Origin of the sequence: Sphingopyxis sp. Geo25, assembly GCF_949769135.1 — a bacterium.
Lineage (GTDB): Bacteria > Pseudomonadota > Alphaproteobacteria > Sphingomonadales > Sphingomonadaceae > Sphingopyxis.
Genome location: NZ_CATKOZ010000007.1, coordinates 1 through 56157, shown reverse-complemented (window position 1 = coordinate 56157; position 56157 = coordinate 1). Strand labels below are relative to the sequence as shown.

Below are 56157 nucleotides of genomic sequence, written 5' to 3'. Positions count from 1 at the left end.
AGCGTCCGCCCAGGAGCGACACGTTCGGCAGCAGGAAGAACGGCCCCGCGCCCATCACCTCGGTCCAGTGCTTCACCGCGGCGTCGAAGTCCGACGGTACGAACGCCAGCTGCATGACGTCCCCGAGCGATGCCAGCGTTGCGGGTGCGGCCATGTCCCTCCCCTCAAAAGCGATAGCGCACAAGCGCCTGCCTTTGTGCGATAAGCTCTTCAAGACCCGGAGTCATACTGGGCAAAATGTGAGGGATAGCCATGGCCGAGTCCGATCCTAAGATCGCAGTGCAGGACTGGTTCGCCGTCCGCAAGCGCAATGCGCGCGCGGGATTGCGCAAACTGGTGGCGATCATCGCCGAGAACCGCACCGACCGCGCCGAGGCGCCGCTGGCGCTGCACAAATCCGTCTATACGAGCGAAGCGCGCAACGCCGCCGAGATGAATCATATCTTCCGGAACGAGCCGATCGTCGCCGGCCTGTCGGGCGACATTCCGAAGCCCGGCGACACACTGGTCTTCGACTCGGTCGGCCCGTCGATCCTCGTCACGCGCGGCAAAGACGGCGTCGCGCGCGCCTTCCTCAACATGTGCACCCATCGCGGCGCGAAGCTGGTCGAAGAGAAAGAGCCCTGGCAGGGATCGCGGCCGCGTCTGGTTTGCCCCTTCCACGCCTGGACCTTCGACCCCGCGGGCCAGCTCGTCGGCCAGCCTGGCAAGGAGGGCTTCGCGAACTGCGAGATCGGGGCGCGCAACTTGATCGAACTGCCCTGCGCCGAGCACCTCGGCCTGATCTTCGTGCGTGCCAATCCCGACGGCGCGCCGATCGATGCCGCCGCGCATCTTGGCGATTTCGGGCCGGTGCTCGCGCAGCTGGAACTGCACCGCGCAGAGCCGGTGAAGAAGGGCATCCTGACCGCCGATTCCAACTGGAAATTCGCGCTCGATACCTATGGCGAGGGCTATCATTTCAAGATGCTTCACGCCTCGACGATCGGCGTGACGCACTACAGCGACCGCAACGTCTATGAACCGATCGGACGCCATCACCGCGTCAGCTTTCCCGACCTGTTGATCGGCGACCTCGTCGGCAAGGACGAAAGCGAATGGCCCGAGACCGACTATGGCGGGGTGCATTTCCTGTTCCCCAACACCGTCGTCTTCTTCGGCGCGGTAACGCCGGGCGTTTATTTCACCCAGGTCTTCCGCCTCTTTCCCGATGGCGCCGGCAAGATGTTCTGCCAGTTCGCCGTCTATGCGCCCTTCGGCGTCGAGAGCGAGGAGCATCGCGCGATGTGCGAGATGGCCTATGACGCGACCGCGACCGTCGTCCAGACCGAGGATTATCGCGTCGCGAGCAGCGGCTATGCGAACCTGATGACCGCGCCGGACGACTTCCACGTCGTGCTCGGCGCGAACGAGCCGGCGCTGCACGGCGTCCACCGATCGATTGCCGCGGCGTGCAAGATGCCGCTCGAGCAGATCGCCTGACCGGAGCCCAACAATGAACGACCTTTCGCCTCCCCAGGACCAGAACCGCGACGACCGTTGCCCCGGCACCAGCTACACCGACATGCTGCACGCCGACACGCGGCGCGTGCCCGACTATCTCTTCGCCGAATCCAATCAGGAGCTTGGCGACGAACCGATCGCGATCGAGCGTTACGTCAGCGAGGACTGGGCAAGGCTCGAGCGCGAGAAGATGTGGCCGAACATATGGCAATTCGCGGCGCGCGAAGAGGATATGCCGAACCCCGGCGACACCGTCGTCTATGACATCAACGAAAAGAGCATATTGCTCGTCCGCCAGAAGGACGGGTCGGTCAAGGCGTTCTACAACGTCTGTCTCCACCGCGGCCGCAAGCTGCGCACCGAAGGCGGCCCAGCGGTCAACCTGCGCTGCCCCTTCCACGGCTTTTCCTGGCACCACGACGGCCGCTTCAAGGAAGCACCCTGCGCCTGGGACTTCAAGCATCTCGAGAGCAAGGACATGAGCCTGCCCGAGCTGAAGGTCGAAAGCTGGCAAGGCTTCCTGCTCGTCACCGAGAATCACGACCTGCCGAACTTCCGCGACTGGGTCGGCCCAGGGGTCGAGCATTATGACAATTGGCGGCTCGACGAATGTTACACCGGCGCGTGGGTCGGCCGCGTCATTCCGGCGAACTGGAAGGCGGTTGCCGAAGCGTTCATGGAAGCGTGGCACAGCATCGTCACCCACCCGCAGATCCTGGGTTTCACCGCCGACGCCAACACGCGCTACGACCTCTACGGCGACTTTCTCAATCGCGCGATCACCCCCGCCGGCGCGATGTCGCCACACATCAAGGGCAAGGACCAATTCTACGTCCTGAAATCGCTCGAGGAGTTCATTGGCGGCGGCGACAGCCGCGCGCGGCGCAGCACCGCTTCGGCCGACGACCTCAAAGGCTTCGACGCAAACGATCCGATGCTGGCGCGCAAGGTGCTGGCGCAGGCGAACCGCGATGCTTTTTCGGCGATGAACGGGCATTATTATTCGGACGCCACCGACAGTGAAATGCTCGACAATTTCACGTACAATGTCTTTCCGAACTGGGCTCCTTGGGGCGGCCTGACGCCCAACATCGTCTATCGCTGGCGGCCGTGGGGCGACACCGACCACAGCCTGATGGAAGTCCGCATCCTTATGCGCACGCCCAAGGGCGAAAAGGCACCGAAGTCGGCGCCGATGCACCTGATCCCGGATGACCAGCCCTTCGCCAGCGCCAGCCACCTGATCGGCGCCGCGCTCGCCGGCGTGTTCGACCAGGACATGGAAAACCTGCCCTATGTGCAGGAAGGGATGAAATCGTCGCCCAACGGCGTGATCGAACTGGGCCATTATCAGGAAAGCCGCATCCGGCATTTCCACCGGACGCTGAGCAAATATATCGACGGCGAGTTGCCGGGCTGATGGCGCGCGCACTTCCCCTGCTGTCGCTGGCGGCGGGGGTACTGCCCGAATTTTCGCCCGAGCAGACGATCGCAGCCGCCATCGACGCGGGCTGGCCGGCGGCCGGCATCTGGTACGATCCCGAAACCTGGACAACCGCGACGACGGCCGAGGTTCGCGATCGCGCCGCCGACGCCGGTCTGGCGATCCTCGATATCGAAGTGATCTGGCTGAAGCCCGGCGCCGACGATCCGGCGCATTTCGCGGCGATCGACGCCGGCGCCGCAATCGGCGCGCGCAATGTGCTGATCGTCAGTTCGGACGATGATCCGGCAAGCGCCGCCGCCAAACTGAACCGGATCGGCAATCACGCAGCGGCTGCAGGCCTGCGAGCCTGCCTGGAGTTCGCGGCGTTCACCACAGTGGGCAGCATTGAAAGCGCGATCGCGCTAATCGACGCCGCCGATTGCGCGAATCTCGGCCTAATGATCGACCCGCTGCATCTTGCTCGCACGGGCGGATCGCCTGCCGACATCGGCTCGGTCGACCCAAAGCGCTTTCCCTATGCGCAATTCTGCGACGCACCGGCGCTCGGCCCGCCGCCAAGCGACGTGCCGGAAATCATCCGCGAAGCGCTCGATCTGCGCCTGATGCCCGGTGACGGCGGACTGCCGCTTGACGATCTGATTGCCGCGCTACCTCCGACTACCTCGCTGAGCATCGAACTGCGCAGCGCAAAACTTCGCGAAAAACACCCCGATCCTGCCGAGCGCGCACGAGTGCTGCTCGCCGCGACGCAGCGCTGGTTCGCAGCCTAGCTCCAGTCCTGCCGCGCCGCCCAGTCGGCGAAGGAGGTCGGCGTCACCCCCAGCAGCCGCGCTGCCGGCACGGTATCGAGTGCGACGGGCGACACCGGCTGGTCGTTGTACCAGCGATAGAATTTCGCCATCCCGTCATAGATGCTCGCCGGCTGCACCGCGCGCGAGCCGGTGACGAGTTCGCTCATCCGCGCGGCAAATTCGTCGGGGCTCAGGCTCTGAAAACGCACGGGCCGTCCGGTCGCGAAGCCTAATAGCTCGGCGACCTCGGCCCCGACCAGCGCCTCGGGCCCGCCCACCGCGATCCGGTCAGCGATCAGGTCCTCGTGCAGCAGCGCCGAGACCATATAGGCCGCCACATCCTCCAGGCAGATCCAACTGATCTTGAGCGTCTCGGCGGCCGGGTAAGCAAAAACCCCGCTGTTCACGATCGCCGGGCGCGACCAGATGCGCGTAATATTGTCCATGAACACCATCGGCTCGATAATGACATACGGCACGCCGCTGTCATGGATCGCGCGCTCGATATCGCGCCGCCCGTCGTGCGCCGACAGGCCCAAGTCGCGGTCGGCGACGAAGCAGCTCGTGTTGAAGACGATCTTCCGCAGCCCAGCTGCACTCGCAGCGGCCGCAATGTTGCAGCCCATCGTTGCGGCGCGTTCGCGGTCGAATTCGAACGGCAGGTGCATCGCGAGCGCGTCCTGCCCTTCAAAGGCCGCGGTCAGGCTCGCGACGTCGTGGAGGTCGGCGGCGACCTCGGGCACATCAGGATGCACAGTCGCCGCCATCGCGCCCGGCCGCCGCACGCCGGCGGTCGGTTCGAGACCGCGCGCCTTCAGTGCCGCCAGCAACGGAATCCCCTGGTCGGCGGGCGCGCCGAGGACGATGACCTTCTTCATGCCGCACCTTCCAACTGCTTCGCCGATACGCGCGCGGCGTGGCGTCCCGCGAGGAAGCCGAACACCATCCCCGGCGCGATCGTGCCGCCCGGCCCGCCGTAGGTCATGCCCATCGCCGAGGCCATGACATTGCCCGCCGCATAAAGCCCCGGGATCGCCCCGCCATCGACGCTGAGCACCTGCGCATTGGCATCGGTCTGCGGGCCGCCCTTGGTACCGAGCGCACCGCTCTTGATCTCGATCGCGAAGAAGGGCCCCTGCCCGATGGGGCCGAGCGTCGCGGCGGTCGAACCGCGCGCGGCGGGATCGCCCCACCATTGGTCATGCGCAGCATCGCCGCGCCCGAAATCGGGATCGCGCCCGGTCGCGCAATGCGCGTTGAAGCGCTCGACCGTTGCATCCAGCTCGTCGGGATCGATCCCCAGCCGCCCCGCCAATTCGGACAGGCTTTCCGCGCGCATCGCCCATTGCGGCGGCGCCACCCCGCGCTCGCCGCTGATCATCCCGAAGCCGAAGCGGTCGATATATTGCTGGTCGAAGATCAGCCAGCACGGCAGGTTCGCATAGGCGAACGCGCTGACATCCTGATCGTGGAACGCCGCACCGATCGCATTGTAATTCGCCGCCTCGTTGGTGAAACGCTTGCCTGCCCGATTGACCATGATCGAATGCGGGAGGCTGCGCTGCCCCGCCACGAGCGTCTTGCCCATCGAGCAATCGCTCTCGGGCACCTCGGCGACCGGCATCCACCACGCCTCGCGCATATTGCCGAGCATCGCCCCGACGCGCATCGCCATCTTGAGCCCGTCGCCGGTGTTGGTCTTCGGGCTGAGCGGATGCGTCAGCGGTCCGCGGATGAAGGCGCGGAGCAGGTCGGCATCCCATTCGAACCCGCCGGTCGCGAGCACTACCGCGTCGGCCGCAACCGCGATCTCACCACCGGCGGTCTCAAATACAACGCCTGTGACGCGATCCCCGTCCATCAACAACCGCACCGCGCGATGCCCGGTCTGCGGTTTGATCCCGCGGTCGAGACACGCGCGCAGCAAGCGCCCGACCAGCGCCTGTCCGCTCCCGCGCAGGTCGCCGTCGATCCTGCGCTCCAACTCTTCGGGCGCCAGCGGCTGCGGCTTCGCCTGTCCAAGCGGCGTGTCGTAGATCGAGAAATGCGGCGAGGGATAATAGGGCGATTTGGTTACTCTATCGGCCCACTCCCCCAGCTCGTGGAACGAATAGAGTGGGCAGTCGAGCGAACGCCCGCCGTTCGGCATCCCGCCCGGAAATTCGGCATGATAGTCCGGAAATTCGGGGATCGGCCGGAACTGTACCGGGGTGTTCGCCTCAAGGAACGCCACCATTTCAGGCCCATGATCGAGGAAGGCCTCAACCAGATGCTGCTGCATCAGCCCGTGCGACATCGACATAAGGTAAGTCAGCGCCTTGGCACGACTGTCCTCGACGCCGAGCGTCGCCTCATGGTGATTGTTCGGGATCCAGATCATCCCGCCCGACCAGGCGGTTGTTCCGCCGACCTGCTCGCCCTTTTCGAACAGCGAGACGTGCGCGCCGGCCTCATGCGCCGAGATCGCGGCGGTGAGTCCTGCGCCGCCGGTACCGAGGACGATGACGTGCGGCGCTTTGCTCATCCGCTATGCCTTCAATTGCTCGACCATATGCGCGGTGTCGAAATAATGGATGCGCATCGACGCCATCTTGCCGGCGTCGTCGAATTCGGTGACCTCGGCGATATGCGTCTCGAAGCGCTTGCCGCTGGACTTCGCGGTCACGGTGAAATGAAGCAAAGCGACGGCATATTTCTCGCCGCCGACCAGTTCCATCCATTTGACGACCGGTTCTTCCCAATAGCCCATGACGTGCGCGTAAAGCCGCTGCAGCGCATCGCGCCCGCGCCATTCTCCGCCATAGGGAAGCGAGGCCGGTTCATGGATGACGAGATCGTCGGCCATGAAATCGGCAACCGCGTCCCACTCGCCGCGCGCGACCGCGGCGTACATCGCCTTGCTGGCTTCGAGCGGGGTCATTCGATCGTGCCGACGAGCGCGCCGACCGGATAGATCTCGCCCTCGACCCCGATCGGACGGATGATCCCGGCGACCTGCGCCTCGACCTCGACCGTCGTCTTGTCGGTCTCCACCGTATAGATGATGTCGCCGACCTCGACGCGTTCTCCGTCGCCGAACATCCATTCGTTGAGCGTCATTTCGGTCGCCGACATGCCGATCTTCGGGATACGCAATTCCTCCGCCATCGCCTCAGCCTTTCCAGTTCACGGCGGCGCGCACCGCATCGGCGATCTTTTCCTTGTTCGGGATCCACGCCTGCTCCAGCGCATTGGCCATCGGCACCGCCGAGAAGGCGCCCCCGATCCGTGTAACCGGAGCTTTGAGCTTGCCGAACAATTTCTCGTTGAGGCGCGAGGCGATCTCGGCCCCGGTGCCGTACTGCTTCACCGCTTCGTGCAGCACCACCGCGCGACCCGTCTTTTCGACCGATGCGGTGACCGTCGCCTCGTCATAGGGTGCGATGGTCCTGAGATCGATGACCTCGACCGAAATCCCCTCGTCGGCAAGCTTGCCCGCAATTTCGAGCGCGTCGAGCACGGTGCGGCCATAGGTGACGATCGTGCAATCGCTCCCCTCGCGCGCGACCGCGGCCTTGCCGAGCGGCACGAAATGGTTCGGTCCCGGATCGTCGGATTTGAGGCCGTAGCAAAGGATATTCTCGATGAAGATCACCGGGTCGTTGCACGCAATCGCCGCGCGCATCAGTCCCTGCGCGTCCGCCGCGTTCGACGGGGTGACGATCTTCAGCCCCGCGACATGCGCGAACCACGCCTCGAGCATGTCCGAATGCTGGCCGCCGAACCCGACGCCGACGCCGGTCGTGGTGCGGATCACCATCGGCACATGGGTCTGCCCCCCCGACATGAAGCGCAGCTTTGCGGCATGGTTGACGATCTGGTCCATCGCGACGGTCACGAAGTTCATCAGCATGATCTCGGCGATCGGGCGGAAGCCCGCGAGCGCCGCGCCGACGCACGCGCCGACGATCGCCTGCTCCGAAATCGGCGTCGCGCGGACGCGGTTCTCGCCATATTTTTCAGTCAGGCCCGCGGAGATTTTGAACACCCCGCCCCCTTGCTTGGCGGCCACATCCTCGCCGAGCAGGATCACACCCTCATCCTCGGCCATCGCCTCGTCGATCGCGCGGTTGATCGCCTGCGTCATCGTGATCTGGCTCATGCCGCAATCTCCTCTTCGAAGACATCCTTGCGGATTTCCTCAGGGCCCGGCAGCGGGCTGTTCGCGGCGAATTCGGCGGCGGCGTCCATCTGGGCATCGAGATCGGCGACGATTGCGTCGAGCTCGGCCTCGGTAAACTGATGGTCGAGCATCAGCTGGCGCAGCCGCGGCAATGGATCCTCGGCGGCCATTTCGGCAAGATGCTCAGGCGGCATGTAGGAAAAGTCCGCGCCGAAGAAATGGCCCATCATCCGGTAGCACATCGCCTCGATCAGCGTCGGCCCCTCCCCCGCGCGAGCGCGATCCACCGCGGCCTTGGTCGTCTTGTACATCGCGATGGCGTCGTTGCCGTCCACCTTCACACCGTTCATCCCATAGGCCTTGGCGCGGGTGACGATCGAGTCGACCTTGGTGTGATCGGCGAAGGCCGTGTGCTCGCCATAACGGTTGTTCTGGCAGAGGAAGATCACCGGCAGCTTCCAGAGCTGGGCCATGTTCATCGCCTCGTGGAAGGCGCCGATATTGGTCGCGCCGTCGCCGAAGCAGACCATCGTCACCTTGCCGTCGCCGCAGTTCTGCGACGCGAGCGCGAGGCCGTTGGCGATCGGCAGCCCCGACCCCACGACGCCGGTGGTCACCATCACCCCGGTTTCGGGATGGGTGATGTGCATCGACCCGCCCTTGCCGCGGCACGTGCCCCCGACCTTGCCGGCGATTTCGGCAAACAAGGGGTTGAGCGGCACGCCCTTCGCGATCTGGTCATGCTGGCCGCGATAGGTGGTCACGAGATAGTCGCTGGGTTCGAGCGCCGCCATCGCCGCCGCCGAGACAAGCTCCTGCCCGCGCACGGTGTAATAGATGACCGCGAGCTTGCCGGTCATCAGCAGCGAACGGAATTTCTCGTCGGCGCGAGCGACGCGCATCGTGCGGGTGTAGATGTCGCGCAGCTTGTCGCGGTCGATCGTCGTGTCGGTCATGCAGGCTCTCCGATGCCCAGTTTGGGGTTGGCGCTGGCGGCGGCGCTGGGACGCGCCGCAACGCGGTCGCCCCAGGCAGCGAGGTTGGCGAGCGCGGGATCGAGCGGTTGCCCGACCATCGCGCCGAACTCCACGAAGGAAAAAAGCAGGATATCGGCAAGGCTGAAGCGATCGGCCGCGAGCCAGGGCCCCGCACCGACAATTCCGTCGACCTTCGCCAGCCCGTCGGCGGCGAGCCGCTTCAGGTCCGCCGCCGCATCGGGCAGGCACAGCATCCGGCTCTGGAACATCGGCAAACCCTCGGCGCCGCGGAAGCCTGCGGTCATCGGCACGACGACAAGCTGGTCGACGATCCGCACCAGCATCCGCGTTTGCGCCCGCTCCTCGGCGGTCGCGCCAAGCATCGCATGCCCGCCAACCGTCTCGTCTAGATACTCGCAGATGGCGACGCTCTCGGCGAGGCAGGTCCCGTCGTCGAGTTCGAGCAGCGGTGTGTGACCGAGCGGGCTTTTGGCGCAGAAATCGGGCTGACGATTCTCGGCCGCCATGATGTCGACGAACTGGCGATCGACCGCGATCCCCGTCTCGGCGAGGTACATCAGCACCACGCGCGGATTGGGACCGAGCGACTGATAAAGTTTCATCGCGCGCGCCCTAGAACTGGACGCGCTTGGTGAAGCCGCCATCGATGACGAGATGCGCGCCGGTCATATAGGGACAGGCGGGCGAGGCCATGAAGACGATCGCCTTCGCCACTTCCTCGGGTTCGCCGAAGCGCCCCATCGGCATCTGCGCGAGCGTGCCTTCATAGAGCGGCGGCGCCGCCGACTTGATGACCTCCCAATTGCCGCCGGGATAGTAGATTGCACCGGGCGAGACGATGTTGACGCGGATATTCTGCGCCGCGAGCGCCTGGCTCAATTGCGAGCCATAGGTGATCAGCGCCGCCTTCAGCGCGTTGAACGCCTGCGGCACGATGAAGGTCTCGACCGCGGCGGTCGACGACATGAAGATGATCGATCCCGACCCCGACGCCGCGAGCGCCTCGGTCAGCGTCTCGACGCCGTGCACGGCGCCCATGATATCCATGTCGAGCCCGCGCTGCCAGTCGCCGGTCGCGCCCTGCCCCGACGAGCTTGCGGTGTGGATGAAGATGTCGCAGCCGCCGAGCGTGTCGCGCGCCTTTTCGAGCCAGGCGCGATAGCCGTCGGGATTGCCCGTCATGTCGAACTGTTCGCCAAACACCTTGCCCGGACCCGCGGCATCGATCACCGCGACCGCGGCAGCGACCTTGTCGGCATCACGCGAGAAGAAGGCGACGTCGGCGCCCTCGGCGGCGAAAATCTTGAGCGCGGCGAGCCCTAGCCCGTGCGCGCCACCGTTGATGATCACCTTCTTTCCGGCAAGACCCAGATCCATCGCATCCTCCTCTTGTGATTTTGACGCCAACCTAGCTGGAACGGCAATCGCGAGACATCAGCAAAAATGTGAGCGGGGCAATCAGCCCACCTTCATCCGCCGCTCGCGCTGGCGACTTACAGATGATCGGCAGTCCTTCCTTTCGCGCCGACCAGCAGGCCGTGACGGCAGAGAGGGGGCTCAAGATCATTGTCTCGGTCGCTCCGCGGGGCGGGCTCACGACCAAAAATCTACCCGTTCGCGGACGGGCAAGGCTTCCCAATCCGGTTGAGCCTTACCGCCAGACAAAGCCATGACAGGCAAGCCGACAATGAACGCGAGCGCATCGGCGAACTGGCTCAAGACCGGGCAGCGAACAGGGCCGAGTCCCGGCGCATCTAGGATCGCTGCCGCAAGAGAATGGGGAAAGAAACGCGAACGGTTTACAATCGGACTGTAAACCAGTTTCGGAGAGCGCCGCTAAACGGTTGAAAACTGGTAGCGGAGGTCCGTAGCGGTCGTTACGTCACCGAAGGCGCTGCCACCTTTTCATATGAGTTTCCTCGCAACTAAGTCTTATGCTGGCCCATCTCGGACTGGCAGCTTTTGAGCGCGCCAACTCCTGGAGGGCCGGATCACAGCGGGCAACGTCGAAGCGGGAGCTTCGATCTTCTCAACATATTCTGTCGTGACGCGCGGAGAGGGTGAACTGTCGGTGCGACCTTCGGCCTATCTTTTGATCACGCAACATCTTCCCTGCCCGCGCATTGTTGAAGGACACAAGGAGAAATGACATGGCCAATCCCCTCACCCGGCGGCGCATCCTCATCATGGCGACCGACGGCTTCGAACAGTCCGAACTGGAAATTCCCCTCGAACGACTTCAGGATGCCGGCGCCGAGATCGACATCGCCTCGCTCCAGACTGGCGACATCACCGGTTGGGACGAAGATGATTGGGGCGACGAAATCGACGTTGATCTGCTGATCGCCGATGCCAACGCCGACGACTATGACGCGCTGGTGCTTCCCGGCGGTCAGATCAATCCAGACCTGCTGCGTGTCGATGCAAAGGCGATCGCGTTGATCAAGTCCTTCGCCGACGCAGGCAAACCTGTGGCAGCGATATGCCACGCGCCTTGGCTGCTCGTCGAAGCGGGTCTTGCAAATGGCAGGCGAATGACGAGCTACAAGTCGATCCGCACCGATGTCGCCAATGCTGGTGCCGAAGTAGTCGATGAAGAGGTGGTAGTCGACGGCAACATTATCACGAGCCGCTGCCCCGACGATCTTCCGGCCTTCTGCGACGCGATCGTCGCATCGCTCACGCCCGCCAGTGCCGATGCCTGACGGTGGCATTGCGGGAATCGGGATCCACCAAAGGCCATCGAGTTGGCCGACCAGGCTAATCCAAGTGTGCGCATGAAGCCGAACAAGATTGCAGGCGATCAGGCGACCCACTCCAGCGAAATCAGCCAAGCAGTCTCGGGCTCCGCCAACGGGAGCATGACACCTGCCTGCAAGAGCTCCGCCGAGCGAACTGTCCATCGTCCGGTGGGGTCCCGGCAAGCAGAAGACGGATGCGATAGCTGCCCGCGGGATCTACCCCAGGCATCTTGACCGGCGGACATGCATAATGATCCGCGAATCTTGTTTGCGCCGCCAGTGCCAGCCCGCGTGCTTCCAACAACGCGAGATACCCGAACGCACCTGGCACGTTTTCAGCTATCCGCGTCAGCGAACCTCGATGAATAACGTCCCGCCGTTCCTTGTAGAGGGCGATATGCGCCGCAAGCAAAGCCCTGTCGGAAGCGGACATCGAGGCCGGATCACGCCGCACGAGTTCGTCGAACGCGCGCGCGTCGATGCCGCGCGCGGGATGCTCAAAGCAAGTGAACGGGCGCTCAAGGCCGTCGCCTTCGATTGCGGCTTTGGCAATGCCGACCCGATGCGGGCGGCTTTCGTCCAACGACTTGGCGTAGCGCCCCATCAGTATCGGTCGAGTTTCAGGCCCGGCGCAAACGCGGCGCATAAATTGTCACAGAGCGAGGGGGTTTTTGCGGAGCCGGGAGGGCGGAAAGTTCCGAAGGGAGCTGTCGGTGACGGCGCGTATCTTTGGCCGTGTTTCAACCGCATTAGTTAAGCAGGCTCAGTGCTTCGTCGATTTCTCGGAATCGTGTCTTGGCCGATTTTGGACTGGCGGCTTTCAACACCGATTTGAAATAAGCGGACACTCTGGGGCCGTATGACGATGACGTGGCCCCTCGTTTCGCAGCGCGACCTGATTGGTACGCGGCAGCAGACGAATCTCGGGCCGTTCTTCCGGCCCCTTTCGCCCACATCCGGTCGCACCGACATTTTTTCGGGCGCGATGTCACAGCGCCGAAATCCCGCTCGTCAGGCCTGATGACGCCGATATCGGCTGAGGAAGAAAGGAAGATCAGATGAATCGGTTGAATTGGTCCGAAGTAGCCCCCGCCGGAGCGAAGGCGCTGCACGGTGTCCACCATTATATCACCAATAGCACTGCCCTCCCGACAGAGCTGATTCACCTTGTCTTCCTCCGAGTTTCACAGATCAACGGATGCGCTCACTGCATCGATCTGCACACCCGAGATCTTCTCAAGACCATGCCGGTGGGCAAGGTCGCACTGCTTCCGGTGTGGGACGAAGTCCCGCATCTGTTCCCCGACCAGTATCGCGCAGCACTGGCGTGGGCGGAGGAGGTCACGCGCGTCAGCGAGACGCATGCTTCGGACGAGGCCTATGCAGCCGCCGCCGAGGCATTCGAGCCGAAGGACCTCGTGGACCTGACGATCGCGATTGCGGCGATGAACGCCTTCAACCGGCTGGGCGCACCATTCCGGCTTCCGGTCGCGGCCAAGCCCTGAAGTGTGAGCGCCGCGCTTTTTGGCGTTGCGGTACAATATCCCTCGCGCCAGCGAAGCTATCCGCGCCATGCGACCCAGGAGGGCTCTTCCTTTCAGGAAACACGGCTCTTCATCTTACGCCCGCCCGGTTTCGATCGGGCGGGCGTTCTTTTGGGAAGCGCAAATCGCTGGTGCTTGCCGATTCCAGTCAGTTCGCTTCGAGGGCGCCAAGCATCGAAAACGGAAGCAGCCTGGATCATGCTGGCTCATCCCCTCCCTTCGATCGCTTGGCCGCATTCGACGCTTCCGGAACACGAGCGCCAAGAGCCACTACAGCTGGTCAAGATAGGAGCGAATCTGCGCGGCTTCGGCCGCGCTTTGTGCAAGTGCGATTGCACGCCCATAGGCGGTAGCCGCTTCATCGCCGCGCCCAAGCTCCGCCAGAAACTGGCCGATGGCGGCATGATAATGAAAATAGCCTTCAAGGGCGGTGGCGAGGGGCTCGGCATGGGCGAGCGCTTCGCCCGGTCCCCGCGACCGCCAGATCGCCACGGCGTGATTGAGGGCGACGACGGGGGTTGGTCACATGTCCTCCAGTACCCGGTACAAGCCTTCGATCTGGTCCCAGCGCGTGTCGGCGAAGGTCGGAGCCCGCGCGTGCATCGCCGCGATCGCCGCCTGCAGCTGATAGGGGCCGGGCTTGCCCATCCGAAAGGCGCGGTCGGTAAGCGCGATGCCTTCGGCAATAGCCGATCTGTCCCACCGGTCGCGGTCCTGTTCCTCGAGGAGGATAATCGCGCCGGCGGCGTCGAAACGGGCATCGCGCCGCGAGTCCTGCAGCAGAAGCAATGCGACGAGGCCCAAGACCTCTGGCTCGTCGGGAAAGAGGTCGAGGAGGACCCGCGCGAGCCGGATCGACTCATCGCAGAGCGGGCGGGCGCGCGCCGCCTCGTGCGACGCGGCGGCATATCCCTTGGTGAACAGGAGATAGATCATCGACGAGACCGCCCCCTGCCGCTCGGCGCGAAGTGCGGGCGACGGCGGTTCGAACCGGATGTCGGCCTGGGCGACCGCTCGCTTCGCCCGCGTGATCCGCTGTTCCATCGCCGCCTCGCTGACGAGGAAGGCGCTCGCGATATCGGCCACGGAGAGGCCACAGACAATACGAAGCGCCAGCGCGATCTGCTGGGTCGCGGCGAGCTCCTTGTGGCAGCATATGAACAGCAGGCGCAGCATGTCGTCGCCATAGGCACGTTCGTCGAGGGTGTCGGCGATCTCCTCTTCGGCATCGCCCGGCGGCGCGGCGATCTCCTCGGGCAGCGAAGTCTCGCGAAGCGCCCGCCGGACGGTGTCGATTCCTGCATTTGCGCCAACGCGAACGAGCCAGGCCAGCGGATCGCGGGGCGTTCCTTGCTCGGCCCAGTGGCGGAGCGCGCGGAGGCAAGCCTCCTGGAAGGCCTCCTCCGCCGCCTCGACGCTGCCGAGGCGGCGGAGGAGCGCTGCCATGGCCCGCGGCCGCGCCGTCCGCAGCACGGTGTCGATCCAGTTCGGGTCCTGGGTCATCTTCGTCTCATCGGCGACCGATCCGCGGGTGCGGGCACTTACATATAGCGACCGTGCTGCTGCTCGATATCCTTGGCCAACTGTTCCGATTGGGCATCGATCTCCGGCGTCGAGACCTCGGCGAAGTCTTCCATACCGAAGAGCGGCCGGATCTCTAGATCCGAATCCGACATCTGGGGGTTAGGGCAGCGCTTGGCCCATGCGATCGCCTCCTCCATCGAGGCCACTTCCCAGATCCAGAAGCCCGCGACCAATTCGCTCGTTTCGGCAAAGGGCCCGTCGGTGACCGTGCGGGTTTCGCCCGAGAAGCGGACCCGGACACCCTGCGAAGAGGGCTTGAGGCCTTCGCCTGCGATCATCACGCCAGCCTTCACCAACTCCTCGTTATAGTTCATCATTGCGGCGAGCAGTTCGGGCTGCGGCATCGCTCCCGCTTCGCTATTCTTGTCGGCCTTGACCAGTACCATCACGCGCATTGTTCATCTCCTTCTCCAGGGGTTGCGGCCCAAGGACGGACGAGCATCAGCGATTCCGACACCGCCGAGGAAGATTTTTCAAGTGCCTCTCAACCGGCCACGATATTCCGCCAAATCTACATGCTGACTTTGGCGGATAGCGCACGATCGGCTCGGAGGTCCGGGGCGCGAAATGCCGTCGATAGGTTTGATCGACGGCATCGCATTGAACCCGCGAGGCGTTAGACAGCCCTTCTCCCGATCGCCGGCAGCATTTTTCCGACACGCTGCTGGTAACGCCGATATTCATCTCCAAACTGATCGAGCAGATCTCGTTCTTCATAGATGAGCGCGATGAAGATGTAGGAGGACATGCCGAGAGCGAAGAGCAGATGACCAACGGTCATCACGGGGGTTGCCCAGAATGCAATCAGGAAGCCGAGGTACAAAGGGTGCCGGACAATCCGGTACAAGAGCGGTGTCCGGAATTGTGGAGCGGCGGCGGCTCTGCCGCGGACGTAGAGCCACGTCTGCTGGAGCCCGAACAGTTCGAAGTGATTGATCAGGAAGGTGCTTGCGAGGACAATCAGCCAGCCCGCCGCAAACAGCAACCAAAAGATCGTCTTAAGCGACGCGCTGTGCGCGTGCCAGACATCTCCCTCGATCGGATGCCACAGCACGAACAGCACCGCCAACGCACCGCTCGCGAGCAGTACATAAACGCTACGCTCGCTCTGCGCCGGCACAAGGCGCGACCAGACCTTTTTGAACCAGGGCCGGGCCATGATGCTGTGTTGCAGCCCAAAAAGCGCGATCAGGCCAACGTCGACAAGGACGGCGATTGCGACCGGTGCCTCCGGCCCGCCCGCATCGACGCGGCGCGGAATCTGGGGCAAGTCTGCGAGAAAGGCTATCAGATACAGAAAGACGCCCAGAAAGAGCGTGTAGGCGGTGCCCGAAAACAGCATGGAGAAGAGCTTCTTCATATCCTGTCTCCCAAAGGTTATCGTGTGGAATATGGACAAACCGGAGGGCAAAGGTCGCGCCGGTTATCGGCCCGACCTTCGCACCGATGCCGCAGGCATCAAATGATCGGCGAGATGTCGATCACCATTCCAAGCAGCATGAATTCGAGTAGCGAAGTCAGCGTGACGACGGCTGCAAAGGCGATTTCAATATATTTTTCCTGAGTCATTTTCGGTCCGTTCAATAATAGAAATAGGGGTCGAGCACGCGGACTTCGCTCACGGCATCCACGGGCAGCATGTTGGCGGCGGCGGTTTCGCCGATCGCTTCCGCATCGGGCGCATCATAGATGCAATATGTCTTGCGTTTGTCGGCGGACACATAGCTGTGGATCCACGTCACACCGCGCGCGGCATTATTGTTCACGACACCCACACAGGCGGAGGCCCCATCGCAATCGGTGGGGATATTGAGGCCGGCGGGAAACGAGCGTTCGACGAGATAGCGGGGCATTTTCATTCTCCTTGTTGCTGAATGCAGGCTTTATCTGGACGAACTGCGGAGCGAGCACATCGGCGGAACTCCCTATTTTGGGATTCTGAATTCCCTATTTTTGAGCCCCGATTTCTCTTAGAAACCGGCTGTCATGCTGCTGGAACGCGACGTTTACCTCGATCAGCTTGAGGCTCTTCTTGGCGAAGCCATGAAAGGTGCCGGCCGCGCTGCGTTCGTCGCGGGCGAAGCCGGCATCGGCAAGACCAGCCTATTGGCCGCGTTCTCCGAGCGCACAGGGTCAAGCGTGCGGGTCTTGCATGCGGCGTGCGAGGATCTCTCCGCTCCCGAGACGCTAAGTCTTCTTCGCGATCTGACTATCGTCGATCAGCGAGGCCTTGAGAATGCCGAGCGCGGGCAGTCGCGTCTTGCGCTGTTCGCCGAAGTCCTTGCAAACCTCGCCAGCGAGCCGACGGTGCTGATCCTTGAGGACATTCACTGGGCTGACGACGCGAGCCTCGATTTCATTCGCTTCATCGGACGGCGGCTGACGAGTACTCAACTCCTGCTATTAGCTTCGTCGAGGAACGACGGAAGCGATGCGAAGCAGCGATTGCACCGCGCAGCTGCCGATGTCCCGGCTGCTGCGAGGACATTGATCGAACTGCCGCGATTATCGTCCGTTGCAGTCGGCAAGCTCGCTGCGGCACGCGGCCTGATCGGGCATGCCATCCACGACGCCACGGGCGGCAATCCGTTGTTCGTCAGCGAAATGCTCTCGGCGAAGGGCGAACGCCCGGCAATGATCGACGAACTCGTCGCCTCAAAGACGGCCGCCCTTTCGGAGGCGGCGCGCGCGCTGATGGAGCTGTGCTCGATCTACCCGCGACGGACGCCCTATCAAGCGATCGCGGCAGCCAACATCGTCGAAGCCGCGATCGACGAATGCCTTGCCTCAGGCATGTTGGTACCGGCCGGCGACGGGCTTGGTTTTCGGCATGAGTTGATCCGTCAGGCCGCGGAACATTCCCTGCCCCCGTTCCGGCGGCAGCGCTTGCATGCTGCGGCGCTCGCCCAGCTGGAGATCAACCGGGGAAGTGCTGCGCGGTGTCTGCACCATGCGTTGGGCGCGAATGACAGCGCCAAGATCCGGGTGCTCGCCCCTGCGGCCGCCGAAAAAGCTTCGGCGATGGGTTCGCACCGGGCGGCCGCACAAGCATGGCGTTCGCTTCTGGATCTCGACGGCCTCAACGGCGAAGCAGAAGCGCAGGCGCGCGAACGATACGCGTTCGAACTTCACATGTTCGGCGCTCTATCCGAAGCTATCGACCAACAGGCGTCTGCCATCTCGATCCATGCAAGCCAGGGCGCAATGCTCAAGGTGGGCAATTGTCAGCGCTTTCTGTCGCGCCTTCACTATCTGAACGGCCAGCGGGCTGCCGCCGAAGCGACAGGCAGTGCAGCCGTCGCGTGTCTTGAGCCTTTCGGTGAGAGCGCGGAGCTCGCGCTGGCCTATGCAAATCTGGCTCATCTCGCGATGCTTGGCGAAGACATGCAGCAGTCCGTTCAATGGAGCGAGCGGGCGGAGAAGATTGCCCTGCGGTTCGACCGTACCGACATTCTGGCGACCATCTATAACAATTGGGGCACGGCAATCCAGTTTGCGGACCCGGTGCGAGCGGCGGAGATGGTGGAGCGCAGCATCGAACTTGGACTTGCGGCGGGCACTCAGGAGCATGTCGCAAGAGCCTATACCAATCTGGGCTGGCTCAAGCTCCAAGGACTCGACCTGGAAGCTGCCGAAAAGACGCTCGTGCAAGGTGAATCCTACTGCATCGACAATGAACTCAGTGTGTGGCGCGACTATATGGCTGGAACTCGTGCGCTCGCACTCGTCCAATTGGGTCGCTGGGAAGAGGCGGAACAAATCTCCCGGGAAATAGTGGCGCGCGACGACAATACGCTCCTCATGCGCAATCCTGCGGTTCGCGCCCTCGCCCAAATACTCGTCAGGCGCGGAGATCCCGGGGCGGACGTGCTCATTGATGAGCTGCGGCGCCACATGGATCAAGGGAAGGAGGTGCCGCGCTTTGCGCCCTATGCATCATTGTCGGCGGAATTGGCCTGGACTTCCGCAAGGCAATCTGAAGCCGCTTTGTCGCTCATCGACGAAGCCATCGATATGCTGGGGCCCGACCACAATGCCCATATGCGGCAGGAACTCGAATATTGGCGGAGCAAGCTTCGAGCGGAACCACCGAGACCTCTCAGGCCGGCTGCCATCGCAAAATCGGATGATCTGCATTCCTTGGTCCAGGCCGCGGCCGACCATTGGACCTGCAAGGCAATGCCGTTCGAAACAGCATTGGCCCTCTCGCAAGGGGACGATTTGCAGGCGCGGATGTCCCTCGAGATACTCGCCAAACTGGGCGCGACCGCCACTGAAGCGAGGGTCCGCTCCGAACTCGCGGCGCGGGGTCTCACGACCGGGTCTCGGGGCCCGCGCGCTTCGACACGCAGCAATCCCTATCAACTAACGCGGCGCGAAATGGAAATCCTGCAGCACCTCGACCGGGGACTGACCAACAAGCAAATCGGAGACACGCTGTTCGTTTCGGCCAAGACCGTCGATCACCACGTAACGTCAATTCTAGGCAAGCTCGACGCAAGAAACAGGGGCGAGGCTGCGGCAAAGGCCCGGCGCGAGAGGTTGATTCCCGAGGCGGATGGCAAGCCCTAAAGGACTTAGCCGTTGTCTTGCGCGGGCAGAATAGCGACAGCGTCGCGGTCGGTTCGTTTCTGGCCGGTTGGCGACTGACAGCTTCTGAGCATATTTCAACGTGAGCAGACATTCGGGGGCGGCATACGCGACAATAGCGGCAGGCTTTTCATTGTCACCTTGCTGCGTGTCGCGCGATGGTGGGATTTTGTCGCTGCATATCAAGACGGTTCCGAACGGCGCATTTTAGTCTCGCGCATCATAGAAATAGTCGCGCGATCGCGCAGCATGCCGGAGCCTCAACGCCGATGCCGAACGACAACTATTCGCCCGACGAAGTGCGTGACGATTTTGTTCCGAAAGAGGTGTATTACGCACAAGACTTCGCCGACCTGGAAGCGGACAAGCTCTGGCCCTTCGTCTGGCAGCTGGCGTGTCGCGCCGAAGAGGTGCCCAATGTTGGCGACTATGTTACCTACGACATCGTCGACGACTCAATCGTCGTCATACGCGCCAGCGAAACCGAATTAAAAGCCTATCATAACGTCTGCCCGCATCGTGCCCGGCGGCTGACCGAGGGCTGCGGCAACAACAGGCAGTTCGTCTGTCCCTTTCACGGCTGGCGCTTCGGCCTTGATGGCCGGAACATCAAGGTGATCGACAAGGGCGACTGGGGTGACTGCCTTAAGGATGAGGATATCAGGCTGTCCGAAGTCCAGTGTCAGTCATGGGGCGGCTTCGTCTTTATCAACATGGACACGAACGCCGAGCCGCTGCTCGATTTCCTGTCGCCCATGCCCGACTATTGCGAGAAGTTTGAATTCGAAAAGCTGCGATTCCAATGGTATAAAACGGTCGTGATGCCGTCGAATTGGAAGACCGTCCTCGGCTTTTTCAATGAATTCTATCATGTGCAGCAAGCGCATCCGCAATTGCTTGAATTCACCGACGACTATTCGAACAGCGGCGAATTCGGCCGCCATTCGCAGACATGGTTCGAATCCGAGGGCGCGCTTCCGTTCCGCAGATCCCCCCGCCTTCCCGCGCGACCAGAGCCGCCGATGAAGGAGCATATCGTTACCTTCGCCGAGCAGTATAAGGAAGATCTGCGCACCATGTTGACGCCGCGCAACTATGCGGCGGCAATGCGTGTCCGCGACGAGGTTCCGGCCGGGACGGGCGCCGCCGAGACCCTTACCAAATGGGCCGAATTCCAGATGGAGGCGGCGGCCGCCGACGGGTCGGGATGGCCCGAAGGGCTAACGCCCGAATATATCGAGCGGTCGGGACTCGACTGGCACGTCTTTCCCAACACTATCTTCCTTCACGGCTTCGTCGACGGCGTCCTCTGGTATCGCGTCCGGCCCAACGGCCGCGATCCCGAAAGCTGCATTTTCGATATTTGGTCGCTCGTCCGTTATGGTCCCGGTCAGGAGCCGCCACTCGAACGCGAATATTATGAGAACTGGCGCGACGGCGACTGGGGACTGATCTTCCGGCAGGATTTTGAGAATATTCCCGAGGTTCAGAAGGGCTTCAAATCGCGCGGCTTCAAGGGTGAACGCACAAATCCCGTGCAGGAACGGTCCGTGTCTAACTTTCACAGGGTACTGCGGCAGTTCCTGCGCGATCCCTATGACAAGCCACCGGTCACCCGACAAAGGTGAGGACGACGATGTACGAAAATTACGAGCATATCCGGTTCGACCGCCGTGGCCGCATTCTGACCGTGACGATGGACAGTCCGCCGCTCAATGCGGTGGGCCGGGCGCTGCACGATGAGCTCTCGTACGTATTTCTCGACGTGGCGCGCGACGAGGAGTGCGACGTCGTCATCCTGACCGGAGCGGGGCGTGCCTTCTCCGCGGGCGCGGATTTGCCCGGGCTGCTCAAGGCGACCGAGGACAAGGCGTTGCGCACCGCCCTGCTTTCGCGTGCGCCCGCGATCGTTCATTCGCTGTTGAGTCTCGAGAAGCCCGTTATCGCGAGGGTGAATGGCCATGCGATGGGACTGGGCGCAACGCTGGCGCTGCTCTGCGATGTCGTGATCGCTTCGAACGATGCCCGTATTGCCGATCCCCATGTCGGGATCGGGCTGTCGGCGGGGGATGGCGGCGCGCTGATCTGGCCGCAACTGATCGGCTATGCGCGGGCACGTCATCATCTGCTGACCGGCGACCCGCTGACGGCGACCGAAGCCGAAGCGATCGGCTTGATTTACAAGGCCGTCGCGGCCGATTCACTGGACGCCGAAGTCGATGCCTATGCCGACCGGCTGGCAAGCGGCGCCACGATGGCGATCCGCGCAACGAAACGGTCGATCAACATGGAACTTTGCCGCCAAGCGATCGCCACCGCCGAAGCGCATGCCGGGCTTGAATCCTACACGATGGCATCGAACGACCACCATGAAGCCGTGCTCGCCTTTATCGAGAAGCGTGCACCGGTCTTCAAGGGCGACTAGCCGGCCAATTCCATATAGCGCGCAAGGTGATGCTCGACATCACCGAAGCTGCGCTCGGACACCATCACCCGCCGCAGATAATGACCGACCGGATATTCGGTCGTCATCCCGATGCCTCCATGCAGATGAACCGCCATGCCCGCAATTCCTTTGGCTGCATCGAAGGTCTTGACCCAGCAACTCGACACCGCACGCCGCCGATCCTCGCGGCCGCCGCGATCGAAGACTGCAATGGCGTTGTAGAGGCTGGAACGGATTGAATCGGCGTCGATATACATTTCGACGACGCTATGCTGCAGCGCCTGGAAGTTCGCGAGCGGCTGGCCAAACTGGGTGCGCGTCTTGAGATAGTCAGCGGTGATTTCCACGGCCCGTTCGAGCGCTCCCAGCGTATCGGCACAAAGCGCGAGGCGCGCTTCGTCGAGCACGTCATCGATTGCATCGATTGTCGTGATACCCAGCAAAGCGTCAGGACCAAGCTCGACCTGCTCGAAACGGACGTCGATGGTGTCGGCATCGTCGATCGTCGCATAGCGTGTCGGGAAGATGGCCGCATTCTCCATTGCCGCCAAAAACAGGCCCACAACGCCGTCGCCCAGCAACGCCGTCACAAGCAGCCCGTCCGCACCCGCCCCGCCCGCGATCAAGCTTTTCGCGCCGGACAACCGGTACCCGGCGCCTGACGTCACAGCGCGGACTTCGGGCTCCAGCCTGTAGCGACGGCCGGGTTCATACAGCGCCGGCGCAAAGCGTCGGTCGCCGCTTGCCATCGCACCCAGAAGATCGAGGCGCTGCTGCCCCGCGGCGACCAGATCGACCAGCCCGGTCGCGAGGACGGCCGAGGCGATGTAGGGCTGGAGCGACAAGGCCCGGCCCATTTCTTCGGCGAGAATCAATACATCCTCGATATCGCCGCCCAGTCCCCCGGCATCTTCGGGCGCGAGCAACGCGAGCCAGCCGAGATCGGCATAGCCCCGCCAACCCGCACTGCCAGCCGCACCGTCACCGCGCCGCCGCGTCGCGAAATCGTCCGCGAGATAGCGCCGCGCACCGTCGCGCAGCATCTTCTGTTCCTGGCTCAGGGCAAAATCCACTCGCTCAACCTTTCTGTATCCTGCAGACGGCAGATCATCGGAACAGCGTGCTCCAGATGATGTTGCGCTGAATCTCGTCGGACCCGCCGAAGATCGTCGCGGCCCACCAATAGAGATATTGGGTGGTGCGCCCCGCGGCCGCCGGCGGCGCTCCGGCGACGAGCGGGGCTCCGTCGTCGGGGCCGAACCGCGGTACGACCTGCGGTCCGAGGATCGCCATTTCGAGGTCGGCGGCGCGCAGCAGATACGCTGCCCCGCGGATCGAGATCGCCGACGCCGCGGCACCAAGCCCCGGGCCTTCTTCCCCGGCCAGAACGCGCAGCACCGACCATTCGAGTGCATCCACATCGATCGCGAGCCGCGCGTGGCGGCGCCGGTATTCGCCCGCTTCGGCGGAGGGCAAGCCGCGGCACAGCTCGTCGTCGATCAATGCCGGAATTCGTGCCAGATACCGCCGCAACATGCCCAGATAGGCATTGTGCGTCCGCTCATGTCCGAGCAGATATTTGGCCTGTGTCCACCCGCTGTTTGGCTCGCCGATCAGATAATGGGCGGGAACGCGAGCATCCTCGATGAAGACCTCGTTGACATGCGCATCGCCGTCGATCGTATCGATCGGGCGCACCGTCACGCCCGGCGCATCCATCGGCATGATGATCATCGACAACCCGGCCTGCGGCTTCACCTCCGCATCGGTTCGCGCCAGGCAGATCATATAGTCCGCCATGTGGGCGTCGGTCGTCCATATCTTCTGCCCGGTAATCACATATTCGTCGCCGTCGCGCACCGCACGCGTGCGAAGGCTGGCAAGATCCGATCCAGCCTGCGGCTCCGAAAATCCCTGACAGAACCAGCAGTCGCCCTTCAGCATCGGTTCCAGAAACTCTTGCTGGAGCTCTGGGCTACCAAACCGGCACAGCACCGGCCCCGCCATCGACATTGCGATCAGGCTGTATTCGGGAGCATTGGCGAGGCCGCATTCCAGTTCGAAGATATAGCGCTGGATCGGCGACCAGCCTGCCCCACCGAATTCCGCCGGCCAGTTCGGCGCTGCCCAACCCTTTGCGTAAAGCTTCTGCTGCCACGGATGGACTGTGGCGCGTTTGTTGTGAAAGCCTGCCGCTTCGCGCCGCGCCAGCCCGGGCGGCAGCTCGGCGGCAAGAAAGGATCGGACTTCGGCGCGAAACGCCTCATCCTCGGCCGAAAATGCCAGCTTCATATCGCCTTTTCCTTCTCGAGCACTTCGCATGCTGCGATCTGCCGGAGCTGATCCTTGCGGACTTTGCCCGAGGGCGTTTTCGGGAGCTCGTCGACGAGCACCAGATGCTCGGGCGTTTTCTGGCGCGCCAACCCCGCCGCACTCACCATCGCGGTCACATCGGCCAGGTCGACCGACGCTCCGGCCGCCGGAACGATGAAAGCGCAAATGGCCTCGCCGGTCCGCTTGCTCGGCATCGAAACGACCGCGACTTCCTCGATCAGCGGAGAGGAAAACAGCACATCCTCGATTTCGCGCGCGCTTATATTTTCGCCCGCGCGGATGATCAGATCCTTCTTGCGGCCGGTACAGACGATGTGATCACCGTCGACGAGGCGGCCGAGGTCGCCCATCCGGAAATAGCCTTCCTCGTCATAGGCATCCTCATTGTCTTCGGGCCGCGCATAGCCGAGCGCCATGCTGGGCTCGCGCACCAGTATCTCGCCCTCCTCGCCCGCTTCTAGTGGCAGGCCGGTCGCGACGTCGACGATCTTGACCTCGCAACGGAGAAGGCGTCCGTCGGTTTCGGCCGCCAGCCGCATATCGTCGCGCGATGCGGGGCCGGCGGTCATCGTCGGCGCTTCGGTCGCGCCGAAAGTCCGGAACGGGATACAATTCGGAAACTGCCGCGCCGCGCCGTAGATCAGTTCGGGCGGGACAGATGCACCGCCGCACAGGAAATAGCGGAGCGACGGCACCGCTTCGTCGCGCGCGCGGGCGACGGCGAGGAAGTCCTGCAGGAAGGGCGTGGCGCCCAGCATGAAGGTACAGCGGTGCGCTTTCACAAGATCGAGCGCACGTTCGGCTTCCCAGATATCGACGATCACCGCAGGGACATCGATGATCCACGGCGCGTTGAGCGCCCACAGAAAGCCGCTGACATGCGTGACCGGCGACGGCGAGAAGGTGCAGTCGCCAATGCCCAGACCCATCGCCGCGGCCATCTTGACCGAATCAGCGCCGATGCTGTTGTGCGAATGAAGGACACCCTTTGGCCGGCCCGTCGTACCCGAAGTGTACATCAGCAGTTTCACTGCGTCGGGATCGACCGGCCGGGCTGTCGTCAACGGCGCCCCGGCGAGTATCTCGTCGAAGCTCCGCCATCCTTCCGCCGCGCTGCGAACGGTGATCATCTCGGGCACACCATCAAGATCGGGCGCGATCCGCGCCATCATCGCGGTATAGTCGAAGCCGCGGAACGCCCCGGGCACGAACATCAGCCGGCTACGCGATTCCCGCAGCATGAAGGTCACTTCGGCGTCGCGGTTGATCGGGACGATCGGGTTCACGACCACGCCCGTCATTGCAGCCGCAAGGTTGATGACCGAACATTCCCACCAGTTGGGAAGCTGAAACGAAACGACCTCGCCCGGTTTCAGCCCGATAGCGTCGAAGTAGCCGGCAAGCCTTTGCGCACGATCGTAGAGATCGCTGCAGGAGAGCCGGTGCTCGCCGTCGATCAACAGGATTCGCCCTGGGTTGGCAGCTACCCGCTCGGCAGCGAAATCGGCGATCGTTCGATTGGTCCAGTCGCCATCGCGGACAGCGCGATCGGCGCGGTCGGGATTCCAGCGCATTCGCCAGCCACCGGCGTCCTCGCGATAGTGGCGGTCAGCCATGAAGGCGCCGCGTCGCCGAACGATCGATTTCGGCGCGTCCCTCGGCAACGAATGCCCGGCGGCGGGCGATAACGGGTATATCGGCTAGCACGTCGACGACGCGCGCCGATAGCGGCGCATCGCGGAAACCAGGGCGATGAAAGCGAATGTCGCCGTCGCCAGACCATGCCCGGTCGTAGTGCCACCGCATGACATTCTCCATCGGGTGATCGGCGTCGGGTTCGGCCCCGTCACCCGGGATCAGTTTCCAGCCGAAAGTTCGCACCTCCCCCGCGCTCTGGTTCACCCGTGCCAAGGCGTCGTCGGACAACGGACGCAAGCCCGAGACTTTGCCCTCGATCAGCACCGCGTCATATTCGGAAGCCCGGAAGCGACGGCCGTCGTCGCTCCGTTCGATCATATCCATCGCCGCGGGCAATTTCGCAAAGCCCATGAACTCGCGGCCGCTGATAAGCGCGCCGGGCTCGGTCACCCACATCACCGGGGCAAAGCCCGACGGGCGCTCGTCATCGCCATAGAGCGCGCTCACCGAAACGACGATCTCGCGATATCCGCGGCCGCCCAGATAATCCACGTCGCTGTAATCGATGCGGGTGACGGTGACGACCGGCTGCGCGGCGGTTCGGAAGAAGCGCGGCAGCAGCCGTTCGGCCGCCGCGACGCTGGTCTCGAAACCGATCGAGACGACCTCCGCGAAGGATATAAGGCTCCGGTCAGGTACCGGACTCGGACCGAAAAGAGCCGGCATATCAAATCGCTGCGTCGCCAAAACCATGCTCCCTTCGCCCGCGAATGGGCGTTGCGGCGAACATAATCGAGCGGCTCTGGCGCATCTTGGCGGCGGGCGACATTGACCTGACATCCGGCGACCCTTGCCGCAGAAAACCGCCGGTTTCGGGGCGCGCATCACGGCAACATCATCCTATATCGCCTGTCGGGCAATATCTTGATTTTTGACGACAAAGATCAGATGATTCGCGTCGTAACGGAGCGCGGCGATTCTTCGCAAATGACGTGCCGGACAAGAAATGGCGTCGAAAAAGGGCGTCAGGGAGAGCGAAATGGCTAGCACTGCAAAGCTTCTCGACAGAGATCACGAGGATGCCAGCGCCAAGACGGCACTGGTTCGTGCGGACATCCTGCGCCTGTATCCGGAGGTCGTAAGCCGGCTGGGCGGCGATCCCGAACCCCTGCTGGCAAAGGAAAGTATCTCGCCGGAGATTTTCGGCCAGACGGGCGCGATGATATCCTATCGCCGCGCGATCCGGCTGTTGCACCGGACGGCCATCGAACTTCAGCGACCCGACTTCGGGATGACATTTGCATCGCATCAAGGCGGCACGGCGGTCCTCGGCCCGCTGGAAGTCGCGATGTCGAACGCGCCCACGCTTGGCGACGCCTATCGCTATTGTGCCGACCATTTACGTACTTACAGCCTGGCCAGCGAGCTGACGCTCGAGAATGAGCGCGGCAGCGGCCGACCCTATATACGCTGGGAGATTTGCCTCGACCGGCTGCCCCACCAGGAGCAGGCGATCGAACAGGGGATGGCGCTGATGCACCACGCGATCCTCGCGCTGTCGGGCGGAAGCGTGCGTGCGCGCGAAGTATGGTTCGGCCATGATTATATTTCGGCGCCCACGCGCTACAGCCAGTACTTCGGCGCGCGCGTCGAGATGAACGCCCCGTTCAACGCGATTTTCCTCAACCGCGCCGACCTTGCAGCGCCGATCGCCAATCGCAGTCAGCAGCTGTACGACATGGCGACGTCCTTCATCGACACGCAGTTTCCGGATTCGGCGCGACCGCTGTCCGGGCGGGTGCGTTCGGTCGCTGCACGGCTCCTGTCGCATGGCGGTAGTCTGCACGTCGATGTAGCCGCCGCCATCGGAATGCACCCGCGCACGATGCAGCGCCGATTGAGCGAGGAAGGCGTAAGCTTCGAGGATATCAAGGACGAGGTGCGGCGCGAGGCGGCCATTCGCTACCTCGGTCAGCCGACGATCCCGCTGACGCGCGTTGCCGCGATGCTCGGTTATAGCGAGCCATCGGTGCTGACACGTAGCTGCCACCGCTGGTTCGGCGCCAGTCCGCGCAAGTTTCGCAAGGATATGTCGACCGACGTCGAGCTATGATCGGCTAGTCTGCGAGCAGCCGCTTGCCTTGATCGACCGCAGCGCCGAGCCCGCGCGTCACGGTCGCAAGATATTCCCGGCTGAAATGCGAAAGCTCGTGTGCGGTAAAATGGGCCTCCAGCGCGGAGCGGAATCCGGCAAGATCGTGCCCATGGTTGAGCGATCGCTTCGTCAGGCGAACGCCGAACGGCGGCGCCTCGGCGATGCGCAACGCCAGCGCCATCGCCGCATCATCCAGCGCTGCGACCGGTGCGATCCGGTTGACGAGCCCGATAGCATTCGCTTCGGCGGCGGTCATGCGCTCGCCCGTGAACAGCATCTCCTTGGCACGGCGAAGTCCCATCACCCAGGGATGTACTAGTATCTCGACCGACGCCGCACCCAAGCTGTGAACCACCGGATCGGCGAAATAGGCGTCGTCCGATGCGACTATCAGGTCGCACATGTTCGCCATCATGAATGCGCCCGAGACACAGGCACCCTGCACGCGCGCGATGGTGGGCTTGGGGCAATCCCAGATTTTCAGGCACAGCCCGTAGAAATGCTTTTCCTCATAGGCCCAGCGCTCTTCGACAGACAGGTTGGCGCGCTTTTCCTCGCCTTCGCGCAGATCATGGCCTGCCGAAAAATGACCGCCGATGCCGCCGATGACGATGACGCGCACTGAAGCATCGGTGGCCGCGCGATCGAGCGCGGCTTCGATCTCGGTCAGCATCAACTGGTTCTGGGCGTTGCGCTTGTCGGGCCGGTTCTGTTCGATGACAGCCACGGCACCGGTCTGGCCATATTTCACAAGGTCGTAAGTCATGGGATGAAAGCCCGTCAGACAGGATCGAAAGCGATTTCGAGCCGGCTGGGACCAAAGGCGAAGAAATGAGCCTGCCAGGATACGCCGGCCTCGCCGCGCGCCAGGCGTAGGTTCTTCATGCGCTGGAGCAGACGGTCGATCGTGATCCTGAGCTCGCCTCGTGCGAGCAGATTGCCGACACAAAAATGGGGCCCGACGCCGAAAGCGAAATGCCGGCGCGCGTTCGTCCGCCGGATATCGAAGCGATCGGGGTCGGGAAACACCGCAGGATCGTAATTGCCCGCGCCAAAGCGCAGCACGATGATCGAATCCTTGGCGATCGGCACCCCGCCGATCTCTGTATCGCAGGTTGCCCGGCGCCAAAGGCCCTGAACCGGCGCCGCAGTTCGCAGAACCTCTTCGACGAAGTTGGCGATGAGCGACGGGTCGGAGCGAAGCTCGTCCTCAAGGCCTGGCGTGGTCGCGATCCGGTGCATCGCGCTGGCAAGGGCTCCCACTGTCGTGTCGCTTCCAGCCGGCAGCATCTGCTCGACGATCTGGATGATCTCTTCGATCGCCAGACGTTTGCCGTTGACCTCTGCGTGGACCAGATCGTTGAGGATGCAAGGGCGCGGAACGTCGCGATATTCCTCGATGCGCTCGACCAGGAACTGCTGCAATTCGCAAATGGTGTGCGTGATTTCGACCTGACGTTCTTCGCCGTTGTTGGGGTCAGCCTCCTGGACGATCGCGTCGGCCCAGCGCTTGAAATCGGCGAACCGCTCGCGCGGCAGACCGATCTGGTCCGACAGGACATGATTGGGAATTTTGACTGCGAGATCATAGTAGAAATCGGCAGCACCCGAACCGATGATCTGGTCGATCATTTCGTCGACCACCCCCGCAAGATAGGCTTCCATCCGCTTGACGCTCGACACGGTGAACACCTTGTCGACGAGCGAGCGGTGAAAGCTGTGGATTGGTGGATCGGCCACAACCAGTGCGGTCACCGGCAAATAGCCGTTCTCGCGATAGATGGCGTCGATCCGCTCCTGATAGGGCGCCGTCTTGACGAGCAATTGGCCCGTAACGCTGGAAAAGGTCTTTGTGTCCATCGCGGCCTTGCGGATATCGTCATAGCCGGTGACGATGTAGAAGCCGTTTGATTTGTCGTAATAGACGGGCCCCGCCTTGCGGATTTCTTCATAGGCCGCAAAGGGGCAACGCTGAATATCCGGGTCGTTGAAACTGATCTCCGGCGTCACACCTTGCTCCCTCTTGATCGCTGCCGGCATCGTGGTCAGAAATCATATCCGACGGTGATGCCGAACTCGCGCGGCTCTTCATAGGTGGCACGTGCAGCACCGGCCGAAATGGTTGTCGAGCTGAACGACTTGGCATTCGTGAGGTTGTGCACCCACAATGCGAGACGCAAGCCGCTGTTATCCGGCTTGTATGCAATCTCGGTCGCCACGCGCGCATAGGCGCCCTGAACCAGCAGGTCGAACGCGTCATAGGGCAGATATTTGCTCGAGTAGTGGACGCTGGGTGTAATCGTCAGGTCGCCACCCCCGACGCTGCCGGTGTAGGTCACGCTCGCGACCGCGCTGACTTTCGGCGCACGGACCAGCCGCTGGCCGCTGACATCGGCGACCACCGGGGGAAGTCCGCCCGCCGTGATGACGGGCTGATAGCCTGCGGCGTTCGGGAAACTGCGGAAATCCGCCTTGGGCATCCATGTCACCCCTCCCCGCGCGCTGAGCGAAGAGCCGAGATCGACGGTCCCGTCGAATTCGACGCCGAAAATGCGGGCCGAGGCCGCGTTGGTCGGAATGATTGTCGTCCCGGTAAACGACTGAATCTGCAGATCCTTATAATCGTAGAAGAACGCCGCGAGATTCAGCGAATAGCTGGGCTGCGCCGTCTTGTAGCCAACTTCATAGGCTGTGATCTTTTCGGGGTTCACCGGATCGCCGATGGTCAGGATCGGCAGGATACCGCTTTTGAAGCCCTTGCTGAAGGTCGCATAGATATTGCTGCGGCCGTCGAGCGCATAGCGAAGGCCAACCCGCGGCGTGAAGCTGTCCCAGCTAGGGTTCGCAAAGTTGGTGAAAGGCGAACCGAAGAAGGTGATATAGCCCTTCTTCTTCTCATAGCTGTAGCGCAAGCCCGTGGTCAGTGTGAGCTGGTCCGTCAGATCAATGTCGGCCTGCGCGAAAATGCCGTAGGCGCGGGTCTTGACGCGGGTCGTCGCGATCAGCAGCGGATTGTAGATGACAGCCGGCGCACCCGGCTGGGCGCCCCCGCTGAAATCGCTGATAACCCCCGACAGATCGCCATTGCTGCTGAAGAAGTTGCCGCCCACGACGAATTTCATGCGCCCCATCTGTTCGGACGTGAACAATATGTCCTGAAGGAAATTGTCGTTGGGCTGCGTATCGGCGAACGCGATGCACGCAAATGTCATCGGCGCCGCGGCGAGGCACTGCGGTGAATAGGAAGCGTCGACATCGACGCGTTCGCGATGCCGGCTGAGCGTGTAGCTGGTCGTCGAGGTCAATGTGCCGGCGCCAGTGTCGATATCGATCTTCAGCGCACCGCCATAATTCTTGATCTCGGTCAGCGGATCGGGCGCGTCGTATGCATATTCGAAGGGTCGCGTACCGAATACGGCGTCGGGATAGAAAGCCCCCGCGGTCAGACCGCCCACCGGCAACCCGGCGCTACCATGATCGCTCTTGCGGTGCATATAATAGCCGCTGAGCAGAACCGAAACATTCTCGGTAGGCGTGAACAGCAACTTGCCGCGCAGCGTGACCGATTTCAGCCAGTCCATGCGATCGGAGCCATAGGCATTCTGGATTGCCGTCGGCAGACCGTCATAGACAATGTTCGTCGAATAGCCGTCGACATTGCGATAGGCGAAGGAGAGGCTGGCGGCGATCTTGTCGGCAACGATCGGACCGCTCACATATCCTTTCACCCCCAGATCATAGGACGAGCGGCTGGATCCCGAGCCGTCATACAGCCCGGCGGTTGCCGAAATGCTGCCCGTCGGCGTGAAGCTGGGGGTCTTGGTAAATATCTGGATCGCGCCGCCGGTTGAATTCCGCCCGAACAATGTGCCTTGCGGGCCCTTGGACACTTCGATCCTCTCAACATCGGGCAAGTCGATCGAGGCGCCAGCCTGGGTCCCCTCATAAACACCATCGATATAGAGTGCGATCGGGTTGTCCGAACCGGGGCCGGTGACGAGCGTCGTGATCCCGCGCAGCGCCGGCTGCACGAAGTTGCCTTGCGCCTGGAAGGTCAGGCCGGGCGTCACGGCGCCGAGATCGCGCAGATTGTCCACACCAGCCGTCTCGAGCTGTTCGCCGCTTTGCACCACCACCGAGATCGGCACATCCTGAAGCCGTTCGGCGCGTCGCTGAGCCAGCACGATGATCTCGTTGCCGTCATTCGCGGCCGTAGCGTCGGCTGGCGGTGTGGTGCCCTGCGCCCAGGCGGGGGCCGACGACGACAGCAACACGAGAGCCACGCTTCCGAGTTTGAACCTCATCATTTTCCTCCCCAACCGAGCTCTTCTGATGGTCGCTCTTTTGATCCGTGATCACCGAATAATGAATTTGCTACGCACCGCGCGTCTTTATCTTTGACGACAAAATCCCGATTGCAGGCGGTCCGTATCAGTCGCTTCGACAACGATTTCGAAGCCATCGGGATACAGGCCGGGGGTGTCGTTCCGAGCGCAAAAATTGTCGCGGCCCGTCAAGATGCGCTGCGAACACGCATTCTAACGTCGAGAGCAAGAGAAGAGGTCTGAAACATGCAGGACGATCTGAACGAGATTTTGAACCACCAGCGAATCCGGCTGGTTCTGGAACGATATTGCCGCGGCATCGACAGGCTCGACGCCGAAGCGCTCGCCAGTGTCTATTGGGACGACGCGCATGACAATCATGGCATCTACAACGGCCCTGCGCGCGACTTCGCCGAGTTTATCATTCCCTACATGCGCGATCATTGGATCACGACCACGCACATGATCGGCCAGTCGAATATCGAAGTGGCCGGTAATCGCGCCGCCGCAGAAACCGTCTTTATCGCGCATCACATCCGGCCCGATGGTGAGGGCATCGCCGACGACGTCGCCGGCGGCCGATATGCGGATGTCCTCGAATGCCGCGATGGCGAATGGCGGCTACTCGATCGCGTCGTCGTGATGGACTGGGTCTACACGCATGCCGGCCTCGCCAGCAGCGCTATCGATCCCGATGTTTTCGTGATCGGCCAGCGTGACACGGCCGATTTTGGTTACCAGCCCTACGGCCGGCTTCGCGACTGAAGGATCTGGACCCGCATGACCCACCGAACCGATCCCGACGCAACGACGCTCATTGCGATCTACCGGCGCATGGCGCTTATAAAGGCCAATGACGAGCGGTCGCGCAAGGTGATCATGACCGGCCGGCTCGTCATGCCCTATTATTCACCGCGCGGGCAGGAAGTGATCCCGAGCGCGGTATCGGCCAACCTGCAGGACAGCGACTATATCTGCACCATCTATCGCGGCACCCACGATATGCTGGCCAAGGGCGTGCCGCTGAAAGACCTTTGGGCCGAGCTTGCGGGTCGCGTCACGGGAACCTGCAAGGGCAAAGGGGGTCCGATGCATATCACCCATCCGAAATCGGGGGTGATGGTGACGACCGGGATCGTGGGAAGTTCGATGCCGATCGCCAACGGTCTTGCGTGGTCGTCGCAGCTAAAGGGCGACGGCCGGGTGACAGTGGCCTATTTCGGCGACGGGGCCTCGAATATCGGTGCGTTTCACGAAGCGCTCAACCTGGCATCCGTTTGGAAGCTGCCCGTTGTCTTCGTTTGCCAGAATAATGAGTGGGGCGAGCACACCGCCTATGAGAAAGCAACATCGGCACCGCGTGTCGCGGACCGGGCGGCATCCTATTCTATGCCGGGCATCCGCGTCGACGGAAACGATGTGCTCGAAACCTATGCTGCAGCGCGCGATGCAGTCGAGCGTGCGCGGAGCGGCGCAGGTCCCACGCTTGTCGAGGCGATGACCTATCGTTTTCACGGCCATATTTTCGGCGACACCGATGCCTATATGGACCCCGAGCGCAAAGCGGCGGCAATAGCGGCCGATCCCGTCCCCCGCTTTCGCGCGTGGCTGATCGAAAAGGGACACGCCGCAGAAGCCGATCTTGCCGCTATGGAAGCAGCCATCGACACCGAGATCGACCAAGCGATCGACTATGCGCTGGCAAGCGATTTTCCGGACGTCGGCGAGTTGTCGCGCGATGTATTCGCGGCGGAGGCGGCGTGATGGGCAGCATCACCATCCTCGAGAGCATTAACCGGGCGCTCGGCGACGCCATGGAAGCCGACGAAGCTGTGCTGATCCTGGGCGAGGATGTCGCAGACCCCGAGGATGGCGGCGTCCTCGGAGTTACCAAGGGATTGTCGACGCGGTTCGGCGAACAACGGGTGCGGTCGACCCCGATTGCCGAGCAGGCGATCGTCGGTGCCGCTATCGGCGTGTCGCTCGGCGGGTTCAAACCGGTCGCCGAAATCATGTTGATGAATTTCACGACGGTCGCGATGGACATGATCGTCAACCACGCGGCAAAGCTGCGCTTCATGTCGGGCGGCCAGACCAACGTCCCGATCGTGATCCGCACGATGACGGGCAGCGGCTTTGCCAACGGCGGTCAGCATAGCGACTATCTGGAGGCCTGGTTCGCGCACACCGCGGGAATCAAGGTTGTGGCGCCGTCGAACCCGAGCGACGCCTATGGCCTGCTGCGCAGCGCCATCGACGATCCCGATCCGGTGATCTTCATCGAGAATCTGCCGACCTATTTCACCAAGGGCGAGGCGCCCGAAAGCGGGCACCGCGTCCCCATCGGCAAAGCCAGTGTCGTGCGGGAAGGCAGCGACGTGACGGTCATTGCCTACGCGAAAATGGTCCAGGAAGCGGCTGCGGCGGCCGAGGCCCTCGCGAGCCGTGGCATGTCGGCCGAACTGATCGATCTGCGCAGCATCGCGCCGTGGGACCGTGAGACGGTGCTGGCGTCGGTGAAGAAGACCGGCCGAGCGATCGTCGTGCACGAAGCGGTCACGCCTTTCGGAGCAGGCGCCGAGATCAGTTCGGTCATTCACGAAAATCTGTTTCACGCGCTCAAGGCGCCCGTACAGCGGTTGGGCGCGGCATTCTGTCCCGTCCCCTTCTCTCGTCCGCTCGAATCCGCGTTCGCGCCCGATGCGGCAGCCATAGAAGCTGCGGTTGGCAGGCTATTGACCTGAAATAGAAAGGAAATCTCTCCATGGCGGTCGAAGTCCTGTTGCCCAAAATCGGCTTTTCGATGAACGAAGGCGAACTCGTCGAATGGCTTGTCGCCGACGGCGGTCAAGCGGTTGAAGGCGAGCCGCTCTATGCGCTCGAGAGCGAGAAATCGACGCAGGAGGTCGAAAGCCCGGCCACGGGAACCTTACGAATTCGCGCTGCGATCGGGGAAACCTATCAGGTCGGCGCTATTCTCGCGGTCATCGAATAGATGGGCCGGCTCGACGGCAAGGTAGCCCTGATTTCCGGAGGCGCGAGTGGCCTCGGCGCGGCCGAGGCCGAACTTTTCGCCCGCGAGGGCGCCCGCGTCGTCGTTGGCGATATCCAGATCGAGGCCGGACAAAATGTCATAGACCGGATCGTTGCCGCGGGCGGCGATGCCGCCCTGACGCCGCTCGACGTCACCAGCGCCGAAAGCTGGCGGCAGGCGGTGCGATTCACCGTCGAACGGTTTGGCGGGTTGACCACGCTCGTCAACAATGCCGGCATTTTTCGCATGGGCGGCGTGCGCACGACGACGCCAGAAATCTGGTCCGACGTGATTGCAGTCAACCAGACGGGAACGCTTCTGGGCATGCAGGCGGCAGTGCCCGAATTGCTCAAGTCCGCGAGCGCGGCGATCGTCAACATCGCGTCGATCTATGCGATTACCCCCAGTCCCGACGCCCTGTCGTATCACGCCTCGAAAAGCGCGGTTCGCATGATGAGCCGGGCGGCGGCGCTCGAATTCGCCCGGCAAGGCATCCGGGTCAACACAATCCTTCCCGGACGGATCGACACGCCGATCGCCGGCAACATTGCGCCGGAGCAACTGGCGGCGGTCAACGCCCGAATCCCTATGGGGTGGACCGGCGATCCCATCGATATCGCACACGGAGTCCTCTATTTCGCTTCCGATGACGCGCGCTATGTAACGGGGGCAGAACTGATCATCGATGGCGGCTGGTATGCCGGCGCCGGATCGATGATCGACGCACCGGAACCGGAAGGAAGCTAGATGGAAATCGACGGCGTCGCCGCCATTGTTACGGGCGGTGGATCCGGCCTCGGCGCGGCGACGGCGAAACTGCTTGCGGCGCGCGGCGCAAAAGTAGCAATCCTCGACCGCGACCCTGTCGCGGGCGAACGGAACGCGACGGAAACAGGCGCCCTGTTTGCGGAATGCGATGTCACCTGCGAAGCGAGCGTAAAGGCTGCTCTGGACGCCGCAGAGGCTCGGCACGGCATCGCGCGCATTCTCGTCAATTGCGCTGGAATCTCGGACCTCGTCAAAACCGTTGATCAAGGCGGAAAACCCCATCCCCTTGATGCCTTCCGACGGATCATCGACATCAATCTGGTCGGGACGTTCAACACACTCTCGCAGTTCGCCGCCAGACTATGCGCTGCCGACCCGATCGGAGAAGAGCGCGGGGTGATCGTCAACACATCGTCGATCGCCGCCTTCGACGGCATCGCCGGGCAGGCCGCCTACAGTGCGTCGAAGAGCGCTATAGTCGGAATGTCGCTGCCCATCGCGCGCGATCTGGCTCCGCACAAGATCAGGATTGTCGCTATCGCACCGGGCACATTCCTCAGCCCGATGGTCGAAGCGCTGCCACAACAACATAGGGATGCGCTCGCCGCAGGCGTGCCGCATCCCAGCCGGCTCGGCCGTCTGGAAGAATTTGCGGAATTCGTCGAGACGGTCATAGGCAGTCCGATGCTGAACGGCACCTGCGTCCGCTTCGATGGCGCTGCCCGCCTTCAGTAAACTCGGCGATGATCCGCTGCGATTCCGATTCTGGTCGATCGCGGACCGGCAGCTTTTGGTCAGAAAATTCGATAAGCAGCCGTTAGTTAGGACCGCACCTTTCCAATCGTACCGCACGCGCTCAATCGCGGCGTGTTGAGGCCAAATTTCGGCTATCCTGCTCAGTACTCCGTATTAACGGCAATCCGCACGTTCTTGGTGCTTGAGGAACGAATCCCCATCTTGATGGCCTCGGGGGGGAGCCTGCACTCGCGGCACTCGGCCAGACAAGACAATTCAAGGCACGCGTGCTCCTGATATGCCGGACGTCAGCGCTGCCGCTCATTCAGAAGACGATCAACTTCCGGAACGCGTCCCGAAGTTGGGAAACAAGCACGGGGTCGACATTGTCGGGATTGCCCCAGTCGAACGGGGGTTCGGGATCATATTCGATCCCTAGCTGCATGAGCTTGGCCCGGTCATCGCCACGTAGTTTCGCGAGGAGCGACAGGGCGAAGTCTATGCCTGCGGAAACACCGGCCCCGGTGACACGGTTGCGATCGACAACGACCCGTTGCCGGACAGGTTGTGCTCCAAACCTCGCCAAGTCATCGAGGAAAGCCCAGTGGGTCGTTGCGCGAAAGCCGTCGAGCAGCCCGGCCTTGCCCAACAGCAAGGATCCGGTGCACACCGAGCAGACAAACTTGGCTGTGGCCCCTTGCTTCCGGACGAAGTCTACAAGATCGCTATCTTCCATGGCGCCCTGCTGACCTGAGCCGCCCGGCAAGAAGATAATATCCAACGACGGGCATTCGTCGAAAATGGCACTCGGCACGACTGCAAATCCGGCGTCCGTGGCGACGGGGTCCAGATTTTTGGCCAGAAACATTGTCGAGAAGCCATTGGCTTCGGACAAGATCTGTGCGGGGCCGACGAAATCCAGAGCCGTCACGCCGGTAAACAGAACGATTCCGAGGCTGAGTGTCGCTTCCGACAATTTGTATCCCTCCCCTGCCAGACGTGAGGTCGGCTGAAATTTCTGCCTTGATTCGTACTGAACATTTGTTTAGTATTGACGCTGATAAAGATGTTTTTGGGAGAGCGCAATGACCGAGGATCGCGCGATGACCGTGCGCCGGATGGCGTTCGAATTCACGCCGGATATGGATCGGGTTTTCGTCAAGGATGACCCCGAGATGTCGTTCATGTTCCTCGGCGCGTGGATGATGCTTCCCTATCTCGAGCCTTATCTCATCCGAACGATGCGACAGGCCCTGCCCCATATCGGCGATCCCAAGCTCGTTGAGGAACTGAAGCGCTTTTGTGCGCAGGAAGGCGAGCATTTCAAGCAACATGCGAAGGCCAATGACATCATCCGCGGGCTTAATCCGGCGTATGAAGCGCTTCGCGAACTCGAAGCGGAACTGGATGCCGAATATAAGGCGTTCAGCAAGGAGAAGCCGCTCAAGTTCAACCTTGCCTATGCCGAAGGCTTTGAATCGATGACCAGCGCAATGTCGCGCGCGCAGCTCGAGGTCGGGCTTTACGACCGTACCGACTCGCCGCTGGCACAGCTCGGCAAATGGCATGTGATGGAAGAGCTCGAGCATCGGTCGGTCGCATTCGATGTCTATGAACATGTCGTGGGCAGCTGGTTCTACCGCATGCGCATGAGCCTCTGGTCGCAGCGGCATTATTTGGGCTGGGTCAAACGCTTCGCCGGTGTGATGATCCGCGGCGAGGAAGAATTGTTCGCACGCTATCAGACGCCCGAGATTGTGGCCGAACGCAAGGCGTTCAATCGGGACTATCTGCGCCGCGGCCTGCCTCGCGTGCTCGCGACCTACATGCCCTGGTACGATCCCGCCAAGGTCGACCTGCCTCCCCAATATGAAGACGCGCGTGTGCATTATTCTCACGTCGCGACCGCCCTTGCCTGAGGAGCTCTAGATGGCCGACGCCGACCCCCAGATACCCCCTGCCCTTGCCGAATTCGCTGCCAAAATGATGGCGCGGCCCATTGTGCCGGTCGAGTCCGATCAAACGACGATGCACATCGGGCTTGCGGACCTCCCGTGGGCCGAGGCTGGCGACGGCAGCGCGCTGCAGCTTTTGCATGTCGATCTCAACCAGGGTATCTGGATTTCGAACACGCGGCTGCCGCCAGGGCACAAGGTGATCAAGCATTTCCACACCGGCCAGGTCTATGCTGTGACCATACAGGGCCAGTGGTATTATGAAGAGACGCCCGAGGCGGTGAACAGCCCCGGCTCCTACCTGTTCGAACCCGCCGGCTCGGTCCACACGCTGTGCAGTCCCGCCGATCAGCAGGGCGACACGATCACCTGGTTTGCGGTGCACGGCGCCAACATCAATCTCGATGCCGAGGGCAAAGTCGTCTCGGTCATCGATGCGCGCGCGGCGCTCGATGTCTACCGCGGCTATTGCGACGCGCTCGGCCTTGACTATTCGGGCCTGATCGTGATCGGCGAATAACGATGCGCGCTGCAGTCATGCGTGATCGCAGCTTTGCGATCGAAGATCGGCCGGTGCCCGTTCCCGGACCGGGCGAGGTTCTGCTCAAGACCAGGCTCTGCGGCATTTGCGGATCGGATATTCACCAGTTCAAACATGCCGCCGACATTGACAAGATGGCGCGCGAAATGGGCGCGCCCGGCCAGGATCTCTCAAAAGGCATGGTACTCGGCCATGAATATGTCGGCGAGATTGTCGCCTTCGGTCCGGATACCGCGCAATCGCTGAAGGTCGGCGACCGCGTGGTGTCGGTTCCCTTTCTGCTTCGTGATGGCGCGCCCGTCGCCATCGGCGCCAATGTCAACGTCGACGGGGCGTACGCCGAATATTTTCTCGGCACCGAAGCGCTTCTCCTCGCGATACCCGAAGACGTACCCGACGCCGCCGCGGCGTTGGTCGAACCGCTGGGCATTGCGGTTCATGCGGTCGCCAAATCGCTACTCGACGGCGACAGCCATGCCTGCATCATCCTCGGTTGCGGCCCGATCGGGCTCGCGATTGCAGCAGTGCTCAAGATGCGCGGCGTGACGAACATCGTCGCGTCGGACTTCTCGCCGCGCCGCCGGAGTCTGGCACTGGCAATGGGGGCACGCGCCGCCGTGCATCCCAGAGACGAAACACCGTTCGGCCACATCCCGGCCGGCAAACCCGCGATCATTTTCGACTGCACCGGCGTTCGCGGCGTACTTGCGCAAGCGATCATCGAGGCCCCCGTCGGATCGCAAATCGTGGTTGCAGGTATTCCTCAGGGCGAAGACAGCTTCAATCCGATGATTGCGATCGCGAAAGAACTCAATCTTCAGTTCGTGCTCTACTATGCCCCGGAAGAGTTTGCCGAGGCGCTGAGCGCTATCGCCTCGGGCAAGCTCGACTGGCGGCCGCTCGTCACCGGCACCGTCGGGCTGGACGGGATCGCAGGCGCCTTTGCAGCGCTCGAAGATCCCGAAGCGCATGCGAAGATCATGATCGATCCTTGGAGCGACGCGCGTCTGTGATGCCTATCGAGACGATCGAACTTCGAAACGGCCCGCTTCGCTTTACCGCGCGCTCGGCAGGGACAGGACCGCTGGTGCTCTGCCTGCATGGCTTTCCCGACAATTGCCGCACTTTCGACGCGCTGCTGCCTGCGCTCGCCGAAGCAGGATATCGCGCTGTGGCGCCGACGATGCGCGGATATGAAGCCTCCGCGCAGCCTGAAGATCAGGATTATCATGCCATCCGAATGGCCGAAGACGTGGCCAGCTGGATCGAGCAGCTTGGCGGCGGTCTGGCCCATCTGATCGGTCACGACTGGGGCGCGACGATCGCCCTCGGCGCAGCTTTGCTGGCGCCGGAACGGGTTGCTTCGCTCACGATGATGTCGGTTCCGCATCCGGCCGGCTTTGCGGAATTTTATGCCATCGATCCGGCCCAGCAGGCACGGTCGCACTATATCCTCGAGTTTCAGGAGCCCGGCGCTGAGGACCGCCTGTTGACGGATGATTGCGAATGGCTCGAGCGCCTCTGGCGGACATGGTCGCCGGGGTGGGACATCCCCGCCGACATTCTTAAGACAGTACGCGAAACCTTCCGCCAACCCGGCGTCGCAGCAGCGACACTCGGCTGGTATCGACAGGCCTTCGATATCGTCTCGGATGCCGGGCAGGCGACGCAGGCGCTGTTCGCGCGCCTGGTTACGGTCCCGACGATGGGTCTCGTCGGAGAAGACGACGGCTGCGTTGGCGCAGACATCTTCGTGGCGTCGATGCGCGAGGCCGATTTTCCCGCCGGGCTTGAGGTCGAGGTTATCGGCAACGCCGGCCATTTTCTGCATCTCGAGGCGCGGGAAACAGTCAGCGCCCGGATATTGCACTGGCTCGCAAGCGGGCGCTGACCCGCCCCAAATTTCGGGAAGATTTCAATGACGGACCGATTTGCCGACAGCGCGTGGTGCACCGACGACCACCGCAGCTACTCCGACCTTGTGGAACGCTTCGTTGCGGCGGAGGTCACGCCGAACAGTGCGCGCTGGTACGAGCAAGGGGCGGTCGATCGCGAGCTGTTCGAGAAAGCCGGGGCGCTCGGAATCCTCGCACCCTCGCTAGCCGAAAACCTTGGCGGCGGCGGACTGCCGCGCAGCTTCGACGCGCTCACTTGCTACGAATATGCGCGGTCGGGCGACACCGGCTGGGGGATCGGCATTCAACAATGCGTGATCCACTATATCGACGACTATGGCTCTCCGGACCAGAAGGACCGCTGGCTTCCCGGCCTCGCGGCCGGGACGACAGTCGCCGCCCTCGCAATGAGCGAGCCCGCCGCCGGCTCCGACCTGCAGGGCATCCGGACCACCGCTAAGCGGACAAACGACGGCTATTCGATCTCGGGATCGAAGACCTTCATTACCAACGGCGGAATGGCGGATATTGTTTGCCTTGTCGTGAAGACCGACCCCGACGCCCGGTCTCGCGGCATTTCGCTCATGATCGTCGATCTGAACGATCTCGATGGCTTCCGGCGCGGTGGTAATCTTAAAAAGATCGGCATGAAGGCACAGGACACCGCCGAACTCTTTTTTGACGAGGCGCGCGTGCCTGCCGACGCCTTGCTGGGAGGCGAAGAAGGGCGAGGCTTTGTCCAGATGATGGAGCAGCTGCCGTGGGAGCGGCTTGGCGTTGCGCTGTTGGCGCTGGGCGGCATCGATTATGCCGTGGAAGAGACGCGCGCCTATGCACGCGACCGAAAGGCCTTCGGAAAGCGGCTGATGGACCAGCAAAATATCCGGTTCAAACTGGCCGAGTGCAAGACCAAGGCCGAGGTGTTGCGCAGCTTCGTTGCGGATTGCATTGGCCGCCTCGACAGGGGCGAACTCGACCCGGCAACGGCTTCGATGGCCAAATGGTGGAGCAGTCAGGCCCAATGTGAGGTGGCCGATGAATGCGTCCAGATTTTTGGCGGTTATGGCTTCATGCAGGACTATGGCGTCGCGCGGCAATATGCCGATGCGCGCGTGCAGAAAATATACGGCGGTGCGAACGAAATCATGAAGGAGCTGATCGCGCGATCACTCGATTACTAGGTCGCCGATTCAGCTGCCTCCGAGCCGATCTCGCCGGCGGCAAACACAGCGTAGGATGCAGCTTGCTTACCGGCACTCGCCCAAGCGCCAAAAAGCTATCCATCGCCGGATCCCTATTTGTCTTGCGAAAGCGGTCGACGCCGACACGCAATAGGATGGGCGTACAGGAAATCCGTAACCGCGCGATAAAGCAAATCCGATGCATCTCGATGCGCACAATGGCCTGCGCCCGGGATCACGACCTCTGCCGCATCCGGATGCGCATGTCTTAGGCCCGTTGCGGCCTTCTCGATCAATGCGCCGTTACTGTCATTTTCGCCGCGCACGATGAGCAGAGGGCAATCGAAGCGAACGTCGCCTGCGAACTCGAAAGATGTCAGAAGGGCGCGGGTCATCCGAAGAAACGTCAGCTTATCGGTCTGCTGCGAAGCGCGCCAGGCGTCGATCCTGCCATCCTCGCTGTCGGCGCAGGCGATCGCGAATTTGCTCTGGATCGCAGGCCAGCTCTGCACATGATAGGGCGCGATCGCGGCCTCGACGAGCGCGGAGGGGAGCGGCGACTTTTGGTGAAAAGGAGCGAAACATCCATAGGCAACGAGGGCCGACACAAGGTCGGGACGGCCGCGCGCCAGTTTTTGCGCGACGACGCCGCCAAACGAAAAGCCAAGGATATGAGCGCCGCTTATCCCGAGCCCGTCGAGAAGATTTGCGAGCAGGCCTGCAAAAGCGTCGGTCGAAATCTTTGCGGGAACGACGCTCCGGCCATGCCCCGGCATGTCCCAGGCGAGTACCCGCCAGTCGCTCTCGAGGCGCGTAGTCAAGGGACGCATATTTTCCAGATCGAGCGCCATGCCGTGGCACAACACGACCCAGGGCCGGTCCGGCCGGCCGCTGATCTCATAATATAGACCTTCGAAGTCAGGCATCTCCGCTCGCTCTTCAACCGCGCCGCTCACCTCGCCCAAACCGGACAGCGATGGTGTTCAGATAAATTGCATTCCGAGCCAGATGGCGCTGAGCGCAGGCTTGTCCTGGCCCTCGATCTCGACCGTCACCTCGGTTGTAACCAGATATCGTCCGCCGCCCTTATCGTCGATCGCGGCGAGGCGGTGATGCGTGCGAATGCGGCTTCCACTGGGAACGGGCTGCAGAAAGCGGACTTTCTCGAAGCCGTAGTTCACGCCCATCTTGATCCCCGTCAGAACCAAAGCGTTCTCGGGCATCAACGATGCCAGAAGCGAGAGCGTGAGGAAGCCGTGCGCGATCGTGCCGCCGAACGGCGTTTGCCTGGCAAGCTCGGGGTTCACATGGATAAACTGATGGTCGCCGGTCACGTCGGCAAACTTGTCGATCATGGCCTGGTCGATCAGCTTCCATTCGGAGACGCCGAGGTCCGTGCCGATCAAGGCCCGGGCTTCATCTGGGGTAACGGATTTCATCGCATCGCTTTCCATTAATCGGCTGCGGTGGCGTCGGCTCGAGCGTGACGCGCAGCGAGAAGGTAATGGGTACTCGCCCAAAGGAGAAAGGCGGTCGATATGACCAAGGCGTAGCGCAGGCTGTCACCGCCCGTTGCGGGCGACAGCGCATCGCTGAGGACACCGACCGCGGTCGGCCCGACGCCCAATCCGATCAAGGAAGAGAGCATCAGCATGATGGCGATCGCGGTCGCACGGCGGTGCGGCTCGGCGAAGGTCTGGATCGCCGACAGCGCGACCGCGCCGCCCGCCGACGCCACGAAGGTCGCCGCAAACTGTAGCGAAAAAGCAGCCAGCGCATCGGGCAGCAAAAAAGTCGCGGCGAACAAGGGGGCCGCGAGACCGTAGCCTGCGGCCGGCAGCCAAAGCTCCCATCGCGCGTCGCGCGGGCGCAGTCTGGCCATCGCGAGCCCGCCGACGATGGCGCCGATGATGCCGCCGCCACCGCCCGCAAGCCCGCCGTAAAGACCGACGGCGGCAAGTCCGAGGCCATGCGAGCGAATGAAAAAGGCGGAGATCCATTGCGACATGCCATAGGTCGCGAAGGCGCCGATCGACAGGGCAATGACGAGATGCACCAGCGCCGGGCGGCGGGCGAGCGCGACCATCGTCGCCATCGCACTCTCGCCGGTCGGCCGCGCGGACGCCTGACCCGACCGCGCGGGCTCGGGCATGGTCATATAGAGGAGAAGAGCCACCGGCACCCCCGCTGTGCCCGCCACCAGCAAGGCGGCGCGCCAGCCATAAACCTCGGCAACCCAGCCGGCGCCGGCGAGCCCGAAGCTCATGCCGATCAGCCCACCCGCCTGGAAAACACCGACCGCGAAAGCGCGTCGGTGGGGCGGGAACATGTCGCCGATCAGCGAGTGCGATGCCGGGACGCAGCCCGCCTCGCCGATACCGACTGCCATGCGCGCCACGAACAGCTCGACGAAGCTTCGCGCCATTCCGGTCAAGGCCGTCATCGCACTCCACACGACGAGACAAATCGACACGAGCTTCACGCGCGAGCTTCGGTCGGCAATGCGGGCCAAGGGCAGCCCGGCCAAGGCATAGAGCAAGGCAAAGGCGAAACCCGCGACCAGCCCGACCTGTGTGTCGGACAGGCCAAGATCGCGCTTGATCGGCTCGACCAGCACCGCGATGACCATGCGGTCTAGATAATTGAGCAGGCTGACGGTCGAGAGCAACGCCAGCCCATAATAGGCCGGTGCTGCTCCGCCCCCTTTTACGCTGGTCCGCGCGTCAGAAGTCGACACTGAATCGGGCGCCGATCCGGCGCGGGAAATTGGGCTGGAGGCCCAGCGACCCGGCGACGAGCGCGGAGCGGTTGTTGCCGATATTCTCGCCGAAGACCTGGAATTTCCAATTGTCCTTGCTCACCCCGGCGCGGAGGCTGAACTCGTTCAGTTCGTCGGAGACCAGACCAGTTGAATCGAGCTGCTCGTCGCGGAAGACATAGCCGCCAGTCACGAAGCCCTCGCCGCCCCAGCTGGCAAAGGACCACGCATAGTTGGCCGACAGGTTGAGGCTCTTCTTCGGCACGTTCGGAATCCGCGTGCCCGGTGCCGCAAGCGGATTGAGCGCGACGATGGCGGGCAGCACCGAGGTGAATTCGGTGGAGTTGATATTTCCGATGGCCTGGAAGCTCAGTCCCTGGGCCGGCTTGAGGATGATGCCGAGGTCGATGCCCTTGCTGCGGGCATTGCCGCCGTTGGTCAGCGTCGCGACGCCATTGAGCGTGCTCTGCAGCTGGATATCCGACCAGTCGATCCAATAGAGAGCGGAATCGATCGTGATCAGCCCGTCGAACAATTTGCCCTTGGCCCCGAACTCGTAGCTCCACACCTTGTCGGGCTGTACCGCCGTAGGGACGGGAGAACCGAGCGCCGCGGATGCGGCGGCCGCCTGCGCTTCCGACTGGAACGACCCGCTGCGGAAACCTTTGGCGACGTTGCCGTAGACCAGAATATCGTCGGTCAGCTTGAAAGACAGATTGGCGCGCGGGTTGAACGTGTCGAAGGTCGCGCCGTCGTCGGTGAGCGCCGACGTGTAGCGGTCGACCCCGGTTATGCGGCGCTTGTCGTTGAAATAGCGTCCGCCGACGGTGGCGACGAGCCGGTCGTCGAACAGCGCATAGGAAAGCTCGCCGAAGACCGCATAAGCCTTGGTCGTGAGCCGACCCGCCGAATTGATGTTGAACGGCGGAAAAGGCGCCGCGCAGTCGACGAACAGTCCAAGACAGATGTCGCTCTTGTTCTTGCCATCGCTGTAATAGCCGCCAACAAGCCAGTTGAAGGGGCCATCGCCCGCCGAGCTCAGCCGCAACTCCTGCGTGAAGGCCGTAGTCTTGAACGTCGAGGCATTGCGCAGGATGCCGCCGGCAAGAAAGGAGGCATCGAAGTCGAGCAGACTGTCGATGTACGAAGTCGAACTCACCAGCTGCGCCCCGTCGAGGTCGGCATTCACGACCGCGGAAATGAGCGTGAGGTTGGTCACGACATAGTTGGGCCGCCCGTAGGGGCCCGTGGTGTTGTTGTAGATCTCCGGATCGACGCTATCCATCGTGTTGCGATAATCGAGCTTGTTCTCGACCCGCCATGCACCGAGTTCGATGTCGAGCGATTCCGACGGCTTGATCCCGAGCTTGCCGCGGATGTTCCACGAGCGGGTATCGTTGGCATTTTTCTTGATCGTCGTCGGCACGCCGGCCACGGGCTGGACAACATCGGCAAAGCCCCCGACGAGTTCATACCCGCCGCTGAGGCGCAGCGCGACGGTGCCCGGCGCGATCGGCACGTTGACGACGCCGTCGACCGCGGCACTCGGCTCGCCGCCGGCGGTGTCGGAAAGCTCGAACTGGAAGCGGCCCAAGACCTCGTTGTAATCGGGCGATGCCGTAATCATCCGGATCGTTCCGCCCATCGCGCCCTGGCCATAGAGGGTGCCCTGCGGACCGCGCAGCACTTCGACGCGCTGCAAGTCGAAAAGCCGCGACGGCGGCGCGAGCTGCAGATTGGGCACGCTGAACGGCACGTCGTCGACATAATAGCCGACGGTCGCATCGCCGGTCGTCCCACTGGCGATGCCGCGGATCTGGATCGTCTCGAAGCCCGGCGCGGTGCGCGACACGCTCGACGCGCCCGGGATCGATTCCAGAAGGTCGTTGAGTTCCTTGGTACCGCTTTCTTCGAGCTGCGCGCCCGAAATCGCCTGGATCGCGAGCGGAACATCGAGAAGCGCCTGTTCGCGCTTCTGAGCGGTAACGACGATATCGCCATCGTCGGGGCCATCGGCCGCCGCATCTTGCGCGAATGCGGGCACGCTCAGCAGCGCAGCAGCACTGACGCTGGCGCACGCAGCAGCGAAACGGGAAATGCGGGCCATCAGATATCCTCCCTCTCGTAATCCGGAATCGCGCTGACGGCGATTCTCGGCGGTCGCGACCTCACTAAACATCTGTTCAGTCTATAGCAAGGCGAAACTGAACAAATGTATTGTTGTTTAGTTTCCGGAGAATTCGGCTTTGCGCTTCTCGAAGAAGGCCCCCACGCCTTCTCCGAAATCATCGGTCCGCGTACCCAGAAGCCATTGGTCGGTGTCGGCGTGCATCACCGCCTGATCGAGCGCGCCGGCCCAGGCGTTGGCGCTGCGCTTGATCATCTGAACGGCGATCGGCGGCAACGCCGCGTAGCTTTCGGCCATTGCCAGCGCGGCCCGATCCTTATCGCCAGCTTCGACGACATCGTCGAAGAAGCCCCACTCGCGCATGGTTTCCGCCTCAAAGAGCGCGCCGGTCATCACCATCCGCTTCGCGCGCGCCAGGCCGACGGTCTGGATAGCGAGCGGCAAGGCGTGCCACATGAGATTGATGCCGAGTTTAACCTCGCCATAGCCGATGCGGGCATCGGGCGTCCCGATGCGGAAGTCGCAAGCCGTCGCGATGCAGGCGGCCCCGCCCGTTGCGATGCCCTGGATCGCGCAGATTGTTGGCTGGTGTACCTCGCGTATCGCCCGCATCAGGCGGCTACCCAGTTCGGCGGTGCGGCGAACCTGGACCGTCGGCGGCGGGCGCTCGCCCGCTCCCATCCCGCCGATATCGGCCCCGACACTGAAGTCGCGGCCTTCGGCCCGGATGATGACGGCGCGCGCCTCGGCATTGTCGGCAAGCGCTTCGGCCATCGTCTTCAGCTGCTGTAACGACGCGGGCGTCAGCGCATTGCGCTTATCGGGCCGATCGAGCGTGATCGTGACGATATGCTCATTCTGCTCGAGCCTGAAATGTCCCTCGGTCATACGGCCTCTCCCTGTTCGAGACGCTTTTTCAACGCCTGCTTGTCGATCTTCATATTCGGCAGCTTCGGAAGCGCGGGCTCGAAGCTGAAAACCTTCGGAATCTTGTAGTTTGCAAGGCGGGATTTCAGAAAATCGCGAAGCTCGCGCTCGTCGATCTGGCCCTCGGGCGCCTCGATGAAGGCGTGTCCCACCTCCTGGAAGATCGGATGGGGTATGGGGAGGACGGCAGCGAGGCCGATGCCCGGATGCTCGCAAAGCGCGAGTTCTATCTCGACCGGATAAATGTTGTATCCGCCCGATTTGAACATTTCCTTGAGGCGCCCAACGAACGAGAAATTACCGTCATCATGCTCGACCCCAAGATCGCCGGTCCGCAGATATCCGTCGGCTGTGAAGGCCTCCGCCGTGGCATCGGCGCGCCCGAAATAGCCTGTCATGCAATAGGGACCGCGAACCTGTATTTCGCCGGCGGTTCCTAGCGGTAGCGGCGCGCCGCTGGCGTCCGCGATCCGCATTTCGGCGCCGGGCAAGGGCCTCCCGAACGTCTCGGCCATGATCTTCGGACTGGCGCCGGCATCGGTCGCGGTGACGATACCGCACGTCTCGGTCTGCCCATAGACGTTGAACATCGGGACGCCGGTGTCGAAGACCGGCTGCAGCAAGGATTCGGCGGTAGCCCCGCCCCCGAACACGATCAGCCGGTAATGGCCGAGCCGTTCAAGCCCCTTGTCGGGCTGCGCCCCGAACATCGCGAAGCTGGTCGGGCTGCCGACCAAATAGGTCAGTTTCTCGTCGCGGGTAATCTGCGCGATCGCTTCCATGTCGACCCGGTGATAAAATATGATGCGGCCGCCATAGGCGAAGACGTTCATGCAGACATTGTTGAGCGCGCCCACATGATTGATCGGTGCGACCTCGATAGTGCTTTCGAGCCCATCGGCCATCCAGCACAGATTGCACAGGCACGCCGCCATGATCGCGCGGTGCGACAGCATCGCCCCCTTGGGCTTTCCGGTCGTGCCCGACGTATAGACGATGACCGCAATATCCTCGGGATCGACTGCCGCGCGGCGGTCGGCAAGCGCCGCTTCGCTGTAGTCCGAGGCGCGGTCGAGAAAGGCGTCGAACGCGACCGCCCGCCCATTGGCCTCGCCGATCGCAACGAACGTCTCGACCGATGCGCCGACGGTCTGGAGCTCCGAGAGATAGGGACGGCCCTCATATTCGCTGCGACAGAAGATCAGGCGCGGCGTCGCATCGTCGAGGAGATAGGCATATTCAGGCAGTTGATAGCGAGGATTGAGCCCGAGCCAGACCGCGCCGATCGATACGCTGGCAAGATAGGTCAGCCAGAAGTCGAGGCTCGGCGGCACCATCGTCGCGACCCGGTCGCCGGGCATGACCCCCGAGGCGACGAGCGCCCGTGCAATGGCATCGACGCGATCCGCCAGGTCGGCGTGGGTCAGCCGCTCGCCGCCTTCGACCGCTGCTTCGGCGTCGGGGATCGCCGCGGCATGACTGGCGAGCAGATCGTGGATGCGCGTGCAAGCAAGCTGCCGCGCGAAGCGTTCGCGATTCGCATCGCAAATTTCCGAGATTTTCGGCATTTCCTCTCGCTCTTCTGTCTAGGCGTTGCCCTGCCTATAAGCGAAGGAGAAGAAACTGAGCAAATGTTTAGTTTGCGTCCGGCTTTGGATCGGGCCGGGTGCCGCGATACACGAGATCGACATAGGCGGTGTAGCGACGTCGCCAGAGAACCCGGTCATAGCCCGATCGGCCGAGCACCTTTTCCACGTAGGGCTCGAGGAGCAATGTTCCCAATTCCATGTACATGAGCAGGAGGGGAAGCCAGAGCCGGTCGACATCGGGCCGCAAGCGCCCCTCGGCATCCATCCGGTCGACCGTCGTGCGCACTACCTGATAAAAGCGCTCGAAAAGGCTCGCACCCCAATCGCTGCCTTCGAGCAGTGCGCGCCGCATATAGGCGGTAGAAACGCTCCACTCACCGATGTGCCGGTCGATCCACTCTTCGGTCCATTCGACGACGGCATCGACGCCTCGCTCTTCGGCGGATTTGGGATCGAGCGGGTTGACCGAAATCGTCTCCTCGAACTGGGTCAGGAAATATTGGTCGACCGCGGTCCTTAGCCCCTCCTTCGATCCGAAATGATGGTTGATGAGGCCGACCGAGACGTCGGCAGCGGCCGAAATGTCGCGCACCGTGACGCCGTCGAACCCCTTGTCGGCGAACAGCTGCATCGCGACGCGGATTAGCCGCTCCTTGCCTTTGGATAGTTCCACGATCTCGCCCGTCTTCGCCATTTTCATCCCCTTGTTTGCGACCCGCTTAGCAGCGACGAGCCCGCGCGCGAACCCTCTTGCGAAATACTGAACATTTGTTTAGTGAGCCGCCAAATCATATCTGGAGAGGCCATCATGATCGACATCGCCATCGTGTCCACCGCCCGCACCGCGCTCGCCAAATCGGTGCGAGGCAGCTTCAACAACACCCATCCTATCACGCTCGCCGGTTACGCGCTCAGCAACGCGATCGCCCGCGCCGGCGTCGATCCCGCCGAAATCGAGGATGTGGTGCTGGGCTCGGGGCATCCCGAAGGCGCGACCGGATTCAACATCGCCCGCAACGCAGCCATCAAGGCCGGATGCCCGGTGACGACGAGCGGCGTCACGGTCAACCGCTACTGCTCGTCGGGATTGCAGGCGATCGCGATGGCGGCCAACCGTATCGCGATGGAGGGCGTTCCTGTCCTCGCGGCGGGCGGCGTCGAGTCGATCTCGATGGTCCAGCTTTCGGGGCATATGAACATGCACCAGGCAACCGAGGCCGACCTGATGGCCCAAAAACCTGCGCTCTGGATGGGGATGATCGAAACCGCGGAGCTGGTCGCCGAACGCTATGGCGTCAGCCGCGAGGCGCAGGATCTGTATGCGCTCGAGAGCCAGCAGCGCACCGCTGCGGCGCAGGCGTCGGGGAAGTTCGATGACGAGATCGTGCCGCTGACAGCGCGCTGGAAAAGGGTCGACAAGGCCAGCGGCGAGGTCAGCGAAGTCGAAGTCGTCGTCGCCAAGGACGAGTGCAACCGCCCCGACACGACCTATGAGTCGCTTGCGGCCCTGAAACCCGTGCTGAAGAATGGCATGACGATGGCCGAAGGCCGGTCGGTCACCGCGGGCAACGCCAGCCAGCAGTCCGATGGCGCGAGCGCGGTCGTGATGATGAGCAGCGAAGAAGCGGCAAAACGGGGTATCGCCCCTCTCGGCTTTTTCCGCGGGTTCGCGACCGCGGGCTGCGAGCCCGACGAGATGGGGATCGGCCCCGTATTCGCCGTGCCACGGCTTCTGGAGCGGCATGGTCTCAAGATCGAGGACATCGGTCTTTGGGAACTGAACGAAGCGTTTGCCAGCCAGTGCCTCTACAGCCGCGACAAGCTCGGGATCGACCCTGCCATCTTCAACGTCAATGGCGGCGCAATCTCGATCGGCCATCCCTACGGAATGACGGGAGCGCGCAGCGTCGGCCACGCGCTGATCGAGGGCAAGCGCCGCGGCGCGCGCTATGCGGTAGTCACGATGTGCGTCGGCGCGGGCATGGGCGCTGCGGGTCTGCTCGAGATCGCCTGATGCGCGTTCTGGTCACCGGGGGACCGGGCTTCATCGGCCGGCGCGTCGTGCGGCGGTTCCTGGACGCCGGGTGGGACGCGACGAGCTTCTCGCTGCCCGGCGAGCCCGCACCCGCCGAATGGCCGCGCGAGGTTCGCATGGTGCATGGCGACCTGCGCGATCCGCACAATCTCGAACGCGCGGTCGATGGCGCCGATCTGGTGATCCATCTGGCGGCCATCGTCGGGCTCGCGGGCCATTATCAGGAGCAATGGGACATCATTGCCGGCGGCACACGCCAGGTCTGCGAAGCGGCGGCGGGCGTGCGCATCGTCGTCGCCTCGTCGATCGCCGTCTATGGCACGCTGCTCCAGACGCAGATCTGCCGCGAAGACGACGGGCATGGTCCCTGGGCCGGCGCCTATGGGTGGGCGAAGCAAGGCCAGGAACTGGCCGCGCTGGATGTCGCGGAGCGCACAGGCTCAGCACTGACCTTGATCCGTCCCGCGAATGTCTATGGTCTCGGCGGCGCGAGCGCCTGGGGCGACCGGCTGATCGAAGGCATCAGGGCAACCGGCGGCGCCGTCTTCGGCGACGCGGACGTCAACAACGCCGGCCTCGTCTATGTCGAGAATCTGGCCGATGCGCTCTATCTTGCCGGCACCCGCGAGGACGCGATCGGCCGTACCTATAATGTCTGCGACGGGGAGCCGGTCAGCTGGCGGCAGTTCATGGATGACATGGCCGCGCTTGCCGGCATGCCGCCCCCGCCGACGATACACATTGCCGATGCGCTGGCGGCGATCAGTGCGAACGAGGACCCCGCGAACAGGGTGCCGCCGAAAGACCCGGCGCTAGGCTCGATGGAGGGCCTCAATCTCGTCGGCTTCGACAATCGCATCGATGCTTCGCGCATCCGCAACGAACTCGGGTGGAAACCCGCGACGACTTACGCTGACGCGCTGGCGGAAATGCGGCGCGCCTATAGGGGAGAAACATGATGACCATTCGCTTCGACAACCGCGTCGCCATCGTGACAGGCGCCGGCGCCGGACTTGGCCGCGAACACGCCCTCGGGTTGGCGGCGCGGGGCGCCAAGCTCGTCGTCAATGATTTTGGCGGCGGGCTCGATGGCAGCGGGGGATCGTCGGCGCCAGCGGAGGAAACCGTCGAGATGATCCGCGCCGCCGGCGGCGAGGCGTTCGCGCATGGCGCCGATGTCAGCAATCCGGAGCAGGTCGGCGATATGGTTGCGAAAGCGTTTCGCGACTGGGGGCGCGTCGATATCCTCGTCAACAACGCCGGTATCTTGCGGGACCGCGGCTTTGCAAAAATGACCGTCGAGGATTGGGATGCGGTGGTCCGCGTGCATCTGCGCGGCGCCGCTGTCTGCACAATGGCGGCCTGGCCGCACATGAAAGAGGCCAATTATGGCCGGATCATCATGACCAGTTCGTCCTCGGGCATTTATGGCAATTTCGGCCAATCCAATTATGGCGCCGCCAAGATGGGCGTCATCGGCCTGATGAACGTGCTCCATATCGAAGGCGCCAAGAACAACATCCGCGTCAACACGCTGGCGCCGGGCGCGGCGACGCGCATGACGCAGGATCTCTTGCCCCCCGCGATCATCGAGCTGATGGATGCCAAGTCGGTGACGCCCGGCCTGCTTTTTCTCGCAAGCGAGGACGCGCCGTCGCGCGCCATCCTTTGCGCGACCGCAGGCGGCTTTGCTAGAACGCTCATTCATGAGACCGAGGGCGTCTACTTGCCGCCGGAGAATTGCACGCCCGAAGCCGTGGCGGCGGCTTGGACCGATATCTCCGATCCTGCAGGCGCGCATCTTTACGAGGCGGGCGGCGAACAGGTGATGAAATTTGTCGGAAAGGCGGCCCAAGCGGCTGGAATAGCGCTCGGCTAACTGCCAGCTCGCTTTCCCGCAGACCTTACATTGGCGTTCCTGATGCCAGCTTCACAGCCAGAGGATCATCGTGATGAACGATCAAAGCGCAAGCATTGGGCGGTCGGGCATTCTGATCGAGGCCGAGGATTTCGACGATTATGGCGGCTGGGTTCTCGACTCCCAGTTCGAGACCATCATGGGTTCGCCTTATCTTCTGGCTCATGGCCTGGGTCGACCGGTCGCCGACGCGACAACAGTGATCGAGGTGCCGGAAGCGGGCGAATATGAGGTTTGGGTGCGCGCGAAGGACTGGGTTCCCGGCCACCATCCGGGGCGGTTCGTTCTATCGATCAACGAGACGAAACTTTCCACGGAATTCGGCGCGAATGACAAGGATTGGTCGTGGCAATCCGCCGGCAAACTCGACCTGCCACATGGGGCGACGAAGCTAACGCTCCATGACCTCACTGGTTTCGACGGGCGCTGCGACGCCATCTATCTCGGCACCGATGGCACGGCGCCCCCAAATGGGGTCGATGAAGCCAGCCGCGCCTGGCGCAGGGCACTGCGCGGACTGCCCGCCGAACCGTTCGATGCCGGAAGCTATGATGTCGTCGTCGTCGGTGGCGGCATCGCTGGCTGCGCCGCGGCGTTGGCATCGGCTCGCCTAGGCGACCGCGTCGCGTTGATCCACGACCGGCCGGTGCTTGGCGGAAACGCAAGCACCGAGATCGGTCTGATGCCGCGCGGAACGCAAGGGGCGCTACTGAAAGAGCTGTCGGCGCGGGGGCCGGATGGCAATATCGCCGCGCTGTCGCTTCTTGAGGCAGAACCGACCGCTACGGTTTTCTTGGAACATCGCATCATCAGCGCCGCGACCGAGGGCGACCGGATCATTTCGGTCGATGCCGTCGAGGCCCGCGGCGGGCATGAACGTCGCTTTCGCGGAAAGATGTTCATCGACAGCAGCGGCACCGCCATGCTCGGCGTCCTCGCCGGCGCTGAGACGCTTTTCGGGCGCGAAGCACAATCGGAGTATGGCGAATCCTATGCGCCTGAAAAAGCCGACGAGATGCATCACGGCAACACGATATTCTTTCGCACCCGAATGGCGGATCATGAAGTTCCCTTCCCCGAGGTACGCTGGGCAACCGAGGTGTCGAAGGATTACGCGAATCTCAGCGGTCAGCTGATCGAGCCGGGACTGGAAAATGGTCCGGGGCCGAGCGCCGGCGACAACCCGAGCACCCCCGAATTCCGCTTCGGCAGGAGCGGCGACGTCGTTCCTGCCACGCATTTCTGGGAATATGGCCAATGGCTCGATCCCTATACGTCGGGCGAGCTTGTCCGCGATTATCTGATGCGCGCCCTTTACGGCACTTTTTCCAACGTCAAAAAACTCGAGCCAGAGCGATATGCCAATCTTGAGCTCGAATGGATGGCATTCGTAGCGGCGCAAGGCGAGTTCCGGCGCTATCGCGGCGACTATATCCTCACCGAGAACGATATTCGCAATCACACCAGGTTCGACGACACCCTGATCGCGAACGATGGCTCCTTCTGCATCCATTGCGCGTGGGAGCCCGGCGAAGGAAAATACGATTTCCGTCTCAAGGACTGGATCTTCGATATGCGCGATCGCCAGGCCTATGGCATTCCATTCCGCTGCCTATACTCGGCGAACATCGAGAACCTGCTGATGGCGGGCAAGCACATCAGTGTCACGCATGTGGCGGGCTCCGCGACGAAGCTGATGGGCAATGGTGCGCAGCATGGCGTCGCCGTCGCGGCTGCCGCCCATCTCTGCAATAGATTCGACTGTTCGCCGCGCCTCCTCTGCACCACTCATTTCGACGCTCTGCGCGCACTCGTCGAGGCTCTGACGGCATGCGATCACGATATGAGTGCCCATCCGCCGGCGCGTAAATATGTGCCCGTGCCGGGCTGAAAAGCGAGATAGTCATCTAGGGCGATGTCGTAGCCATTGACCTGCAGGGACGCTGCGCTCACGTTGTCGTCTAGCAGCCGCGGCTGGACTTGGACGATTGGAGACGGGCAGCTTTTCGACTGGATCGAGCATAACCTGCTGCCCGTACGCGCGCCTCATCGATCGAGAAGCCAGGGTAGACGCCAAGAATCAGTTCGACGGTTTTCTTGGGACCCTCAACGAGGCGCCTGAAGCGCCATTGCATCTTGGCGGGGCCGAAAACGACAATGGAAAGGCCGGGGACCTCCCGATCGGCGAGGGAACCGTCCTTCAGCCGTCAATATGCTTGGGCGTTAGAATTACACTCTCGCTCATGGCAACATCGAGGTGATCGAGGCCATGAAACACTCGCGAAAATTCTCGCGAAAGATGTGTCCAAACCGGTCCAAATCTGTCGTGAGTTGTCCGAATAACTCACTTCTGGAAGCGGAAATGCCGACATGGGAACAGCCTCGAGTACTGGCAGAAAACTGCCGAAAAGCGAGGTTTTGAAGGGGTTAGCGAC

The 56157-nt window shown here is 62.7% G+C and carries 55 protein-coding genes and 1 pseudogene (1 of these 56 only partly in view); 26 read left to right on the top strand and 30 right to left on the bottom strand.

Features of this window, described 5'->3' with window-relative positions; all coding sequences use genetic code 11:
* A protein-coding gene (locus tag QOL68_RS16055) for a VOC family protein (RefSeq protein WP_282950067.1) crosses the window boundary here: on the bottom strand, positions 1 to 154 show its 5' end (the start). Its footprint begins 383 nt before the window's first position; only the first 154 of its 537 coding nucleotides appear in the window; its start codon is at positions 152 to 154; its stop codon lies off the left edge, out of view.
* 98 nt (positions 155 to 252) lie between these two features.
* Between QOL68_RS16055 and QOL68_RS16050 the strand changes: the two genes are divergently transcribed.
* From QOL68_RS16050 to QOL68_RS16040, 3 genes are read left to right on the top strand one after another with little or no spacing between them, the layout of a single operon-like run.
* Positions 253 to 1482, top strand: coding sequence for an aromatic ring-hydroxylating oxygenase subunit alpha (locus tag QOL68_RS16050; protein WP_282950066.1), 1230 nt, complete (start codon positions 253 to 255; stop codon positions 1480 to 1482).
* 13 nt (positions 1483 to 1495) lie between these two features.
* Positions 1496 to 2923, top strand: a complete 1428-nt coding sequence (locus QOL68_RS16045; RefSeq protein WP_282950065.1) for an aromatic ring-hydroxylating oxygenase subunit alpha — start codon at positions 1496 to 1498, stop codon at positions 2921 to 2923.
* Entirely contained in the window at positions 2923 to 3720 is a 798-nt protein-coding gene (locus QOL68_RS16040) for a sugar phosphate isomerase/epimerase family protein (protein WP_282950064.1), read from the top strand. The genes QOL68_RS16045 and QOL68_RS16040 overlap by 1 nt, the downstream gene beginning before the upstream one ends.
* Here QOL68_RS16040 and QOL68_RS16035 read toward each other — a convergent pair.
* From QOL68_RS16035 to QOL68_RS16000, 8 genes are read right to left on the bottom strand one after another with little or no spacing between them, the layout of a single operon-like run.
* Positions 3717 to 4619, bottom strand: coding sequence for an SDR family oxidoreductase (locus QOL68_RS16035; protein WP_282950063.1), 903 nt, complete (start codon positions 4617 to 4619; stop codon positions 3717 to 3719). The two genes, QOL68_RS16040 and QOL68_RS16035, sit on opposite strands and share 4 nt — an antisense overlap.
* On the bottom strand, positions 4616 to 6265 hold the full coding sequence (locus QOL68_RS16030; protein ID WP_282950062.1) for an FAD-dependent oxidoreductase: 1650 nt from the start codon (positions 6263 to 6265) through the stop codon (positions 4616 to 4618). Before QOL68_RS16030 ends, QOL68_RS16035 begins: the two co-directional genes overlap by 4 nt.
* 3 nt (positions 6266 to 6268) lie before the next feature.
* Entirely contained in the window at positions 6269 to 6661 is a 393-nt protein-coding gene (locus tag QOL68_RS16025; protein WP_058454847.1) for a nuclear transport factor 2 family protein, read from the bottom strand.
* Positions 6658 to 6888: a biotin/lipoyl-containing protein gene (locus QOL68_RS16020; RefSeq protein ID WP_058454848.1), complete on the bottom strand. Its 231-nt coding sequence runs from the start codon at positions 6886 to 6888 to the stop codon at positions 6658 to 6660. Before QOL68_RS16020 ends, QOL68_RS16025 begins: the two co-directional genes overlap by 4 nt.
* Positions 6889 to 6892: 4 nt before the next feature.
* Positions 6893 to 7882, bottom strand: coding sequence for an alpha-ketoacid dehydrogenase subunit beta (locus tag QOL68_RS16015; RefSeq protein WP_058454849.1), 990 nt, complete (start codon positions 7880 to 7882; stop codon positions 6893 to 6895).
* Entirely contained in the window at positions 7879 to 8859 is a 981-nt protein-coding gene (locus tag QOL68_RS16010; protein ID WP_282950061.1) for a thiamine pyrophosphate-dependent dehydrogenase E1 component subunit alpha, read from the bottom strand. Before QOL68_RS16010 ends, QOL68_RS16015 begins: the two co-directional genes overlap by 4 nt.
* The gene (locus tag QOL68_RS16005; protein ID WP_282950060.1) at positions 8856 to 9503 is read right to left on the bottom strand and encodes a glutathione S-transferase family protein; all 648 of its coding nucleotides are present in this window, start codon (positions 9501 to 9503) and stop codon (positions 8856 to 8858) included. The genes QOL68_RS16010 and QOL68_RS16005 overlap by 4 nt, the downstream gene beginning before the upstream one ends.
* A 10-nt stretch (positions 9504 to 9513) precedes the next feature.
* Positions 9514 to 10278, bottom strand: a complete 765-nt coding sequence (locus QOL68_RS16000; RefSeq protein WP_282950059.1) for an SDR family NAD(P)-dependent oxidoreductase — start codon at positions 10276 to 10278, stop codon at positions 9514 to 9516.
* Positions 10279 to 10373: 95 nt separating this feature from the next.
* Here QOL68_RS16000 and QOL68_RS15995 point away from each other — a divergent pair.
* From QOL68_RS15995 to QOL68_RS15980, 4 genes and pseudogenes are all read left to right on the top strand, one after another.
* Positions 10374 to 10584: pseudogene (locus QOL68_RS15995) on the top strand (IS5/IS1182 family transposase); the annotation flags it as partial.
* A 467-nt stretch (positions 10585 to 11051) separates the two neighbouring features.
* Complete coding sequence (locus QOL68_RS15990; RefSeq protein ID WP_058454853.1) at positions 11052 to 11606, top strand: type 1 glutamine amidotransferase domain-containing protein; 555 nt, start codon at positions 11052 to 11054, stop codon at positions 11604 to 11606.
* Positions 11607 to 11892: 286 nt separating this feature from the next.
* A complete protein-coding gene (locus QOL68_RS15985) occupies positions 11893 to 12399 on the top strand; it encodes a helix-turn-helix domain-containing protein (protein WP_058801287.1) in 507 nt (168 codons plus the stop codon).
* A 301-nt stretch (positions 12400 to 12700) separates the two neighbouring features.
* Positions 12701 to 13147: a carboxymuconolactone decarboxylase family protein gene (locus QOL68_RS15980; RefSeq protein WP_282950058.1), complete on the top strand. Its 447-nt coding sequence runs from the start codon at positions 12701 to 12703 to the stop codon at positions 13145 to 13147.
* 309 nt (positions 13148 to 13456) lie between these two features.
* On the opposite strand, the gene QOL68_RS15975 is transcribed toward QOL68_RS15980, so the two are convergent.
* The 5 genes from QOL68_RS15975 to QOL68_RS15955 all read right to left on the bottom strand — a co-directional run bounded on the left by QOL68_RS15975 (position 13457) and on the right by QOL68_RS15955 (position 16623).
* On the bottom strand, positions 13457 to 13678 hold the full coding sequence (locus tag QOL68_RS15975; protein ID WP_282950057.1) for a hypothetical protein: 222 nt from the start codon (positions 13676 to 13678) through the stop codon (positions 13457 to 13459).
* Between the two features lie 30 nt (positions 13679 to 13708).
* The gene (locus tag QOL68_RS15970) at positions 13709 to 14689 is read right to left on the bottom strand and encodes an RNA polymerase sigma factor (RefSeq protein ID WP_282950056.1); all 981 of its coding nucleotides are present in this window, start codon (positions 14687 to 14689) and stop codon (positions 13709 to 13711) included.
* Positions 14690 to 14727: 38 nt separating this feature from the next.
* A complete protein-coding gene (locus QOL68_RS15965; RefSeq protein WP_058454856.1) occupies positions 14728 to 15165 on the bottom strand; it encodes a YciI family protein in 438 nt (145 codons plus the stop codon).
* 221 nt (positions 15166 to 15386) lie between these two features.
* Complete coding sequence (gene mddA / locus QOL68_RS15960; RefSeq protein WP_282950055.1) at positions 15387 to 16130, bottom strand: methanethiol S-methyltransferase; 744 nt, start codon at positions 16128 to 16130, stop codon at positions 15387 to 15389.
* A 220-nt stretch (positions 16131 to 16350) separates the two neighbouring features.
* Positions 16351 to 16623, bottom strand: a complete 273-nt coding sequence (locus QOL68_RS15955; protein WP_204993995.1) for a DUF4242 domain-containing protein — start codon at positions 16621 to 16623, stop codon at positions 16351 to 16353.
* 133 nt (positions 16624 to 16756) lie between these two features.
* On the opposite strand from QOL68_RS15955, the gene QOL68_RS15950 reads away from it, so the two are divergent.
* The 3 genes from QOL68_RS15950 (at position 16757) to QOL68_RS15940 (ending at position 21785) form a co-directional block, all read left to right on the top strand.
* The gene (locus tag QOL68_RS15950) at positions 16757 to 19342 is read left to right on the top strand and encodes an ATP-binding protein (RefSeq protein WP_282950054.1); all 2586 of its coding nucleotides are present in this window, start codon (positions 16757 to 16759) and stop codon (positions 19340 to 19342) included.
* A 287-nt stretch (positions 19343 to 19629) separates the two neighbouring features.
* Positions 19630 to 20988, top strand: a complete 1359-nt coding sequence (locus QOL68_RS15945; RefSeq protein WP_282950053.1) for an aromatic ring-hydroxylating oxygenase subunit alpha — start codon at positions 19630 to 19632, stop codon at positions 20986 to 20988.
* The gene (locus QOL68_RS15940) at positions 20985 to 21785 is read left to right on the top strand and encodes an enoyl-CoA hydratase/isomerase family protein (protein ID WP_349252334.1); all 801 of its coding nucleotides are present in this window, start codon (positions 20985 to 20987) and stop codon (positions 21783 to 21785) included. The genes QOL68_RS15945 and QOL68_RS15940 overlap by 4 nt, the downstream gene beginning before the upstream one ends.
* Here the strand turns inward: QOL68_RS15940 and QOL68_RS15935 are convergent.
* The 4 genes from QOL68_RS15935 to QOL68_RS15920 are packed head-to-tail and all read right to left on the bottom strand — an operon-like array spanning position 21782 to position 26504.
* Positions 21782 to 22879: an acyl-CoA dehydrogenase family protein gene (locus QOL68_RS15935; protein WP_058454861.1), complete on the bottom strand. Its 1098-nt coding sequence runs from the start codon at positions 22877 to 22879 to the stop codon at positions 21782 to 21784. The two genes, QOL68_RS15940 and QOL68_RS15935, sit on opposite strands and share 4 nt — an antisense overlap.
* Positions 22880 to 22913: 34 nt before the next feature.
* Complete coding sequence (locus tag QOL68_RS15930) at positions 22914 to 24098, bottom strand: acyl-CoA dehydrogenase family protein (RefSeq protein WP_282950052.1); 1185 nt, start codon at positions 24096 to 24098, stop codon at positions 22914 to 22916.
* Positions 24095 to 25756: an AMP-binding protein gene (locus QOL68_RS15925; protein WP_282950051.1), complete on the bottom strand. Its 1662-nt coding sequence runs from the start codon at positions 25754 to 25756 to the stop codon at positions 24095 to 24097. Before QOL68_RS15925 ends, QOL68_RS15930 begins: the two co-directional genes overlap by 4 nt.
* Positions 25749 to 26504, bottom strand: a complete 756-nt coding sequence (locus QOL68_RS15920) for an acetoacetate decarboxylase family protein (RefSeq protein ID WP_282950050.1) — start codon at positions 26502 to 26504, stop codon at positions 25749 to 25751. Before QOL68_RS15920 ends, QOL68_RS15925 begins: the two co-directional genes overlap by 8 nt.
* Before the next feature lie 313 nt (positions 26505 to 26817).
* Here QOL68_RS15920 and QOL68_RS15915 point away from each other — a divergent pair, with 313 nt between their 5' ends.
* Positions 26818 to 27891, top strand: coding sequence for an AraC family transcriptional regulator (locus QOL68_RS15915; RefSeq protein WP_282950049.1), 1074 nt, complete (start codon positions 26818 to 26820; stop codon positions 27889 to 27891).
* A gap of 4 nt (positions 27892 to 27895) precedes the next feature.
* Here the strand turns inward: QOL68_RS15915 and QOL68_RS15910 are convergent, their stop codons facing one another.
* Genes QOL68_RS15910 through QOL68_RS15900 form a run of 3 tightly spaced genes read right to left on the bottom strand, consistent with a single transcriptional unit; the run spans position 27896 to position 32237 of the window.
* Positions 27896 to 28699, bottom strand: a complete 804-nt coding sequence (locus QOL68_RS15910) for an enoyl-CoA hydratase (RefSeq protein ID WP_282950048.1) — start codon at positions 28697 to 28699, stop codon at positions 27896 to 27898.
* Positions 28700 to 28713: 14 nt separating this feature from the next.
* On the bottom strand, positions 28714 to 29943 hold the full coding sequence (locus QOL68_RS15905) for a cytochrome P450 (protein ID WP_282950047.1): 1230 nt from the start codon (positions 29941 to 29943) through the stop codon (positions 28714 to 28716).
* Between the two features lie 35 nt (positions 29944 to 29978).
* A complete protein-coding gene (locus QOL68_RS15900) occupies positions 29979 to 32237 on the bottom strand; it encodes a TonB-dependent receptor (protein WP_282950046.1) in 2259 nt (752 codons plus the stop codon).
* A 267-nt stretch (positions 32238 to 32504) separates the two neighbouring features.
* On the opposite strand from QOL68_RS15900, the gene QOL68_RS15895 reads away from it, so the two are divergent.
* The 6 genes from QOL68_RS15895 to QOL68_RS15870 are packed head-to-tail and all read left to right on the top strand — an operon-like array spanning position 32505 to position 36795.
* Complete coding sequence (locus QOL68_RS15895; RefSeq protein WP_204993986.1) at positions 32505 to 33023, top strand: nuclear transport factor 2 family protein; 519 nt, start codon at positions 32505 to 32507, stop codon at positions 33021 to 33023.
* A gap of 15 nt (positions 33024 to 33038) precedes the next feature.
* Entirely contained in the window at positions 33039 to 34022 is a 984-nt protein-coding gene (locus QOL68_RS15890; RefSeq protein ID WP_282950045.1) for a thiamine pyrophosphate-dependent dehydrogenase E1 component subunit alpha, read from the top strand.
* Positions 34022 to 35002, top strand: a complete 981-nt coding sequence (locus QOL68_RS15885) for an alpha-ketoacid dehydrogenase subunit beta (protein WP_282950044.1) — start codon at positions 34022 to 34024, stop codon at positions 35000 to 35002. The genes QOL68_RS15890 and QOL68_RS15885 overlap by 1 nt, the downstream gene beginning before the upstream one ends.
* Positions 35003 to 35022: 20 nt before the next feature.
* On the top strand, positions 35023 to 35253 hold the full coding sequence (locus QOL68_RS15880) for a biotin/lipoyl-containing protein (protein WP_058454872.1): 231 nt from the start codon (positions 35023 to 35025) through the stop codon (positions 35251 to 35253).
* Positions 35254 to 36039, top strand: coding sequence for an SDR family NAD(P)-dependent oxidoreductase (locus tag QOL68_RS15875; RefSeq protein WP_282950043.1), 786 nt, complete (start codon positions 35254 to 35256; stop codon positions 36037 to 36039).
* On the top strand, positions 36040 to 36795 hold the full coding sequence (locus QOL68_RS15870; RefSeq protein WP_282950042.1) for an SDR family NAD(P)-dependent oxidoreductase: 756 nt from the start codon (positions 36040 to 36042) through the stop codon (positions 36793 to 36795).
* A gap of 325 nt (positions 36796 to 37120) precedes the next feature.
* Here the strand turns inward: QOL68_RS15870 and QOL68_RS15865 are convergent, their stop codons facing one another.
* Complete coding sequence (locus QOL68_RS15865; RefSeq protein WP_282950041.1) at positions 37121 to 37771, bottom strand: DJ-1/PfpI family protein; 651 nt, start codon at positions 37769 to 37771, stop codon at positions 37121 to 37123.
* Positions 37772 to 37880: 109 nt separating this feature from the next.
* Here QOL68_RS15865 and QOL68_RS15860 point away from each other — a divergent pair, with 109 nt between their 5' ends.
* The 5 genes from QOL68_RS15860 to QOL68_RS15840 are packed head-to-tail and all read left to right on the top strand — an operon-like array spanning position 37881 to position 42367.
* Positions 37881 to 38714 carry a metal-dependent hydrolase gene (locus QOL68_RS15860; protein ID WP_282950040.1) on the top strand — a complete coding sequence of 278 codons (834 nt, stop codon included), beginning with the start codon at positions 37881 to 37883 and terminating at the stop codon, positions 38712 to 38714.
* Between the two features lie 10 nt (positions 38715 to 38724).
* Positions 38725 to 39270 carry a 2,4'-dihydroxyacetophenone dioxygenase family protein gene (locus tag QOL68_RS15855; RefSeq protein ID WP_282950039.1) on the top strand — a complete coding sequence of 182 codons (546 nt, stop codon included), beginning with the start codon at positions 38725 to 38727 and terminating at the stop codon, positions 39268 to 39270.
* A gap of 2 nt (positions 39271 to 39272) precedes the next feature.
* Positions 39273 to 40304: an alcohol dehydrogenase catalytic domain-containing protein gene (locus QOL68_RS15850; RefSeq protein WP_283404328.1), complete on the top strand. Its 1032-nt coding sequence runs from the start codon at positions 39273 to 39275 to the stop codon at positions 40302 to 40304.
* Positions 40304 to 41182: an alpha/beta fold hydrolase gene (locus tag QOL68_RS15845; protein WP_282950037.1), complete on the top strand. Its 879-nt coding sequence runs from the start codon at positions 40304 to 40306 to the stop codon at positions 41180 to 41182. The genes QOL68_RS15850 and QOL68_RS15845 overlap by 1 nt, the downstream gene beginning before the upstream one ends.
* Before the next feature lie 27 nt (positions 41183 to 41209).
* Positions 41210 to 42367: an acyl-CoA dehydrogenase family protein gene (locus tag QOL68_RS15840; protein ID WP_282950036.1), complete on the top strand. Its 1158-nt coding sequence runs from the start codon at positions 41210 to 41212 to the stop codon at positions 42365 to 42367.
* A gap of 113 nt (positions 42368 to 42480) precedes the next feature.
* Here the strand turns inward: QOL68_RS15840 and QOL68_RS15835 are convergent, their stop codons facing one another.
* The 7 genes from QOL68_RS15835 to QOL68_RS15805 all read right to left on the bottom strand — a co-directional run bounded on the left by QOL68_RS15835 (position 42481) and on the right by QOL68_RS15805 (position 50463).
* Positions 42481 to 43323: an alpha/beta fold hydrolase gene (locus QOL68_RS15835; protein WP_282950159.1), complete on the bottom strand. Its 843-nt coding sequence runs from the start codon at positions 43321 to 43323 to the stop codon at positions 42481 to 42483.
* A 27-nt stretch (positions 43324 to 43350) separates the two neighbouring features.
* A complete protein-coding gene (locus tag QOL68_RS15830; protein ID WP_282950035.1) occupies positions 43351 to 43806 on the bottom strand; it encodes a MaoC family dehydratase in 456 nt (151 codons plus the stop codon).
* Between the two features lie 14 nt (positions 43807 to 43820).
* Positions 43821 to 45104 (bottom strand): spinster family MFS transporter, encoded by a 1284-nt coding sequence (locus QOL68_RS15825; RefSeq protein WP_282950034.1) that lies wholly within the window; start codon positions 45102 to 45104, stop codon positions 43821 to 43823.
* Positions 45091 to 47232, bottom strand: coding sequence for a TonB-dependent receptor (locus tag QOL68_RS15820; protein WP_282950033.1), 2142 nt, complete (start codon positions 47230 to 47232; stop codon positions 45091 to 45093). Before QOL68_RS15820 ends, QOL68_RS15825 begins: the two co-directional genes overlap by 14 nt.
* Before the next feature lie 117 nt (positions 47233 to 47349).
* Positions 47350 to 48141 (bottom strand): enoyl-CoA hydratase/isomerase family protein, encoded by a 792-nt coding sequence (locus QOL68_RS15815; protein WP_282950032.1) that lies wholly within the window; start codon positions 48139 to 48141, stop codon positions 47350 to 47352.
* A complete protein-coding gene (locus tag QOL68_RS15810) occupies positions 48138 to 49748 on the bottom strand; it encodes a class I adenylate-forming enzyme family protein (protein ID WP_282950031.1) in 1611 nt (536 codons plus the stop codon). Before QOL68_RS15810 ends, QOL68_RS15815 begins: the two co-directional genes overlap by 4 nt.
* Positions 49749 to 49815: 67 nt before the next feature.
* The gene (locus tag QOL68_RS15805) at positions 49816 to 50463 is read right to left on the bottom strand and encodes a TetR/AcrR family transcriptional regulator (RefSeq protein ID WP_282950030.1); all 648 of its coding nucleotides are present in this window, start codon (positions 50461 to 50463) and stop codon (positions 49816 to 49818) included.
* A gap of 114 nt (positions 50464 to 50577) precedes the next feature.
* On the opposite strand from QOL68_RS15805, the gene QOL68_RS15800 reads away from it, so the two are divergent.
* The 4 genes from QOL68_RS15800 to QOL68_RS15785 all read left to right on the top strand — a co-directional run bounded on the left by QOL68_RS15800 (position 50578) and on the right by QOL68_RS15785 (position 55613).
* Positions 50578 to 51783: an acetyl-CoA C-acyltransferase gene (locus QOL68_RS15800; RefSeq protein WP_282950029.1), complete on the top strand. Its 1206-nt coding sequence runs from the start codon at positions 50578 to 50580 to the stop codon at positions 51781 to 51783.
* Positions 51783 to 52763 carry an NAD-dependent epimerase/dehydratase family protein gene (locus QOL68_RS15795; protein WP_282950028.1) on the top strand — a complete coding sequence of 327 codons (981 nt, stop codon included), beginning with the start codon at positions 51783 to 51785 and terminating at the stop codon, positions 52761 to 52763. Before QOL68_RS15800 ends, QOL68_RS15795 begins: the two co-directional genes overlap by 1 nt.
* Positions 52760 to 53683 (top strand): SDR family NAD(P)-dependent oxidoreductase, encoded by a 924-nt coding sequence (locus tag QOL68_RS15790; RefSeq protein WP_349306401.1) that lies wholly within the window; start codon positions 52760 to 52762, stop codon positions 53681 to 53683. The genes QOL68_RS15795 and QOL68_RS15790 overlap by 4 nt, the downstream gene beginning before the upstream one ends.
* Positions 53684 to 53756: 73 nt before the next feature.
* Positions 53757 to 55613, top strand: a complete 1857-nt coding sequence (locus QOL68_RS15785) for an FAD-dependent oxidoreductase (protein ID WP_282950026.1) — start codon at positions 53757 to 53759, stop codon at positions 55611 to 55613.
* Between the two features lie 70 nt (positions 55614 to 55683).
* Here QOL68_RS15785 and QOL68_RS18975 read toward each other — a convergent pair whose 3' ends face one another.
* Complete coding sequence (locus QOL68_RS18975; protein ID WP_502957414.1) at positions 55684 to 55926, bottom strand: integrase arm-type DNA-binding domain-containing protein; 243 nt, start codon at positions 55924 to 55926, stop codon at positions 55684 to 55686.
* Positions 55927 to 56157 lie beyond the last annotated feature (231 nt).

Bases quoted from the DNA above. Each gene is read 5' to 3' on its own strand.
- QOL68_RS16050 (WP_282950066.1), top strand. From the start codon at position 253: ATGGCCGAGTCCGATCCTAAGATCGCAGTGCAGGACTGGTTCGCCGTC.
- QOL68_RS16045 (WP_282950065.1), top strand. From the start codon at position 1,496: ATGAACGACCTTTCGCCTCCCCAGGACCAGAACCGCGACGACCGTTGC.
- QOL68_RS16040 (WP_282950064.1), top strand. From the start codon at position 2,923: ATGGCGCGCGCACTTCCCCTGCTGTCGCTGGCGGCGGGGGTACTGCCC.
- QOL68_RS16035 (WP_282950063.1), bottom strand. From the start codon at position 4,619: ATGAAGAAGGTCATCGTCCTCGGCGCGCCCGCCGACCAGGGGATTCCG.
- QOL68_RS16030 (WP_282950062.1), bottom strand. From the start codon at position 6,265: ATGAGCAAAGCGCCGCACGTCATCGTCCTCGGTACCGGCGGCGCAGGA.
- QOL68_RS16025 (WP_058454847.1), bottom strand. From the start codon at position 6,661: ATGACCCCGCTCGAAGCCAGCAAGGCGATGTACGCCGCGGTCGCGCGC.
- QOL68_RS16020 (WP_058454848.1), bottom strand. From the start codon at position 6,888: ATGGCGGAGGAATTGCGTATCCCGAAGATCGGCATGTCGGCGACCGAA.
- QOL68_RS16015 (WP_058454849.1), bottom strand. From the start codon at position 7,882: ATGAGCCAGATCACGATGACGCAGGCGATCAACCGCGCGATCGACGAG.
- QOL68_RS16010 (WP_282950061.1), bottom strand. From the start codon at position 8,859: ATGACCGACACGACGATCGACCGCGACAAGCTGCGCGACATCTACACC.
- QOL68_RS16005 (WP_282950060.1), bottom strand. From the start codon at position 9,503: ATGAAACTTTATCAGTCGCTCGGTCCCAATCCGCGCGTGGTGCTGATG.
- QOL68_RS16000 (WP_282950059.1), bottom strand. From the start codon at position 10,278: ATGGATCTGGGTCTTGCCGGAAAGAAGGTGATCATCAACGGTGGCGCG.
- QOL68_RS15990 (WP_058454853.1), top strand. From the start codon at position 11,052: ATGGCCAATCCCCTCACCCGGCGGCGCATCCTCATCATGGCGACCGAC.
- QOL68_RS15985 (WP_058801287.1), top strand. From the start codon at position 11,893: ATGATCCGCGAATCTTGTTTGCGCCGCCAGTGCCAGCCCGCGTGCTTC.
- QOL68_RS15980 (WP_282950058.1), top strand. From the start codon at position 12,701: ATGAATCGGTTGAATTGGTCCGAAGTAGCCCCCGCCGGAGCGAAGGCG.
- QOL68_RS15970 (WP_282950056.1), bottom strand. From the start codon at position 14,689: ATGACCCAGGACCCGAACTGGATCGACACCGTGCTGCGGACGGCGCGG.
- QOL68_RS15965 (WP_058454856.1), bottom strand. From the start codon at position 15,165: ATGCGCGTGATGGTACTGGTCAAGGCCGACAAGAATAGCGAAGCGGGA.
- mddA (WP_282950055.1), bottom strand. From the start codon at position 16,130: ATGAAGAAGCTCTTCTCCATGCTGTTTTCGGGCACCGCCTACACGCTC.
- QOL68_RS15955 (WP_204993995.1), bottom strand. From the start codon at position 16,623: ATGCCCCGCTATCTCGTCGAACGCTCGTTTCCCGCCGGCCTCAATATC.
- QOL68_RS15950 (WP_282950054.1), top strand. From the start codon at position 16,757: ATGCTGCTGGAACGCGACGTTTACCTCGATCAGCTTGAGGCTCTTCTT.
- QOL68_RS15945 (WP_282950053.1), top strand. From the start codon at position 19,630: ATGCCGAACGACAACTATTCGCCCGACGAAGTGCGTGACGATTTTGTT.
- QOL68_RS15930 (WP_282950052.1), bottom strand. From the start codon at position 24,098: ATGAAGCTGGCATTTTCGGCCGAGGATGAGGCGTTTCGCGCCGAAGTC.
- QOL68_RS15925 (WP_282950051.1), bottom strand. From the start codon at position 25,756: ATGGCTGACCGCCACTATCGCGAGGACGCCGGTGGCTGGCGAATGCGC.
- QOL68_RS15920 (WP_282950050.1), bottom strand. From the start codon at position 26,504: ATGCCGGCTCTTTTCGGTCCGAGTCCGGTACCTGACCGGAGCCTTATA.
- QOL68_RS15915 (WP_282950049.1), top strand. From the start codon at position 26,818: ATGGCTAGCACTGCAAAGCTTCTCGACAGAGATCACGAGGATGCCAGC.
- QOL68_RS15910 (WP_282950048.1), bottom strand. From the start codon at position 28,699: ATGACTTACGACCTTGTGAAATATGGCCAGACCGGTGCCGTGGCTGTC.
- QOL68_RS15900 (WP_282950046.1), bottom strand. From the start codon at position 32,237: ATGAGGTTCAAACTCGGAAGCGTGGCTCTCGTGTTGCTGTCGTCGTCG.
- QOL68_RS15895 (WP_204993986.1), top strand. From the start codon at position 32,505: ATGCAGGACGATCTGAACGAGATTTTGAACCACCAGCGAATCCGGCTG.
- QOL68_RS15890 (WP_282950045.1), top strand. From the start codon at position 33,039: ATGACCCACCGAACCGATCCCGACGCAACGACGCTCATTGCGATCTAC.
- QOL68_RS15885 (WP_282950044.1), top strand. From the start codon at position 34,022: ATGGGCAGCATCACCATCCTCGAGAGCATTAACCGGGCGCTCGGCGAC.
- QOL68_RS15880 (WP_058454872.1), top strand. From the start codon at position 35,023: ATGGCGGTCGAAGTCCTGTTGCCCAAAATCGGCTTTTCGATGAACGAA.
- QOL68_RS15875 (WP_282950043.1), top strand. From the start codon at position 35,254: ATGGGCCGGCTCGACGGCAAGGTAGCCCTGATTTCCGGAGGCGCGAGT.
- QOL68_RS15870 (WP_282950042.1), top strand. From the start codon at position 36,040: ATGGAAATCGACGGCGTCGCCGCCATTGTTACGGGCGGTGGATCCGGC.
- QOL68_RS15860 (WP_282950040.1), top strand. From the start codon at position 37,881: ATGACCGAGGATCGCGCGATGACCGTGCGCCGGATGGCGTTCGAATTC.
- QOL68_RS15855 (WP_282950039.1), top strand. From the start codon at position 38,725: ATGGCCGACGCCGACCCCCAGATACCCCCTGCCCTTGCCGAATTCGCT.
- QOL68_RS15850 (WP_283404328.1), top strand. From the start codon at position 39,273: ATGCGCGCTGCAGTCATGCGTGATCGCAGCTTTGCGATCGAAGATCGG.
- QOL68_RS15845 (WP_282950037.1), top strand. From the start codon at position 40,304: ATGCCTATCGAGACGATCGAACTTCGAAACGGCCCGCTTCGCTTTACC.
- QOL68_RS15840 (WP_282950036.1), top strand. From the start codon at position 41,210: ATGACGGACCGATTTGCCGACAGCGCGTGGTGCACCGACGACCACCGC.
- QOL68_RS15830 (WP_282950035.1), bottom strand. From the start codon at position 43,806: ATGAAATCCGTTACCCCAGATGAAGCCCGGGCCTTGATCGGCACGGAC.
- QOL68_RS15820 (WP_282950033.1), bottom strand. From the start codon at position 47,232: ATGGCCCGCATTTCCCGTTTCGCTGCTGCGTGCGCCAGCGTCAGTGCT.
- QOL68_RS15815 (WP_282950032.1), bottom strand. From the start codon at position 48,141: ATGACCGAGGGACATTTCAGGCTCGAGCAGAATGAGCATATCGTCACG.
- QOL68_RS15810 (WP_282950031.1), bottom strand. From the start codon at position 49,748: ATGCCGAAAATCTCGGAAATTTGCGATGCGAATCGCGAACGCTTCGCG.
- QOL68_RS15805 (WP_282950030.1), bottom strand. From the start codon at position 50,463: ATGGCGAAGACGGGCGAGATCGTGGAACTATCCAAAGGCAAGGAGCGG.
- QOL68_RS15800 (WP_282950029.1), top strand. From the start codon at position 50,578: ATGATCGACATCGCCATCGTGTCCACCGCCCGCACCGCGCTCGCCAAA.
- QOL68_RS15795 (WP_282950028.1), top strand. From the start codon at position 51,783: ATGCGCGTTCTGGTCACCGGGGGACCGGGCTTCATCGGCCGGCGCGTC.
- QOL68_RS15790 (WP_349306401.1), top strand. From the start codon at position 52,760: ATGATGACCATTCGCTTCGACAACCGCGTCGCCATCGTGACAGGCGCC.
- QOL68_RS15785 (WP_282950026.1), top strand. From the start codon at position 53,757: ATGAACGATCAAAGCGCAAGCATTGGGCGGTCGGGCATTCTGATCGAG.